Source organism: Micromonospora sp. CB01531, assembly GCF_001905095.1.
In the GTDB taxonomy this organism is placed as follows: domain Bacteria; phylum Actinomycetota; class Actinomycetes; order Mycobacteriales; family Micromonosporaceae; genus Micromonospora.
On sequence record NZ_LWLS01000078.1, the window covers coordinates 1 to 57,671 of the forward strand.

The following is a 57,671-nucleotide window of genomic DNA, read 5'->3' on the forward strand; positions in this document are numbered from 1 at the left end:
CTCTCAGCGACCGACTTGACAACCAGCTCTTACATTGGTGCTTGGAGGTGTTGCGGGCGGGGACGGTGCTTGGAGGTGTTGCGGGCGGGGACGGTGACCACGGCGATACCGTGCTCGGCGGCGAGGTGCCGCATCCGGTCGCTGATTTTTCCGCGGACCTGCTGGGACAGACGCGTGTTCAGGCTGTGCCCCATGCCCCGCGCTTCCATCGACCGCAGGTCTTCCAGATAGATGACGGACGTCCGGGCGGCGATCGCCTGGTCCACCGTCCAGCGGGCGGCAGCCCAGGCGAGCGCGTCGTTGAGGTTTTGGCGGCGGGCGGACACGTGGCGGATCTCGTCCCGGATCACCGCATGCTTGCCGACAAGGTGATGCCGCTCGTCGACGCCGATGAGCCGCTGGTACTGGTCGGCCTTGGCATGCAGCCGCTCACTCTGGCGGCGCAGGCGGTGCTGCTTGGCCAGGATGCCGGCGGCGCGGAACTGTCCACCGGCCCCCAACACCGTGATCCGCCCATCCTGTCCCAGTCGTAGGGCTCCAGCGCTGAGGAGGGTGTTGAGGCCCCAGTCCACGCCAAGCGCCACCGAGTGACCGGTAGTCCGCGCTTTCGGCACGGCATGTGTGTATGCCATGTCGGCGCGCACCATCCCGTCGGTGAGGCGGAGGGTGGGCAGGTGCAGCACCGCCGAGGCGGGAACCGTGGACGGCAACGTGATCCGGCACTCGACCCACGTCCAGTCCCGATACGTCTGCGGATCCGGACGGGTGGGCAACTGCAGCCGCAGCAGCGCCGTCGCCGGGTCAGTGTCGCTGCGCTCGATGGTGGCCTGCTGCCGATCACACGCGGCCAGCAGCAACATCCGCGGAATCCTCGGGACGCCTTCGAGCTCGAACACGTCCACCGGCAGCCGACCATTGGCCTTGACGAACGTGACGGCCTGCCGGGTCCGGCCCTTGATGACATTGGACGGCAGATGCTCCCCGCCCGGGATCGCCTTGCGGACCTGCTCCCACTCCCCGGGGGTGCGCTTGCGCGGATCGGCCGGCCACGCCGCCAGGACCCCGGCGGTCACCTCGGCACGCCACACCGCCGAACGATGAACACGCCCCGCCTGCTCCTGCGCCATCCGCACGACCCGGTCATTAACCCGCACACCCTCCGGCGCGGTCACCGCCCAGCCCAGCCGCCGCAACGCCATCCACGCCTGCGACGGCAACCGCCGTCCACCCGCATCCACCCCGGCCGCCAGCACCTCCACATCCGCCGTGTTCCAGTGCTCGCCGATCAGCGCGGCCACCATGCCCGCCACCAGATCAGCACACCAACCAACCCGCTGCACAAGCACCGCCGCAGACAGGACCTCACCGGTTGCCTCATCCACACCGGTGCGCAGCACAGCACGGGCACACGCAGTCCGGACCGTCTCGCCTTCGCCCAGCCGCAGCTTCCCGCTCACCGGCTCAACGACCCACCATCGATCGAGCAGAACCAACACTCACAGCCGGCCCACGTCACCGGAATCCTCCCCGAACCAGCCCACACACCAAGCATCACGGGGTGAACACCGACAGACGCGCCGTGGTCTGTGAGAATCGAAGAAGACCCACGCGACCAACCTATGATCACTGACGATCCATAATCAAGTTGGTCAGCCTGCGAAGCATCACGCCGTGCGACGTCATCCCTGGGTCTGGACGACATCCTGCACGGGCACCGGCGGGGCCCGCTTCCGTTGCGGTGGGTGTATCTCCACGTGCTGCGCGAACTCGCCCAGCACTGTGGGCACGCCGACATCCTTCGAGAGCAGCTCATCAACGAGTAGTGCGCGGACGTCCGCTCATAGCCGCAAGCCGCAAGCCGCGCGTCACGCACTCGACGCCGGTTGAAACTGCCGATGAGCGCGCGTGCCGACCGGGTGCTCGTAGTCGTACCCAGACCGTGCGGCAGGTGGCACCCGGGCTGCCAGCGTTCCGCACCATGTGGAACGAGGCGATCGTGGCCGGACGGCCGGCCTGGCGGCACGTCCCATCCGGCGTGGTCTTTCGGGAGGTGCCGGGCGGGACCTTCCGTATGGGTCCGTCCGAGGCGGAATTGGCGGCGGTACGCGCAATCGAGCCCAGTGGCGAAGCCGAGGGCTCTCTTGAGCCGTTCTTCGCCGGTGCCGGGGACGCCCAGCCGGTACGCGAGGTGCGGATCGCACCATTCCTGATCGCCCGGAACCCGTTGACGGTCGCACAGGTCCAGCACTGGCTGCCCGAGTACGAGGACGACTACGCCGACGCGGACTCCGGCACGGCCCGGATCGAGGATGACCTGGACGACCTGCTTGAGGTGCTGCCGTTCCGGCTGCCCAGCGAGGCGGAGTGGGAGTACGCAGCCCGGGCCGGCACCACCACCTTGACCTTCCGCGGCGACGGGAAACCCGGCGAGGACCAACTGCTCGACGATTTCGGTGATGAGCAGCGGACAGCCGCCGCTGAGAATGCGTTCGGGCTGGCTGCGATGGGCTCGGCGAACGAAATCTGCGCCGACGTGTGGATTCCCGGTTTCGTGGGCGCGCCGGCGGATGCCCGCCCGCGCACCGGTGACGGCCCCAGGGCGGTGCGCGGCGGCGCCGCCGACCTCTACCCCTGGCAGGGTTGCGACGAATGGCTGCTGCTGCTCGCCGCCACCCGGTATGAGCACGCTCAGTTCACTGCGGTCCGCCCGGTCGCACCACTGCCACCTTGCAGTTCCGGAACATGAGCGAGTGTGGTGTCAAGCCCTTTGCCGGGATCGGCAGTCGGCATTGCCCTTCGCCGCAGGGATCGCGAGGCTATTGCCGTCCGTCGATAAGGAGAGGTGCTCATGAGGTCCTTCAACTGGGCGTCGACCGCGGTGGTTGCGGTTTTTGCGGCCGTGCTGAGCGCCGGACCGGTGGCAGCTGCGGACGTGGCACAGCCGGCCGCGGCGGCCGTCGGCACATCCTCCGCCGTCGCCGCAATCGTGGAACCGGCCATCGCCTGGCACGTGCCTCCGACGTTTTGCAGCGGCGGCTGGACCTTCCGGGACCGCTGGGGCCACACCGGCACGTTCAAGTGCGGCAGCTACGTGATGGAGGTCAACTGGGACAACAGGAATCGCATCGAGTACTTCGGCATCGCGCCGAACCGCACGATCTGGCATTCCTGGGCGACCAGTGGCTGGGCCGTGATGCCGCACAACGGCCTCGCCGACGACACGAACGGTGCCTGGAACACGTATGGCGGCGCCCGGACCGTCAGGGTCTACGTCAACAACAGCGGCTACTGGTGCGCCGAGGATCGTGGAACCGGCTGGGGTGGCTGGTGGCGTTGCTAACCGGGTGGTGGCCTCCTACCCAACCAACTGCGGCGTCCTTCACGAGGAGCGCGGCGCCCTGAGCGGGATGCCGCGACCACTGAGCCCAGTCACGTAACGCACTCACGGGAAGCCGGTGCCGGACCCGTCCGGCACCGGCGCTTTGTCGGCGAGGTCAGGCCCGGCACGACCAGGAGCAGCCTCCCACTTTGGACGAGGTCGGTGACCTATCGTGAGTGGCGAGTGCCGGTGCGGCGTCCCGGCGCCTGGTGGCTGCGGGCCTGGATCAAGGCGCACCGGCCAGCCTGCCGAGCTCTGCTGCCGGGCGTCGCAAGGACGCTGACCGCGGGACGGGGTGGTGACCGATGCACTGGGCGAGGCGGTCGATGGGTACGAGACTGGGTGCCGTCGCTGCGATGAGTCTGCCGGCACCACAGGTCTAGCTCCGACCAGACAACCAACTCATCGGGAGTAAGGCATGGGCCTCATCCACATCGAGCTGTTCGCAACCCTCGACCTCGTCGGGCAGTCGCCCGGCGGCCCCGACGAGGACCCGGTGGGGTTCCCGTTCGGCGGCTGGCAGGCGCCCCTGCTGGACGAGGTCGCCGGGGCGCAGGTCGGTGCCGCGTACGAGGGCACGGACGCCCTCCTGCTCGGCCGGCGGACGTATGACATCTTCGCCGCCTACTGGCCGAAGCAGGAGGGCGGCGAGGACAGCAAGATCGCCACGCTCTTCAACAGCGTCCCGAAGTACGTGGCCTCCCGCGGCAGGCCCGACCTCTCGTGGGCGGGGTCCAGCCAGCTCGGCCCGGATCTGGCCGGCGCGGTGCGCGAGATCCGTGACCGGCACGAGCACGTGAAGGTCGTCGGGAGCTTGAACCTTGTGCAGACCCTCCTGCGGGAGAAGCTCTTCGACCGTCTCGACCTCTGGGTGCACCCGATCGTGCTCGGCGTCGGGAAGAAGGTGTTCGACGGTGGCGCGGTGCCCACGAACGTCACACTCCTCGAACCGCCGGTAGCCAGTCCGAAGGGCACCGTGTACCTGCGCTACCGGCTCGCCGAAGGCACGCCCGGGACGGGGGACATGAGCGCACCCGATCGCGGTGTCGGGCGCGACGACTGAAGCGGCCCCGCGCCAGGTCGGTCCGTGCGGGTGGTGCGGGCTGAGTCCGGCCTCGTCGTTGGTGGGCTCGGCGGCGTTCGTGGCCGCGCTCGGCGACCGGCGGCTTGCGCCGCTGTGGCAGGCTGCGTGTCGAAGCGATCCGGAGGGATACGACGGTGAGTGAGCCGCGTCCGATGGCGGACCGAGAGCGGTTCAAACAGGACGAACCAGCGACCCGGGCGCGGGCGTTCCAGGCGGCGGTGTATGCCCGGATCACCAGCGTGGACCCGGTGCCGACCGGCGGACCGGTGTGTCTCTTCGCTGTGGGGCTGCCGGCGATCCTCGAACGGCTCAAGGTGCTGGAACGGGCCACCTCGTCAGTGGTGTACAACCTTGCCCCGAGATGCCCGTTCGACCCGCAGCGGCGGGAACGGGAACCGAACCTGCGTACTCGGGCGCGCGGCCTCCAAGGCCACATGATCACGGCCCCCATGCAGCACCTGTCGCTGGTGGGGGCCGTCCATCCCGACACCTGGGTGGCCCCGAAGGTACCGGCGACCGGCATCGTCGTTGACGAACGCATCGGACTGTTCCCCGGTCCACCCACCCCGGACGGGCAACCTACCGCCTGGCTCTGCCGCGACTCGGATCTGGTAATGGCGTTCTGCCAGCTCTGGTGGGAGACGCAGCAGCAGGCCGTGCCGATCCGCGAGGTCCCTGGGGTCCTCCCGCTCACCGAGCGGCAGTTGGAGGTAGCTGCCCTGCTCAGCCGGGGCGCCAAGGATGCCACCATCGCCCGTCGACTCCGTGTGTCAGCCCGGACGGTGACCAGCGACGTCGGGCGGCTGTTGGACGCCTTCGGGGTTGCGACCCGGTGGGAAGGCGGCTTGGTGATCGGGAGAGCCTGCCCACCCACGCTGGACGGCTGACCCAGCCAGCGGCTCCTTCGCCGTGCTCGCTGCGGGCCCGGGCTGCCCACGGTGACAGGCCGGTGGGCGAGTCGGGGTTGCCCGGCGTCGAAGGCGGGTGCACCGCGATCTTCGCCCGCGGTGCACCCAGTCCGGCCGGATATGTCAGCAGCCGCGGTAGCCGACGTTGCGAACCGTCACCTCGTTGCCGCAGAAGACAGGACGCACGGCATAGCGGGTGCCACTGACGATCTTGTGGACCGCGACGTGGAGGTGGCACGAAGCCGTCCCGGTGTTGCTGCTGTACCCGACGATGTTTGTCGGGCCGACGACGGCTCCCACGCCGTACTTCAGGTTCTTCATGTGCAGCAACTTGAGCTCGTAGACCTGCGTGCCGATCGTCTTGCGCAGGTACATCCCCCCGGTGCCCGAGGAGATGGCGTAGACCTTCATGTTGTCCCAGATCGGGTAGATGGGCTGCCCGCAGGAGCTCAACCCCCCGGTCGGGGTCATGTCCAGGGCGTAGTTGTCCGAGAGGTGGTCGCCGTTGTAGTAGTCGACGTGGGTCGGCGGGGTGTTGTATCCGTAGCCGGTGAGGGCCCACGACTGGGAGTAGAGCCACGGCGATGCCCCGGACGGCGCGAGCTCGTTGAGCGTGTGTGCCTGGGCCGGGCTCGCGCCGAAGACCCAGAGGAGACTCGCGACCAGCATCATGACGAAAGCCGCGCTCCTGCCTTTGTGCCATTTCTTCCCGGCGGTCGGGCTACTGCTGGGACCGTTCATGGTTCCTCCTATGTCCTGCCCCGAAAGGGTGACCTCAATCCGAGGCGTTTGCATCGAAAGCTAGCGATTCCCAGGGTGCGAGCCGATGCGTCTTGCGCATTCCGGCAGATCACTTGACAGCGTGGGCACCCGGCACATCTGACCAGGCCAAAAGCACTGAACGTGGGGTAGGCAGAAGCCCGGCACCACCCTCGGTGCCGGGCTCCTGTCTGCGCGGTCGCGCCTCACGGACTAGTTCGGTCTCCCGACCGGCCGTCCGACGGACACGATGTCAACTTTCCTCAGGTGTTCAGCGGAACCGGAATTCCGCCCAGTGCTGGGTGCCGTCGGCGAGGGTGACGACCAACCGGCGGCACTGTCCTGCCCACGCCTTGTCGGTCTGCCAGACGTAGGTGTAGTGGTCGCCGTTCGCGTCGTACGACAGGGGCGATCCACCAGCGGCGTCGACCTCCTCGAGGGAGTTCGGTTCGCCGCCACCGCAGCTGACTTGCCCGGAGGCGGGCGACCCCGGCGCCAGGATGTCCATGCCGCGGTATCCGCCGAGCCCGAACTTGATCGGGATGGCACGGCCGGCGTTGACCACGTTGATCGCCGGCGGGTTGTCCACCGGAGGCAGGAACCCACGGAAGGGCCAGGCAGCTGTCTGGACCGTGACGGTACGGGTAACCGATGCCGAACCACCGTCGTTGTCGCTGACGGTCACCGTCGCGGTGAACGTGCCCGGGCGGTACTGGTGCGGCAGGTAGCACGGCGACAGCGCCCCGGCGAGCACTCCGGGAGTCGTCTCATCGCCCCACTGCACCGTGCAGGTGTGCTGGTCGTCCACGCCGGCGTCGGTGAACTCGATCCGCGCGCCGGCGGCGTCGACAGACACCGCACCGAGCGCGGGGGAGGCGTTGGTGACGGTCACGGTGGTGCTGTCCGACGCCGCGGCCCCCTCCACATCCGTCGCGGTGAGGGTCGCCACGAACGTGCCCTCGTCGCGACATGTCACCGTCGCTCGAACTCCCTCGCCGGTGACGGTGCACGGCCCGTCAACCGCCCACGACGAGGTGACGCCTGCCGCGTCGTCGCTGACCGAGCCGGCCAGGGCCACCGCCGACCCCTCCACGGCGGTCACGCTGTCGCCAGCATCGACGACGGGCGGCTGGTTCGCCTTGTCGTTGTCGGTGATCCAGGCCGCAGCGCTCTTGCCGCGGTGCACCATTCGCCCATCGGAGGCGGTCAGGTCGCCCAACTTGAGCAGGAACGGCTCCGGCGGCTCAACCTCCGTGTCGTCGACCGTCGTTGCGGTGACCACTCCGACCGGCTGCTGCGCGGTGAGGCGCAACATCCCGTCGGCGGCGACGATGTCGCCCGGCTTGTCGCCGGAACCGGGCTTCGGCTCGGGCTCCACCAGGGTCCACGGCACCGACACGGTCGTGCCGGGGAGCGGGGCGGGGTCGACGGTGACGACGAAGTCCCCGGTCTCGCCTTCCGCGATGATGGGTGCGGCCACCGACACGGTGAGCACTTCGTCGTCGTTCACGGTGACCGTGCCGGACTCGCCGGCCGTGCCGTTGGTGACCTCGCCGACCGAGACCGTGAAGGTCTCGTCCGGCTCCTGGATCGCGTCGCCGTTCACCGCCAGGTGGACCACGTCCTCCGTCTCACCTGGTGCGAATCGGATCGTCGCCGCCGATGCGACGTAGTCGTCGCCCGCCTTGGCCGTGCCGTCGGCGGTGGCGTACGCGGCCACGACCTCCTTGCCGCTCGGCTTTGACAGCCGGAAGGTGACGGGTGTGTCGGTGAGGCTGGTGCCACCCTCCACGACGGACGCGGGCTCCACCGTGACCACCGGCGGGTCGTCGTTGTCGGCGATGGTGCCCGTGGCCTGGGCCCGAGTGATCGTGAGGCCCAGCCGGGCTCCGGTCAACGCCAGGGTGATCGTCTCGTCGTCCTCGTCGATGGCATCGTCGACGACCTCGACCGGTACCGACGCCTGCTTCTGCCCGGCCGGCACCACCACGGTGCCGGTGCCCAGCGTCACGTCGTCCTCGCCGGCGGTGCCGGCCTGCAGCGCCCAGTTCAGCGCGACGTCGTCGCTGAGTGCCTGGTCGAGCTTGACGGTGAAGGCTCCGCCGTTAGCCTCGGACAGCGTCGCGTCCTCCATCGTCGCGTTCACCCACGACGCGGGCAGTTCCAGGTCCGGATCTGCCTTCGGTCGGGTGAGCGCGAGGCCGTTCCAGCCGTTGGCGGAGACCTGCAGGACCGCCTGGCCGTCGATCGGGACCTCCGTCGGTGCCAAGACGAACCCGGAGGTTCCCGTGCCGGCGGCACCGAACGTGTTAGCTCCCCAGACCATCATCGAGCCGTCTGCGCGGATGGCCAGCGTGGTAGCAGAGTTGCCGTTGTCGATCCCGACGATCGGCGGACCGGCTGGCATCGGCGCCTGGCTCGGCACCAGCAGCGTGCCCTTCCGGTCGCCGAGGATCGGTGCGAGCCCGGCATTGGTGTTCTCGCCCCACATCCAGACCGCGCCGTTCTCCTTCAACACCACGGCCTGATCGCCCGAGATCGTGATGTCCACGACCTTGCTGCCCCGACCGAGGGTGTCAACCGGCCGCGGAAGCCACGGGCTCGTCGCCGGATCCGACTGGTTTGACTTGCGGCCCAGCTGTACGTCGGTCCCGCCGCAGGAGAGCACCGTGCCGTCCTTCTTCAGGAACAGCACGATCGCCGGTGACGCGGCGATCTGCCGGACGTCGGTGAGGTCCGGGATACGCGCCGGATAGAGGGTGTCCTCCATGGTGCCTGAGCCGTCACAGTTGACCCGGCCCCACGCCATGACGGTGCCGTCCTCCATGAGGGCGTAGTCGGACGAGACGCCGGTCTGCACGTCGCGTACGCCGGTGAGGTGGTTGCCCTGGGCGTCGGCGAGGACGTAGTCCGGGAAGGGGCGGTTCCCGCTGCTGGCCCCGTTGCCGAGGTTGCCCGCGGTGTTGCGGCCCCAGGTCAGCACCTTCCCGTCCGTGCGGACCGCGGCGACGTGGTCGGACGTCGCGGAGAGCTGGCGCACGCCGGACAGCAGGCCCTGCCCGCCAGGACCGAGCGGCTGGACCGGCTGGAGCCGGGCGTTGGTCGTCCCATCGCCGATTTCGCCGGCGTGCTGATAGCCCCAAGCCCGGACGGTGCTGTCGGCGAGCACGGCGTAACCGGTGGCCGAGCCCATCTCGACCTGGACGACGTTCGCCGGCAACACCGACTTGGTCGGCTTGGTGTAGTTGGTGCCGATCTTGCCGTTGCCGATCTGGCCGTCCGTGTTGCTGCCCCAGCCGTACATGTCGCCGGTCAGGCCGCCGGGCGGCGCGTCCGGGGAGCCGGCATCGCAGTCGTCGTCCACGCCGTTGCCGAGGAACTCGATCTGACCGGGATGCACGGCCGCGTCGGTGTCGTTGCAGTCGGTGGTCAACGTCCACCCGTCGCCGTCCCCGTCGGCCTTGTGTACGAGGACGTCCCAGGCTCGCGTCGCCTTGTGGCCGTCATCGTCCGTCGCCGTGGCGACCACCTCGTGTGCGCCAGGCGTGCCCGGAGCGGTCCAGGACAGGGATCCGCCGTCTCCGGTCGCCTTGCCGTCAACCGTCCACGTCACCGCGGGCGTCCCACCGTCGTCGGTCGCGGTGACCTTGAATTCGGCCGCTTTGCCGGTCTCGACCATCCGCTGGATGGTGTCCGGCATGGCGCCCGACAGTTGCGGGTCGGCGCCCTTGCGGTGCACGGTCGCGCTGGTCCAGGCGTACGCCTTGCGGCCGGCGCCGTCGGTCACCCGGAGGCCCACCAACGCCGTACCTGGCTCGTCGAAGACCACGGCGGGTTTGTCGCCGGTCGCGTCGTCGAAGTCGCGGTCGCCGTCCAGATCCCAGGCGTACGCCAGCGGCTGCGTCCCGGCTGAGGCGGAGGCGTCCAGCGTGACGGAGGCGCCTTCGTCCGAGGTGTACGGGCCACCGGCGTTGCCGACCGGGTGGGCGTCCGGCACGCTGGGGTCGCCCGCCAACGCGTCCACGATGGCGCTCCAGGCGGTGAGGCCCGCATTGACCGCGGCCACCGTCTTGCCGTGGGTGGCGACCTGCGCGTCCAGGACCTCCCGCACGTTGGCCGGCGTGTAGGCAGGCACGTACGCGTTGCGGATGTCCACCTCGAGCGCGGTGATCTGGGGTGCGGTCATCCCGTTGTGGCGCAGCGTGCGCCGCTCGTCGGGATTGAAGCCCTGCTGCCGGATCCGGCTCAGGAACTGGTGACCGACAGCGAGGCCATCCTTGGCGTTCTCGTCGGCGTAGAGCGCCTTGAGGTCGCCGAGCTGACGCGATGTCGCCGCGAGCTGCCCTGCCAGGGCGCGGTGCAGGTCGCGGACCTCGCGGGCGTGCACCAGAGCCCATTCCCCGCTGCCCGCCTGCTGGGCACCCTTGTACGCCTCGACCGCGCGCAGCAGCGCCTCGACGAGCGCGCCTTCACCGGCGATCGCGTCACTCGACGCGCCGACCTTGCCCGGCACCACCGGCTGGTCGAAGTCCGGGTTCGGCGGATCTTCGTAGATGCCCAGGTAGTGCTGCCCCTGGTTGAGCAGCAGCCCGTTGAACTGCTCCTGGATCGGGTTGAAGTAGTTGCCGTACTTGAGCGCGCAGGCGGTGGGGTTGCCGGCCTTGCAGCCGTTCTTGAGCGCCTTCTGGACCAGCTTCCACACCCCGTTCATGATCCGCTGGGTGTTCTTCCAGGACTCGTACTCCTCGTACGCCGCAGCCTTCAGCGACGTCAACGCCGCGTCGGGCGGTGGCAGGTCGGCGGGGATCTCCACCTTGATGGCCCGGGAGAACACCGCGTCGTCCTCGGGCTGGAACACGCCGTCCTGGCAGGTGTCGAACACCACGTCGAACTCGCCGGCGGGAAGGCGGCCGGCTGGCGTGGTGATCCCGATGATCTCGTCGTCGAATACCGAGCCGTACTGCACGACCGTGTTCGGCTTGCCGCCGGTCACGTCGACCAGGTGCCCCATGGCCGTCCCGGGCACCACGATGTAGACATCGCTGGTCGGGTAGACGAAATCCGGCACCCCGTCCTCCGGGCACCCGGAATTCTTGAATGCCAGGTCGCCCCAGACCCGGATCGCCGCGTTGGCACCGAACGTGCCGTGCGTCTCGCCGATCTTCCCGACCCATAACGCGTTGCTGTTGGCGTACGCCGGTGAACCGATAGCCACCAGGCCCGTCACCGCCGTCGCCGCTACCAGGGCGGCCGCTGCCGCCCGTCGCCACCTGTTCACATCAACCCTTTTCTCTCGTCGCCGGTCGGGCCAGGGCCGACCGAGCCAGGGAGAGAATCGCCGCCGGCACTTGCCGAGGACTTGGACGCGACTAGCACCCGAGCCACCCGCCATGACCACCGGCGCAAGCCGGCGGTAACTGCCGGTCAAGTCGCCTGGGCGAACCTGAGGGCGCGACCCCGGACGGACCGGGCGCACAGTGCGAGAGGTAGCAGCGTGAAGCAGTCGATTCGCCTCCTGATCGTGGCGCTGATGGCGGCCACCAGCCTGGTCCTGGCGGCCAACGCCGCCAGCGCCGGCGACCCGTCCCAGTGGGGCGCCAGCGCCGGCGACCCGTCCCAGTGGGGCGCCAGCGCCGGCGACCCGTCCCAGTGGGGCGCCAGCGCCGGCGACCCGTCCCAGTGGGTCGCTTGGGCCGGTGCCGGCAAGGTCGTCCTCCGCTAGTGCCGGCCGGCAGGTACGGCCACCGACCTGCCTCGGCGGCCGTACCTGACCCCGGCACGTCCGCCCACGACCTGGCCGGCAGGGGGCTGGGCGGGCGGTGACACTAATCCGGCACACCCGGTGTCTTGACCGGGATGTGCGCGGGCGTTGTGGTGTTGGTGTGCAGTTTCATGTCCTGGGCCAGCTCGAGGTAGTCCGGAACGGACAACGGGTGCCGGCCGGCGGACCCAAGCAGCAAGCGTTGCTGGTCCTGCTGCTGTTACGACTGAACCGGTTCGTCGCCTCCGACTGGCTGGTCGACGCGTTGTGGGACGGCCGGCCGCCGGTCAGCGGGCAGATGACGCTGCGCACGTACGTCGCCGGGTTGCGCCGGGCCCTGGAGCCGGAGCGCGCCCCTCGCGGGCAGGGGGTGGTCGTCGTCGGCCACACCAGGGGGTACGAGCTGCGAGCCGCGCCCGACGCCGTCGACGCGGTCCGGTTCGAGCGTCTGGTGGACCGCGCGGCGGCACTGCTCGCGGCGGGTGACGCCGCAGCGTCCGAGCAGTGCTACCGCGCCGGGTTGGCGCTGTGGCGAGGCGAGCCGTTGGCCGCCGCGGCAGATCTGGACGCGGTACGCCCGGAGGCGGCGCGGCTGGCCGAGCTGCGTCTCGACGCCGAGGAGGGATGCCTCACCGCAGGCCTTGCCGCCAACCGGCACGAGGCGGTCCTGCCGGCGCTGCGCAGATTCGTGGGCGCCCATCCGCTGCGGGAGGCCGCCCGGGCCCGGCTCATGCTGGCCCTCTACCGATCCGGGCGGCAGACCGACGCACTCGCCGTCTACGAGGAGGGCCGGCGGCTGCTGGCCCACGAGTACGGGCTCGACCCGGGCGAGCAGCTCCGCGAGGCACACCGACTCGTCCTAGGACATGCCGTGCCCGTACCGGCGGCGGTCGTGCCCGGCCCGCCAACGGTCGTGCGGGAACCCGCTGCTGCGACCGGGCCAGCACTCGCGGGTGGCGGGGCGGCACCGGTCGAGGCGCCGCAAGCTCTCGCGGGGCGTGACACGGAGCTGGCGCGGCTCGGCGAGGCGCTGGCCGCGGCGACCGGCGGGGACGGTCGAGTGGCGGCCGTCATGGGCGAGGCGGGGATCGGCAAGACCAGCCTCGCTGCGGTGCTCAGCGCACGGGTCGCGACGTCCGGAACTCCGGTGGTGTGGGGGCGGTGTCCGGATCTGGGGCAGACGCCTCCGTTCTGGCTGTGGACCCAGGTGATCCGGAGGCTACGGGCGATGCCGCAGGCCGGTGCTGCCGCGTCGGCGGTGCCGCTGGACGGTTTCGCCGCCGGGCCGCTGGCCGCGCCCGGCGACGCCGACGTCGACCCGATGGCGCGGTTCCGGGTGTATGAGGCGGTGGCCAACCTGATCCGCGCCGTGGCCGGGCAGCGAGGGCTGCTCGTCGTACTGGACGACCTGCACGCCGCGGACCCGGATTCGTTGCTGCTGCTGCGGTTTCTATCCCCGCTTCTGGCGGGCACCCGCGCCCTCGTCCTGGTCACGACGCGGCCGTATGACCGGAGTGTCGAGCTCCTGTCGACCGTTGCCGAACTGGCCCGTGGGCGGAACTTCATGCGGCTTCAGCTCACCGGCCTAGACGCGTCGTCGGTGGCGAGCCTGGTGGCATCCGGTACCGGGGTGCGTCCGCGGAACGAAGCGGTGGCGAGCCTGGTGACCCGGACCGGCGGGAACCCATTCTTCATCACCGAGCTGCTCCGGTCGGGAGCCGATCCGGTGACCGGAGAGCTGCCGCCAACCGTTCGGGACACCGTCCGGCTGCGGCTCGACGAACTGCCGCAGCCGTCGCGGGAGTGCCTGGACCTGCTCAGCGTCGCCGGGCACGATCTCGAGCTGCTCGTGATGGCGGCGGTTCTCGGCGCGCCAGCGGGAGAGGTGGGCGAGCGTCTCGTTCCCGCGTACGCGGCCTCGCTCGTCGCCGAGGCGGGGCCGGGCCAGACGCGGTTCCGGCATCCGCTCTTCGCCGAGGTCGCCTACGCCGAGCTGCCCCCTCCCCGCCGGGCCGCGCTGCACGCCCGGCTCGCCGCCGCCGGCGAGCGGACCGGCGGCCTCACTCCCGCCGAGCTGGCCTACCACTACGGCCAAGCGATCGGACTCGGTCACCGCGAAGACCATCTGCGCTGGTCGCTGGTCGCCGCCGACGACGCGACCCGGCGCGTGGCGTACGAGGACGCCCTCGGGCACCTCGGCCGCGTCGCGCGGAGCCTCGGCCTGAACTCGGCGATCTCGCCGAACGCGGCGCGTACCGAGCTGGCGGTCCAGCTGCACCGGGCGTCCCTGCTCCAGATGACAGTGGGAGTCGGCAGCGACGCGGCCGACGAGGTCTGTTCCCGGGCGAGGCAGCTGCTGGGGATGGTCGGACCGGAGGTGGACCTGCGACCGGCGCTGTGGGCGCTGGGCGAGCTTGCCGCCAACCGCGCCGACTTCGCGGTCTGCGGTGACCTCGCCCGGCGGCTTGTCACCGCCGAGGATGACGGCAGCGGCCTGATCGGTGCGGCGGGCGAGTATCTGTTGGGCGTGGTCGGCTACTTCACCGGGCAACTGCTGGACGCGGAGCGACATCTCACCGCCGCAGTCGACCGGCTGCGCGAGGTCGATCTGCGGCTGCTCGGCCGGCAGGTCGGCCGTCGGCCGGTCCTGGCCGTCCACAACTTTCGGGCGCTGGTCCGCTCGCTGCGCGGCGAGGGTGCACCGGCTCGGGAGGACATCCTCGCCGCCGAGGTTACGCCGACCAGATCGACGATCCGTACGGCCGCGCCAACGCCGCACTCTTTGACGGCTGGCGGGCGCTGCAGGAACGCGACGTCATCGCGGTACGAGTCGCGGCGGAGCGGTGCCGGGAACTCGGAGCGGCGAACGGGCTGCCGCACGTGGTGACGACGGGCGAATTCCTCGCGCAATGGGCCGCCGCCTACGGCGGGGATCGGGGCCGGCTGGCGGCGGCGCGGGCCGCCGGCGAGGCGATCTACCATCCCGGGCTGCGCTCCACCCGCACCATCACGCTCTGTGCCGTCGCTGAGGCGTATCTGGTGGCGGGAGAGCGAGCCACCGCCGCGGAGCTGGCCAAGCAGGCGTTGTCCGTGGCGGAGCAGTTGGGAGAGCGGGTCTGCGAGGCCGATCTGCGCCGGATCCGCGGCGTCGCCCTGCACGACGCCGGGGAGTTGCGTGCCGGGGCCCGGCTCGCCGTCGAGCAGGACGCGCGGCTGCTGCTGGCCCGCTTACCGGACGACCTGCTGCCGGCACACTCGCGTTGACCTGCACCTGACGGGGACGGACCACGCGGGTGGGTACCGAACCGCGCGAGCCCGACCTCCACACGGCCTCCACATGGCCTCCACACGACCTCCGCACCGGGCTGGTGTCGTCTACGGGCAGGAGCGACGACGGTCGTCGCGGAGCTCTCCCGGAAGGACCACCCCATGTCCCCGACTGATGCGGTCCACACCGTCGACGTTGCGGTGATCGGCTGCGGACCCGTCGGTGCGCTGACCGCCAACCTGCTCGGCATCCACGGGGTCCGTACCCTGGTCGTCGAGCGGAGCCGGCTGCCGCACGGCCAACCGCGCGCGTTCTCGTGCGACGACGAGGCATTGCGCATCTACCAGCAGGCCGGCCTCCTCGAGCAGGTGGGCCGCGACATGTACCCGGTACCGGACGCCGAGTATGTCAACCGCAAGGGAAAGACCTTCGCGAGCATCGCGCTGTCGGAGGTGGACTTCGGCCTCGGCCACCCGCCGTTGAGCTTCTTCGACCAGCCGTCGCTGGAACAGACGCTGCGCGCCGGCCTGGACCGCTTCGACCACGTCGAACTCCGCCTCGGCACCGAGCTGGTGGCGTTGAGGCAGGACACCGAGGACGTGACGCTGACCCTGCGGGACATGGCCACCCTCCACACCTGGACGGTGCGAGCCCGCTACGTGCTCGGCTGCGACGGCGCCCGCAGCACCACCCGGGCCGCCGCCGGCATCGCCTTGACGGGGTCCAGCTACGCCGAGCCCTGGCTCGCCATTTCGGGGAACGTGTCACCCGGCGGAATCCGCGTCGAGCGGACGACGTTCGTCTGCGACTGGTGGCGCCCAGCCTTCGTGTCACCGGGGGCGAAGGGAAGCTATCGCATGGAGTTCATGCTGCGCCCCGGCGAGACCGCCGACGAAGTACGCCAGCCGCAGAACATGAACGCACTGATGGAGCCGTACGTCGATCCGGCGCGCTTCACCACGACCCGCGCGGTGGTCTATACCTTCCACAACCTCGTCGCCCGGCAGTGGCGCGCCGGCCGGGTCTTCCTGCTCGGCGACGCCGCCCATCAGATGCCTCCGTTCCTGGGACAAGGACTCTGCAGCGGACTGCGAGACGCGGCAAACCTTGCCTGGAAGCTCGCCATGGTCCTCGCCGGTGACGCCGACCCGACGCTGCTGGAGACATACGAGGTCGAGCGGCGCCCACACGCCGCGGCGATGGCGCGGACGAGCGTAAGCCTGGGGCGGGTCTTCCTGGCGCGGAGCCGGTCGGCGGCGTGGTTGCGCGACAAGTTTCTGCAGGCTGTCCAGACCGTCCCCCGGGTACGCAGGTTCGTCCGACACTTCGAGTTCAAGCCGGTGCCGGCTCATCCAAGTGGGCTGATGGCGGGCGGTCGACGTACCGGCGGCGTGGGGACGATGTTTCCCCAGCCGCGGATTTCCACTGGCGCCTCACCCGCGCCGCACCTCCTTGACGAAGCGCTCGGCTCCGGGTTCGCCGTGCTGGGGCTCGCGAACGTAGGTGCGGTGTTCAGGCCAGGGGAGTGGCGGGGGTTGCCGGTGCGTTTCGTCGTCGTACATCCCGCAGGCACCGCTCCGGAAGATCTGCCACCAGTCCGCCAGTACGGCCGGGCATCACAAGTGGATCTCGTCGATGTAGACGGAATCATCAGCGCCTGGCTGCGCCGGAATCGCGCTGGGGTGGTCGTGTTGCGGCCGGACCGGTTCGTCTTCGCAGTCGCATCGGCCAATCAGACCGGGCGAGTAGGCCACCTGCTGGCGGCGGCCCTCGGCGTGCCGCAGCCCATCAGCGGGGCGGCCGCCTTCAACGCGGCCTAGCGAGGGATCCCGGTCCCTTCCGGGCCGGGAGGAATCGCGTCAGGAGCCTGGACGTTGGGGGCGGGGGCGTCGCCCACACCGCCTTGGCGGCAATGGCCCGCGGCGGTTGCCGAGCACCCGGCGGGCGTTGGCGGGCGCTCGGCTGACCGGAGCGTGTACGTCGGCTGACGTACCCGGGATTCAGCGTGCGGGCGGACGACTGGACGCCGCGACGCCCCGAAGCTGGACAGTCATGGACGGTTCCAACGAGATGTCGACCGCGGTGGGCGGCCACGAGTCGCCCCGCACGCTGGATTCGCTGAGCCCGCGAAGAGATCACCCCCGGCTGCTCAGGCTGGGTGCCCGGACCCGCAAAGGCGTCCTGGTGGTCCATATCGCGTCCGCCGGTGCGTGGCTCGGAGTCGATGTCGCCATGGCCGTGGTCATCTTCACGGCGGTGGTCGACCACGACACCGCTGTCCGTGCGCTGTGTCTCCAGGCACTCCAACTCTTCGCGGTCTGGCCACTGTTCACCGCGGGCATGATCTGCCTTGCCACTGGTGTCGTGCTCGGGCTGGGCAGCAAGTATGGCCTGGTGCGGTACTGGTGGGTCGCCACGAAGCTGGCGTTGAACGTAGCGCTCACCGGGCTCGTCCCGCTGGCGTTGCGCCCCGGCCTCTCGGGGCTGAGCGAGCTGGGCCGGGAGCTTGCGGCGGGGCACCTCGTGACGTTTTCGGTGGGCAACATGATCTATCCGCCCATCGTCTCCCCGGCCGCCCTGGTCGTCGCTCTGGTGTTGGCCGTGTTCAAGCCGTGGGGCCGGATCCGCCGCCAGCCTCCCGCCGACTGAGGGATGCCTCGGTTTGCGGACCGGTTCGTACCTCCACGTGCCGGGGTGTTCGGCTCACGGCGGTGATGTGCCCAGCCCTCACGTGCCGGCGAGCCGTTCCACTACCGGTGCAGTCCCGCCGACTGCCGCCATGACGCGAGGATCGCCGCCGACCTGACACGGGCTAGCCGCCCATCGCCGGGCAGGTCTTCAAGCCTGTCCGCGACTGCCGCGACGTGGACGGCCAACTCCAGGTCGTCGAAGCGGGCACCGGCAAGGTGGCGCAGCTCGTCAACTTTCACCGCCAGCTGTTCCTCCGAGCTCTGTGGCGGCATACCCAGCGCGACGATGTCCGCCTCCCGCGCGGCCAGCCGAAGCATCCGCGCCCCGGACCCGGCGACCAGGATCGGCGGATGCGGCTGCTGAACCGCTCGCACCAGGGTGCGGTCGTCTGGTTGGCGGGACAGGTCCTTCACCGCGCGGATGCGATCTGGCAGCCGCGTCGAGATCAGACGAGAAGCGAATGTTGAAGTGCGTCCGCCTGCACACGGAGGGTGACGCGCGTACGCCATGACGCGTACCGCGGCTCCAGGTCTGCTGCGTTCGCCGACGTAGGCCAGGTGTCGCCGTCGCGCGGATGAGGCGCCCGTGGATGGCTCATAGCGTCGAGGCCATGAGATCAGCAGTTCGTATCGGCGCCATGCTAGCCGCGGTGGTCACCGCAGTCACGGCCCAGACCGGCGCGGCCAGCGCCGAACCGTCGCCGGATCAGGCCGTCGTCGTCACCGACTCCGGCGCCCTACGGGGTACGGTCGCCACCGACCACCGGACGTTCTCCGGCATTCCCTACGCGGCACCTCCGGTCGGTGACCGGCGCTGGCGCGCCCCGCTGCCGCCACACCCGTGGCAGACGGTGCGTGACGCGACCCGGCCCGCTAGTCCGTGTCTACAGATGGGCGGGCCGGCCGGATCCGCCGTGGTCGGCAGCGAGGACTGCCTGTACCTGAACATCACCACGCCGGCCGGTAGGAATGCCCGGCACCTACCCGTCATGGTGTGGCTACCCGGCGGGGGCTTCGTGTCCGGGTCCGGCAGCGACTACGACCCGACCCGACTCGCGGTATCCGGGCGCGTGGTGGTGGTGACCGTCAACTATCGCCTCGGCGCGCTCGGCTTCCTCGACCACCCGGCGCTCGCCCCGACCGAACCGGCCGCCGGCAACTTCGGCATCGCCGACCAGCAGGCAGCACTGCGCTGGGTGGGACGCAACATCGCCCGGTTCGGCGGCGACGCCCACAACATCACCCTCGCCGGCCAGTCAGCCGGCGCGTACAGCACCTGCACACAGCTGGCATCACCGCCGGCAGCCGGCCTGTTCCAAAAGGCGATCGTGCAGAGCGGCCCGTGCGGCAATTCGATGGTGACTCGGCCAGTGGCCCAGACCCGAGGTACCCAGATGGCCCGCGATCTCGGGTGTTCAGCGGCGAACGACGTACCGGCCTGCCTGCGCGGCGTTGCGGCCAGCCGGCTGGTCGGTATCGGCGGCGACCGGGTCTTCACCGCCACCGCCCGCATCGCCGATCTGCCCTGGCTGCCTGTGGCCGGAACCCCCATGCTGCCCTATCAGCCGCTGGAGGCGATGCGACGAGGCCTGGCCGCCCGCGTACCACTGATTCAGGGCAGCACGCGGGACGAGATGCGCCCCTTCGTCGGGGTCAACTACGACTTCCAAGGCCACCCGCTGACCGCCGACCAGTACCCGGGCGTCCTCGCCCAGGTGTTCGGTGCCGACGCAGCGGGAGTGCTGGCCCGGTACCCGGCCAGCGCCTACCCCAGCCCCGGCGTCGCGCTTGCCACCGTGCTCACCGACAGGGGACACAAGTTCGGCGGTTGTACGGTGCTATCCGCCGACCAGGCGGCGTCGAGGCGGGCCCCGGTCTACGCCTACGAGTTCGCCGAGGACCCGGGCCAGGTTGTTGGCGGCTTCGCGATGGGTGTCGGCCACGGGGCCGAACTGCCGTACCTGTTCGACGGGGCGTACAACGATCCCGGCGGCTCCCCAGTCCTCAACCGGCAGCAACAGCGGCTGTCCCGCGAGATGATCGGATACTGGTCCAACTTCGCCGCCACCGGTAACCCCAACAGAACGGGGCTACCCCACTGGTCGGCATACCGGGGCGACGGGCGCCTACTGTCGCTGGTCGCGGGCACAGCAGGCATCACCTCGACGGACTTTCGCCGGGACCACCAATGCGGATTCTGGAACGCGATCCACTGAGTGACGCACCCGCGAACGCCCCGGAACCTTGCGCGCCGGCGGCCAGGCGGCGGCGACAGCAAGCGCGGAGATGCGCCCCGTCGACGCCGACGACGAGCATGAGTTCGGGTGTACCGCCCAGTGCCGACCCGAGATGGCGCGAAACCAGCAGGAGGCGGGATGACGACGGACGAGCTCAACCGTGCGGTGACCGGCCCGGATGACGCTATCCGCGATGAGTGGACCGCACTGGCGGCGGAGGTAATCGGGTGCCCGGTCGAGACGGTGCAGGACCGGGCGGACACCGCGTCCTTCATCGACCTGGGTGGCACCTCGTTGCGCGCGGCCGACTTCGCGGCCAGGGTTGAACGTCGCCTGGGAATCTCGCCGCCGCTGCGTGCCCTGCGCGGGTCGGTGCCCCTCGCGCAGGCCTTGGCTCAGGCAGGCGAATACCGGCCGGTGCCGGCCAGTGCCCCGGCGACCTCGGTGTACCGGCCGTTGCTGCCCAGCCAGGACGGCATGCTGATGGCCGAGGGCCAGCACGGCGGTCGTGGTGTCCGGGTGCTGTTCACCGCCGAGAGCGCCACGCCGTTCGAGCCTGACCGGCTGCGGGCGACGCTGGCCGAGCTGACCAGGAGCCACGAGGCGCTGCGTACCGCCTTCACCCGCACCGATACCGGCTATGCCAGGCGGGTGCTGGCCACCTGGCAGCCACGGCTGATCGAACAGCGGCTGGCCCCGCCGCCTGGCGTGGATCCGGTGGCGATCGTGCACGCCCAGCTCGCGGCCAGCCCCGACCTGCTCGCGCCGTTCACCGAGCCGCCTGTGCTGTTCGTGCACAGCCAGGTCGACGGCGGGTCGGACCTGCTGTCGATCCTGGTGCATCACGCGCTCCTGGACGGGTGGGCGCTGGCCCAGTTCTGGCGCGCGTTCGCCCGCGCGTACACCGCCGGCACCGCCGCGCCGGGCCCGTCGCCGGAGCTGATCGTGTCCCGGTACCAGGAGCTCACCGCGAGCGGCCGGCTCGCCGAGCTGACCCAGCTCGCGGTCGCCGACCTCGCCGACCTGCCCGGAACCGTCCCGCTGCCCGTCGACCGGGCCCGGCCGGAGACCCTGGACGTCAGCGGGGCACACCTGCCGTTCGGGCTCAGCGCCGAGCTGCGGGACCGGGTCATGAAGACGGCGCGGCAGCTCGGGGTGACCCACACCGTCGTACTCTTCACCGCTTGGGCGACGGCGGTGGGGCGGCGTATCGGGCTCCGGGACCTCGCTGTCGGGGTCGGCATGTCCGGTCGGCAGGTCGCGGAGCTGCACGACGTCCTCGGGCTGTGCGTGCGCATCGTGCCGGTGCGGTGCCGGCTCGACGACACGCGTACCGTCGCCGAGCATCTGCGCGCCTGCGCCGCCGGCTGGGCGGCCGCCGCCGAGCGGGCCGAGCTGCCGCTGGAGCACATCATCCCGGCGCTCGGCCAGGACGAAGTCACCGATCGGATGCCGGTCATCCAGGCCGTGTTCGAGGCGCACGACGAGCTGCTGGGCGGGCGGGTGCGGGAGGGCGGACTGGAGCTGACCCTGCACGAGGGGTACTGCGGCGCCTCACACATGGAGACCACACTGTTCTTGACCAGTTGGGGCGAGCGGCCGGTGCTGCAGCTGGAGTACCAGTCGGCGGTGTTCGGCCCCGGCGAGGCGGTCGATCTGGTCGAAGGGTTCACGGCGGCGCTGGAAGAGCTGGTCGCGGACGTGGACGCTCCGCTGTCGTCGGTACGGGCGATCTCGGCAGGACAGCGGGAGCGGCTGGCCGCGTTGTCCGACGGGCCGGCCACCGACTGCGCGGCCGGGCTGTGGCAGTTGTTCGAGGAGACGGCCGCGCGGCACCCGGACGCGGTCGCGGTCGAGGCGCTGACGTACGACGAGCTGCTTGCCGCCGCACGTACTCACGCGTCCGCACTGGCCGATGTCCGCCCGGGTGACCGGGTCGTCCTCGCCGTGCCGCGCGGCGTCGCCGAGGTCGTGGCCGTGCTCGCCGTGTTGCACCGGGGCGCGGCGTACGTGGGGATCGACGCCGACGCACCGCGGGAATGGCTCGCCGAGATCCTGCGCCAGGTCTCGCCACGCGCGGTCATCGGCTCGCCCGAGCTGGCCGAGTTGGCCTCCTGCCCGGCGGTCCCACCATGGGCGCCGACCGACCCGCTGGTACCGGGACCCGAACCGGCACCGGCCGACCCGGCCCGGACCGCGTACCTCGCCTTCACGTCCGGCTCGACCGGTCGGCCCAAGGGGGTACCGGTGCCGCACCGCGCGGTCGTGCGCCTGGTCCGCGACGCCGGGTACGTCCGGCTCGGCCCGGACGAGCGGTACCTGCGCCTCGCGCCGCTGGCGTTCGACGCCTCCACGCTGGAGCTGTTCGCGCCCCTGCTGTCCGGCGCCAGCCTTCAGGTCTTCCCCGACGGGCCGGTCGCGCCGACCGAGCTGGCCCGGTTCCTCGTCGAACGTCGGGTGAGTGTGCTGTGGCTGACCGCCGGATTGTTCCGGCTCGTGGTCGACCACCGGCCCGAGGCGTTCGCGCCCGTACGGCAGGTGCTCACCGGCGGCGACGTGGTCCCGCCGGAGCAGGTCCGGCGGCTGCTCGAGCGGTACCCGGGGCTACGGGTCACCAACGGGTACGGACCGACCGAGTGCACCACGTTCACCACGGTCCACCACCTCGACTCGCCGGCCGAGGTGAGCGACCCGCTGCCGATCGGCCGGCCGGTCCCGGGTACGCGGGTGTTCGTGCTCGACGAGGACGGCCATCCGGTGCCGCCGGGCGCGGTCGGTGAGCTGTGCGTCGGCGGCGCCGGCCTCGCCGACGGTTACCTGGGCGCACCCGAGGAGACCGCCCGAGCATTCGGGGGGCGGGCGCCGGACACCGGCGAGCGCTTGTACCGCACCGGGGACCTGGTGCGCTGGGACGGGCGCGGGCGCCTGGTCTTCATCGGCCGGCGCGACCACCAGATGAAGGTACGCGGGTTCCGGGTCGAGCCGGACGCGGTGGCTCGGCGGCTGCGCGAGCACCCGCAGGTACGGGACGCGGTCGTGGCGGGCGACGGTGATCCCGGCGCTGACCGGCGACTGCTTGCCGGCGTCATCGTCGCCGACCCGGCCCCGTCCGTGGCGGAGCTGCGGGCCTGGATCGCAGACGCGCTGCCGTCCTGGGCGGTACCGGAGCTGTGGTCGTTCACCGATGCGTTCCCGTTGACCAGCAACGCGAAGGTGGACCTGCAGGCCCTGGCCAAGCACGCGGTCGCCTAGGTAGGACCAGCTGTCGATTCGCCGAGGGAGCAACTGCTGATGGAGCCGTACGGATTGGTGGAGAGATGACAGGTAAATCTGTTCCGCAGTTGTTCGCCGGTCAGGTCGACGAGATCGAAGCCGTCGTCAACGCGCATCCACAGGTACACCGCGGCGTGGTGATCGCCCGCGAGGACGGCCCCGGAGATCGTCGCCTGGTGACCTATGTCATCCCCGAAGACACTGTGCCGCACAGCGATTCCGGGCCCTCCGCGAATGCCAGCGCGGGTGACTTCGTGGCGCAGTGGCGCCGGGTGTACGACGACCTGTACTCCGAGGTGATTTCCGTCGATGACCCCCAGCTGGGTCGGCTCGGTTCGGATTTCAGCGGCTGGAACAGCAGCTACACCGGTGGGGCGATTCCCGTCGAGGAAATGACGCTGTGGCGAGCGGCCACGGTGGACCGGATCCGAGGCCTGAAACCCGCCAGGTTGCTCGAGATCGGGGTCGGTTCGGGACTGCTGATGTCGCACCTGGCCGCGGACTGCGTGGAGTACCGTGCCACGGACTTCTCCCCGGTGACCATCGCTAAGCTGCGGGCCCGCCTGAAGGCCGCAGGCGTGCCCTGGGCCGACCGGGTGCACCTGCGGGTCGCCGAGGCCATCGAGACCGACAGGCTGCCCGAAGGGTACTTCGACACGGTGGTCATCAACTCGGTGGCGATGCACTTCCCCGGGCACGGGTATCTGCGTCGGGTGATCGAGCAGGCGCTGAGAGTGCTCGCGCCGGGTGGCTCATTGTTCCTGGGCGACATCCGGAACCTGAGTCTGCTCGAGGAGTTCTTCACCGCGGTGCAACTCGCGCGGGACCCGTCCGCGGAGCCGGCGACGATCCACGAACGGGCCCAGCGGGCAGTGGCGGCGGAGGACGAGTTGCTGCTCGCCCCGGAGTACTTCGTGGCGACGGCACGGGAGTTGGCCGATGTCGCGGGGGTCGACATCCAGCTCAAGCGTGGCGCCGCGGTCAACGAGTTGACCCGGTACCGATACGACGTGGTGCTGCACAAGGCCCCGGCTCGAACGCACTCGCTCGCCGACGTACCTCGGGTCGCGTTCGCTGACCTGGCGTGTCGCGACATCGGAGACTTCGGCAACCACCTTGAACGGATCATGGGCGAGCAGCCCGGCGAGAGCCTGCGCGTCACGGGAATCCCGCACGGCGGGCTGATCGGTGAAGTCGCTGCGGCACAACGCATCCGGCGCGGACAACCAGTCTCGACCGTGGCCGCGCCGGGCGGTGGCGCGCAGGCGGATGCCGGGTGGCTTCCGGAAGATCTGCACCTTCTTGCGCAGCGCCTGGGCCGGAAAGTCGCGGTGACCTGGTCGGCGCAGCCGGATCGCATGGATGCGGTCTTCCTCGGTCCCGGAGCCATCGCCCAGGCGTCGCGCCCGGGCGCGGGCGATCGCGCGGTGTTGACGGACGTGTACGAGGCGCGGGAGCCGCTGGAACGGGCGGCCCGGTATGCGAACTATCCGCACGCGTCGGTGTTGGCCGACGACGTGCGCCGGTTCGTCGCCGAGCGAGTACCCGGGTCCATGGTTCCCGCCGCCGTCGTCATCGTCGATCAGTTTCCGTTGACGGTGGACGGCGAACTCGACCGTGCGGCGCTGCCTGCGCCGGACTTCACTTCCGAGCACGGGTGGCCGTAAGAGGATCCATGCGGTCCAGGTCGGGAGCGCGACGACCGCGAGGTGCCCGCCACGGCGGCGGCCGCGCCGATCGATCTCCGAGGAGGACCGATGAGCCCGCGCAGCCTGACCCAGGCGGAGGCCGAGCACCGCGCCGCCCTGCTGTCGGTGCGGCACTACGACATAACCGCCGACTTCACCGACCTGCCCACCGGGCCGGCGGTGCGGTGCGTGTCCACCGTGACGTTCACCTGCGCCGAGCCGGGTGCGGAGACGTTCGTCGACTGCGCCGCCCGGGTGCTGGCCGGCACGCTGAACGGCGAACCACTGCCGCCAGCGGCCGACGGCCGGCTCCCGCTGCCCGCCCTCGCCGCGGAGAACACCCTGCGCGTGGAGACCGTGCAGGCCGACACGACCGACGGCGCCGGGGTGCACAAGGCCGTCGATCCGGCCGACGGCGAGGTGTACGTGTGGACGACCTTCGAGCCCGACGCGGCGCACCGGGTCTGGGCCTGCTTCGACCAGCCCGACCTGAAGGCCCCGCACACGTTCACCATCATCGCGCCCGCCGCCTGGGCCGTCGCCAGCAACAGCGGCGATCCCAAGGTGGAGACCCTGGACGGCGTGCGGCGCTGGACCTTTCCCGCCACGCCACCGCTGTCGCCGTACAACACGGTGGTCAACGCGGGCCCGCTGCACGAGATCCGCCGCGAAGCCGGCGGTTACGACCTCGGCATCTTCGCCCGCCGCTCGCTGGCTCCGGTCCTCGAGCGCGACGCCGACGAGATCTTCACCGTGACCGCGCAAGGCCTGGCCTTCTTCGGCGACGTCTTCGGCATGCCGTTCCCGCAGCACAAGTACGACCAGGTGTTCATGCCCGAGTTCGGCGGCGCCATGGAGAACTACGGGTGTGTCACCTGGTCCGACGCGGCGCTGCGGCGCGCCGCGCCCACCCCGGCCGAGCGTGAGGTGCTGGCCACCGTCCTGCTGCACGAGATGGCGCACATGTGGTTCGGCAACATCGTGACCATGCGCTGGTGGGACGACCTCTGGCTGAACGAGGCGTTCGCCGAGTTCGCGTGCCACTGGGCGGCGTCGCGCGCCACCCGCTACACCGACGCGTGGGCGGGCCTGCTCGCCGGGGACAAGCTGTCGGCGTACCTGGCGGACCAGGGGCCGACGTCGCACCCGATCCGCCTGCCGGTGCCGGACGTCGCCGAGGCCGCCTCGATCTTCGACGCCATCACCTACCCCAAGGGTGCCGCGGTGCTCCGACAGCTGGGGACATATGTCGGTGAGGAGAACTTCGTCACCGGGATGAAGGCGTACTTCGCCCGGCACGCCTGGGGCAACACCACGCTGCAGGACCTGATCGACGCGCTCGCCGCAGCCTCGGGCCGGGACCTGGACCGGTGGCGGGCCGGCTGGCTGGACACGGCCGGCACCGACCGGCTGATGCTGGAACCCGACGGCGTCGGCCTGGTGCTGGCCGGAGGCGGGCCGGACGGGCCGCCGCGACCGCAGGTCCTGGCGGTGGGCGCCTACACGCGCGGCGCGGCCGGGCTGGTGCGCACCGCGTTGGCCGAGGTCGACGTGCAGGGTCCCCGGACCCCGGTCGGCCTGCCCGCCGGAGCCGACTTCTACCTGGTCAACGACGAGGACCTGACCTTCGCCAGGACCCGGCCGGCGGGCGGGGCGGAGGCCCTGGTGGCGGCCGCCGGCGAGCTGCCCACCGCGGTGTCCCGCGGCGTCGTCGTCGCCACCGTGTGGGACATGCTGACCACCGGCGAGGCGACCCCGGAGCAAGCGGTGCGCTGCCTCACCGCCGTGCTCGCGGTCGAGACGTCCGACGCGGTGATCGAGCCGTACCTCCGGCTGGCCGGCAACGCCGCCGAGCTGTGGGCGGGCGATGACCGGCGCGACGCGCTGCTGGCCGCGGTCGCCGAGGCGTGCCTGGCCCTCGCCGAGCAGCCCGGCCGCCGGCAGGTGGCCCTGCGCGGCCTGGCCCGGGCCGCCCGCGACCTCGACGAGCTGGCCCGGCTGCGGGAGCTGGCGGGCAACGACGTCGACCTGCACTGGCGTGCCCTCATTCGCACCGCCGAGCTCGGCGACGCGACCGGGGACGCGGCACGCGAGCTGCTCGCCCGCGATCCCGACCCGGACGCCCGGTACCAGGCGCTGGCGGTGCGCGCGGCGGCGCCCGACGCCGACCGGAAGGCCGCCGTCTGGCAGGCCATGACGGTCGAGCGGGCGGTGCCGATCGGCTCGCTCACCACGGTCACCACGGCGTTCTGGCGCCCCGGGCAGGACGCGCTGCTCGCCGAGTACGCCGACCGGTACCTGAAGGTCCTGCCCGAACTGGACCGCGCCGGGATGATCCCGGCGATGACGTACTCCCAGCGGATGTTCCCGGTGTTCGGCATCGGCCCCGACTTCCCGGCCCGGGCCGAGGCGGCCGCCGAGGCCGCCGCGCCGGTCGTGCGCAAGACGGTGCGGGAGCGCGCCGACGAGCTGCGCCGGATGCTGCGCTCCCGCACCTGAACCGGTCAGCCGCCGGCGGACTCCATGGCCCGGGCGAGGCTGGCCGGCCGCATGTCGGTCCAGGTCCGTTCGACGAAGTCGAGACTGCTCTGCCGGCTGTCCGCCGGGTGCACGCAGCGCCAGCCGGCGGGCACCTCCGCGCCAGCCGGCCAGAGCGAGTACTGCGCCTCGTCGTTGACCAGCACCAGGTAATCGCTGTCGTCGTTCTCGAACGGGTTCGTCGTCATCATCGCTCCTCGGGGATCAGCGCGCGCGTTTCAGCTCGGCGGCGATGACCGGGCCGATCTCGGTGAGCGGACCCTGGCGCATCATCGTCGTGTGGTGGCAGTCGATCGGGTACTCGTCGACGGTGCCGTCGACGTGTTCGTGCCAGGCGGCGGCCGCCCGGTCGCCGTCGCGGACCGCGGTGAGGTAGACGACGTTCCCGCGGAACCGCCCGGGCGGGGTCCGCTCGAGGATCCGGTGGGTGTGCAGGCCGCTCTCCACGAGCGTGTCCAGGTCCTCGCCGGTGGCGCCCACGTCGTCGCCGATGGCCAGCGCGATCGCCGCGCGGTCCGCGCTGCCAGCCCGCGGGACGGAGTCCAGCAGGGCGAGGAACCGGACCTGATCGCCGTCGCGCTGCAACCGGCAGGCGAGCGCGTGCGCGATGGTTCCGCCCGCCGACCAGCCCAGCAGGTGGTACGGGCCGATGGGCTGGATCGCCCGGAGCTCGGCCAGGTAGTCGTCGACCAACGCGTCCAGATCCTCCGGCGGGCAGCTGCGCCGAGCCTGCAGGCCGTACACGGGCCGGTCCGGCAGATAGGGCAGCAGGCCCGCGTAGCACCAGCTGAGCCCGGAGACCGGGTGTACGCAGAACAGCGCCGGCGCGGCGCCGGTGGCCCGGATGGGCACCAGCACGTCGACCGCGGCATCCGGCGGGGCGGCCTGGTCGAGCCGCTGCGCCAGCGCCTCGGGCGTCGGCGCGGCGAAGAGCGTACGCATGCTCAGGTCCACGCCCAGCGCCGAGCGGATGCGGGCCATCAGCTTGACCGCCAGCAGCGAGTGACCGCCGAGTTCGAAGAAGCCGTCGCCGACCCCGACGCGCTCAAGTCCGAGCGCCTCGGCGAACAGGCCGCACAGGGCCACCTCGCGGGCGGTCCGCGGGGCGCGGTCGGTCGTCGAGGCCTCCGGGCCCGGTAGCGCCTTCCGGTCGATCTTGCGGCTCGGGGTGACCGGGAAGGCGTCCAGGGCTACGAAGGCCGACGGGACCAGGTGGGCCGGCACGCGGTCGCGCAACCAGTCCCGCAACTCGGCCGGCTCCGGCGGCTCGGACACCGGGATCAGGTACGCGACGAGGCGCGGGTCGCCCGGCCGGTCCTCGCGCACCACAGCCACGGACTGCGCCACCTGGGGATGTTCGGTCAGTACGGCCTCGACCTCGCCGAGTTCGATCCGGAAGCCGCGCAGCTTCACCTGGCCGTCCGCCCGGCCCAGGAACTCCAGGTTCCCGTTCCGCCAGCGCACCAGGTCGCCGGTGCGGTACATCCGATCGCCGGGACCGCCGAGCGGGTTCGCCACGAACCGCTCCGCGGTGACGCCCGGCCGGCGCAGGTAGCCCCGGGCGAGACCGGGACCCGCGAGGTACAGCTCGCCGGGCACGCCGGGTGGCACCGGCCGCAGCGCGGCGTCCAGCACGTACAGGCGCATGTCCCGGACCGCCCGCCCGATGGGCGGGATGCCCGTCCCGGTGAGCGGGTCGCTGACCGTGGCGACGACGGTCGCCTCCGTGGGGCCGTAGCCGTTGACCAACGTGCGCCCGGACGACCACCGGGCCGCCAGGTCCGCCGAGCAGGCCTCGCCGCCGACCAGCACAGTGACCGTTGGCGGGAGGTCGCCCGGATCCAGCGCGGCCAGCGATGACGGCGGCAGGGTCAGCTGGGTGATGCCGCGCCGGACCACCAGCTCGGCCAGCGCGGGACCGGGCAGCAGCTGCTCCGGCGGCGCCAACACCAGCCGGGCCCCGGTCAGCAGCGCCAGGCACAGGTCCCACACCGACGCGTCGAAGCTCGGCGAGGCGAACTGCAGGACCGCGTCGCCGGGCCCGGCCCCGATCCGCTCCGCCTGGTACGCGGCGAGCGCGGCCAGGCCGGAGTGCGAGACCACCACGCCCTTCGGCCGGCCGGTCGAGCCGGATGTGTAGATCAGGTAGGCCGGGTTGCGCGGGTCCGGCCGGCGCACGGCGGTGTCCGGCGGAACCACCGGTGACGCGGCGTCGAGCAGGATGACCGGGCAGTCGTGCGCGGGCAGCGCCGGTGCGATCGGCCCGGTGCTGACCAGCAGGACCGGCCGGGCGTCCCGGAGCAGGTAGGCGATCCGCTCGCCGGGGTACTCCGGGTCCACCGGCAGGTAGGCCGCGCCGGCCTTCTGCACGGCGAGGATCGCGGCGATCAGGCCGGCCGAGCGTGGCAGCGCCAGTGCGACCACGTCCTCCGGGCCGACGCCGCGCGCGGCGAACGTCCGGGCCAGCTCGTCGGCCCGCGCGTTCAGCTCGGCGTACGTCCAGGTGACCTCGTCGTCGGACACCGCGACGGCGTCCCAGTGCGCGGCGGCCGCCGCCTCGAACATCGCGGGGAACGTGCGCGGCTCCACCGGCGTACCGGTCCCGGCCGGCAGCACCGCCCACCGCTCGGCGGCCGAGAGCAGCTCGTACGTGCTGATCGGCGTGTCCGGGTCGGCGGCGGCCGCGGTCAGCACCCGGATGAACCGGTCGGCCAGGGCCGCCGCGGTGGACGCGTCGAACAGGTCCGCCCGGTACACCAGGGCGCCCTCGATGCCGTCGCCGTCCTCGCTCAGGTTGACGGTGAGGTCGAACTTCGCGCCCACGTCGCCGACCGGCTCCGGCGCGGCGTGCAGGCCCGGCAGGTCGAGCTCGGGTTCGACGGTGTTCTGCAGAACCAGCGCCACCTGGAAGAGCGGATGGCCGGCCAGCGACCGGGCCGGGTTGAGGATCTCGACGAGGCGTTCGAACGGCAGGTCCTGATGGGCCAGCGCGGCCAGGTCGCGGTCCTTCACCCGGGCCAGCAGGCGCCGGAACGTGGGATCGCCGGAGGTGTCGGTGCGCAGCACGATCGTGTTGACGAAGAACCCGACCAGGTCGTCGAGGGACTCGTCGTGGCGGCCGGCCACGACCGAGCCGATCGGCAGGTCCGTGCCGGCACCACAGCGGGTCAGCAGCGTGGCCAGCCCGGCCTGGAGCGCCATGAACAGGGTGCAGCCGTGCTCCTGGGCGAGTCCCGCCAGCCTCCGCTGCACCTCGGCGGGGATCCGGAAGTCGACCGCCCCGCCCCGTCCTTCGGCGGTGGCACCGCGCGGCCGGTCCGTCGGGAGGTCGAGCAGCTCCGGGATGCCGTCGAGCGCCTCCCTCCAGTACGCGACCTGCCGGGCCAGGGTGCTCTCCGGGTCGGCCTCGTCGCCGAGCGCCTCCCGCTGCCAGAGGGTGTAGTCCGCGTACTGGACGGCCAGCGGCTCCCAGTCCGGGGCCGCGCCGGTGAGCCGGGCGCGGTAGGCGGTGCCGAGGTCCCGGGCCAGCGGCGCGAGGGACCAGCCGTCGCTCGCGATGTGGTGCAGCACCAGCAGCAGCACGTGTTCGTCGGCGGCGAGCCGGAACAGGTGCGCCCGCAGCGGGAGGGCCCCGCTCAGGTCGAAGCCGGTACCGCAGGCGGTGCTGATGGCCTGTTCCAGCTCCCCGGCCGGGACCTCGGTGACGATCAGCTCGGGCCGCGCCGTGGCGGCGTCGAGGACGACCTGGCGCGGTTCGTCGTCCACCTCGGGCAGCGCGGTGCGCAGCGCCTCGTGTCGGCCGGTGACGTCCGCGAGGGCCTGCCGGAGCGCAGCGGTGTCCAGCGTGCCGGTCAGCCGCAGCGCGAACGGCAGGTTGTAGGTCGAGTCCGAGCCGGTCAGCCGGTCCAGGAACCACAGCCGCTGCTGGGCGAAGGACAACGGCAGGACCTCCGGCCGTACGCGGGCGCGCAGTTCCGGCCGCTCCCCGCCGCGGCCCGCCGCGGCGAGCTGGTCGGCGAGCCCGGCCACGGTCGGCGTCTCGAACAGCGCCCGTACCGGCAGGTCCGCGCCGAAGGTCGAGCGGATCCGGGTGATCAGGCGGGTGGCCAGCAGCGAGTGTCCGCCGAGGGCGAAGAAGTCGTCGTCGATGCCGACCGCCGGCACCCCGAGCAGGTCGGCGAACAGGCCCGCCAGGGCCCGCTCCGCCGGGGTGCGCGGCTTCCGGGAGACCGCCGCGACGAAGGCCGGCGCAGGCAGCTTCTTCTTGTCGGCCTTGCCGCTGGTGTTCAGCGGGATCCGGTCGAGCGGCACCACGACGGCGGGCACCATGTAGTCCGGCAGCGACCGGGCGGCGAAGGCGCGCAGCTCGGCCGGGTCGGGCGTGCCGTCCTCGGCCGGCACCACGTACGCGACCAGGCGCGGGTCGCCCGGCCGGTCCGCCCGGGCCACGACGACCGCCTGGGTCACCGCCGGGTGACCGGCGAGCACCGCCTCGATCTCGCCCGGCTCGATCCGGAATCCGCGGATCTTGACCTGGTCGTCGGTCCGGCCGAGGTACTCCAGGGTGCCGCCGGCCTGCCAGCGGACCAGGTCGCCGGTGCGGTACATCCGGGAACCGGGCGCGCCGAACGGGTCGGCGACGAACCGGGTCGCGGTGAGGCCGGGGCGGCCGAGGTAGCCGCGGGCCAGCCCGGCGCCGGCCAGGTACAGCTCACCGGCCACCCCGGGCGGCACCGGCTGCAGGTCCGGGCTCAGCACGTACGCCCGGGTGTTGGCCAGCGGGCGGCCGAGCGACACCGGCCGGCCGGCGGCGATGGGGCTGCCGAGGGTGTCCACCGTGCACTCGGTGGGTCCGTAGTAGTTGTAGGCGGCGGTCCGCGGCGCGGCGCCGATCTCCTCCCACAGCGTGGCGTCGATGGCCTCGCCGCCGATCGACACCATCGCCGGGGTGTGCCGGCCGTCGTCCTCGAGCAGCCCGGCGGCCAGCAGCGGCGCCGCGTACGAGGGGGTCACGTCGAGGAAGTCGATGCCGTGCTTCCCCACGTACCCGACGAGCGCGTCGGCGTCGGCGCGCAGCTCCTCGCCGATGACGTGCAGCGTGTGCCCGTCGGCCAGCCAGAGCAGCTCCTCCCAGGAGGTGTCGAAGGAGAACGAGGCGGTGATCGCCACCTGGACCGGGTGCCGGGCGGCCATCGGCGCGAACAGCGTGGACCGGTGCTCGTGGTACAGGTTCACCAGGCTCCGATGCTCCACGACGACCGCCTTGGGTCGGCCGGTGGAGCCGGAGGTGTAGATCAGGTAGGCCGGGTGCCGCGGGTGCAGCGGCCGGACCCGCTCGTCGGGGTCGACGTCGTCGGCGGCGAAGCCGGCCAGCAGCTCCTCGTCGAGCTCGGTGAGCACCAGGGCGGGCGTCGCGTCCTCGAGCATCGAGGCGGCCCGGTCGCGGGGCATGGCCGGGTCGATCGGTAGGTAGGCCGCACCGGCCTTGAGCACGCCGAGGATCGCCACCACCACGTCGGTGGTGCGCGGCAGGATCAGCGCGACCCGGTCCTCCGGGCCGATCCCGGCCGCGATCAGGTAGCGGGCCAGCCGGTTCGCGCGGGCGTGGAGTTCGGCGTGGGTGAGCCGACCGTCCCGGCCCACCACGGCGAGCTGGTCCGGCGTGCGGCGGGCGGTCCGCTCGAACAGCTCCGGCACGGTCACCGGCTCGATCGCGCGGCCGGTGTCGTTCCACTCGTCGAGAACCTGCCGCCGCTCCGCGTCGTCGAGCAGCTCGCAGCTGCCCAGCTCGGCGTCCGGGTCGGCGGCCAGCCCGGTCAGCAACGTCTCGAAGTGGCGCAGCAGCCGGTCGGCGGTGGCGGCGTCGAACAGGTCGCTGTTGTACTCCAGCCGGCACAGCAGGCCGTCGCCGCGCTGGTAGATGTCCAACGACAGGTCGACCTGAGCGCTGCCGAGGCCGGGGTTCGGCCGGTCGCGGACCTCGATCCCGGTCAGGTCGAGCGGGTTGTCGTTGAGGTTCAGCAGGTTGAACATCACCTGGAAGAGCGGGTTGCGGCTGGGGTCGCGGGGCGGATTCAGCTCCTCGACCAGCCGCTCGAACGGCACCTCCTGGTGCGCGAACGCGCCCATCGCGGTCTGGCGGACCCGCGCCAGCAGGCCGGCGAAGGACAGCCGGCGGTCGACCTCTGTGCGCAGCACCAGCGTGTTGACGAAGAAGCCGATCATCCGCTCGAGCTCGACCTCGGTGCGTCCGGCGACCGGTGTGCCGACGCAGATGTCGGTGGCGCCGGTGTAGCGGTGCAGCAGCGCCTGGAAGCCGCCGAGCAGGGTCATGTAGAGCGTGGCGTCGTGCTTGCGGCCGAGCCGTTCCAGGTCGGTCCGCAGGCCGGCGGAGAGCCAGCGGTCCGCGATCGCGCCGTGGTTGGTCTGCACCCGGGGCCGCGGCCGGTCGGTGGGCAGCTCGAGACCCGCGGGCACGTCCGCGAGGCGGTCGGTCCAGTACGCCAGGTCGGCGTCGAGGATGGTGGCGAGTCGGTCGCGCTGCCAGAGGGTGTAGTCGCCGTACTGGACGGGCAGTTCCGCCAGCGGTGACTCCCGGCCGGCCAGGAAGGCGTTGTACAGCTGGGCGATCTCGTCGCAGAGGAGGTCCAGCGACCAGCCGTCGATGACGATGTGGTGCACGCAGATCGCGAGGATGTGCCGGTTCTCGCCGGTACGGAAGACGGTCGCGCGCAGCAGCGGGCCGGTCGCGAGGTCGAAGGGCCGGCGCAGGTCGTCGGCCAGCCGCCGGTCCTGCTCCGCCTCGTCGGCGCCGGCGATGTCGACCAGCGGCAGGTCCACCGGCGCGGGCGGGAGCACCACCTGGACCGGCTCGCCGTCGCGCTCGGGCAGCACGGTCCGGAGCACCTGGTGCCGCCGGACCACCTCGGAGATCGCGTCGCGCAGCGTCTCGACCGCGAGCGCGCCGGCGAGGTCCAGGACGAGCGGGATGGCGTACGCGAGGTCGGCCCCGGACTGCTCGAGGAACCACAGACGCCGCTGCATGAACGCGGCCGGCAGCGGCCCGTCCGACTCCGCCCGGGGGACGATCGCCTGTCGCCGGGCGGTGCCGGATCCGCCGACCACCCGGGCGAGCCCGGCCACCGTCGGGTTGTCCAGCACCGCCTCGAGCGGGATCTCCGTCTCGAACCGTACCCGCAGCCGGGATGCCAGCTGGGTGGCGAGCAGCGAGTGCCCGCCCAGCTCGAAGAAGTTGTCGTGGATCCCGATGCTGGTCAGTCCGAGCAACTCCCGCCACACTGCGGCGACCGCCTCCTCGGTCGCGTCGCGCGGCCCGTCCGCGAGGTCGTCGTCCTCCTCGGGCGCGTCGGCTGTGGCCGGCGGCTCCGGGTCGGTGCTGCGCGGCTCCTCGTCGAGGTGCCACCAGCGGCCGCCGCGCCACGCGTGCACCCCGCCGAGGGCGGCCGGCGCGCGCACCGGTGCATCGCCCTGGTCGAGGTCGAACACCGTGATCGGCGCCGCCCGGCGCAGGCGCTCCACCAGGTCCGGCACCGGGCCCTCGCCGACCAGGCCGCTGCCGAGCAGCAGCAGTCGTACCCCGGCGGGGGCGGCCTGCTCGGCGAGCCGCGGCAGTCCGTCCAGGACCTCGGGGTCGTCCTCGACCGCCACCGCCACGGCGGGCGCGACCGCGCCCTCGGCTGTGGCCAGCGCGTCGGTCAGCGCAGCCGGCCGGATCGCGGCCGGGTCCGCGGCCATGGCGGCGACGAGCTCCGGCGCCCGCACCTGGCCGACGGTCACGATCATGTCGTGCTGCTGCGCGGCACCCGGCGCGCCCGCCGCCCGGGGCCTTGCGCTCTCGCAGTCGATCCGCTCGAACGGGTGTGGCGGCAGCGCGCACCGGCCCGGCTCGTCCAGCAGATCGTCGATCGGGATCTCGAAGCCGCGCTCCCACAGCTTGCCGAGCGCGGCGAGCAGGCTCTCCTCCTCGCCGTCCTCGGCCCGCCCGCTCACCGGCACGGCCAGGTGCCCGGCGGTCCAGGCCGGGTGCCCGAGCAGCATCCGGGTCATGGTCTGGCCGGGTCCCAGCTCGACGAAGACCCGGCACGAGCTGCCCAGCAGGGTGTCCACGCAGCCGGACAGCCGTACCGTGCTCGACGCGTGGTCGGCCCAGTAGTCACCGCGGACGGTCGCCGCCGGGTCGGCCCAGTCGCCGGTGAGGTTGGACAGGTACGGCAGGGCGGGCGTCGTGTTCGGGATCTCCTCGAAGATCCGGCCGAGCCGCTCGGCGGCCGGCCGGATCGCCTCCGTGTGGTAGGCGCCGCCGAGGTCCAGCACCCGGTCGCCGACCCCGTCGGCCTGCAGCCGGTCGATCAGCTCGGTCGGGCCGGCCAGCACCGAGTACCGCGGCGCCTCGATCGCCACGGTCAGGCCCGGCCGGGTGGCCAGCAACTCGCGCACCTCGTCTGGGGGCGCGGACACGGCCAGCATCCGGCCCGGCTCGACGGCGCTGAGGATGCTGCCGCGCTCGTGTACGAGCCGCAGCGCGTCCGAGGGGGTCCACAGCCCGGCGACGGCCGCGGCGACGACCTCGCCGGCGCTGTGGCCGAGCAAGGCTTTCGGCTCGATGCCGTACGCCTGCAGTTGCCGGGCGAAGGAGAACCCGATGGCGAACAGGGCGAGCTGCTCGTTCCGCAGGCTGCGCAGCCAGTCCAGGTCGGCGTCCGGGCGCAGCACCGGGCAGAGGTCGATGTCGTACCGCTGGCGGCACTCGGTCGCGAGCGCGTCGAACGTCTCGCGGAAGACCGGCAGCCGGCGGTGTGCGGCGGCGCCGAAGCCGGACCGCAGCACGCTGGTGCCGGGGAACAGGAACGCGATGTCCCGCTCGCCGGTCGCCCTGGCGGGCGGCGGTGCGGAGCGCAGCGCCTCGGCCGCCTGGGCCCGGTCGGTGACCACCACGGCGCTGCGGTGCGGGAAGCGCCGCCGCCCCGCGGCCAGGGTGAACGCGACGTCGTCCAGCGTGTCGTCGGTGGACTCCAGGTGCCCGGCGAGGTCGGCCCGCATCGTGCGGACGGCCGCCGGCGTCGAGCCGGACAGGCAGAACACCCGGGGCTTCGACCCGGCCGGCGCGGCCTGGCGCGAAGGCGGCGACTCCAGCACGACGTGCGCGTTGGTGCCGCCCACCCCGAAGGCGCTCACCCCGGCCAGGACCGGGCCTTCGGCGGGCAGCGGGGCGAGCTCGGCGGCGATCTGGAACGGGGAGGTGTCCAGCTCCAGGCCCGGGTTCGGCTCCCGGAAGTGCAGCGTGGGCACGACCTCCCGGTGCCTCAGCATGAGCGCGGTCTTGATCAGTCCGGCCGCGCCGGCCGCGGCGCCGGTGTGGCCGATGTTGCTCTTCACCGCGCCGAGCCGGCAGAACCCGACCCGGTCGGTGGACTCGCGGAACGCCGCGGTGAGCGCCGCCACCTCGATCGGGTCGCCCACCCGCGTCGCCGTGCCGTGCGCCTCCACGTACGCGATGTCGCCGGCCTCGACCCCGGCCTGCGCCTGGGCGAACTGGATCACGTCGCGCTGCCCGGCGAACGACGGCGCGCTGTAGCCGATCTTCGCGCCGCCGTCGTTGTTCAGCGCCGAACCACGGATCACCGCGACGATCCGGTCGCGGTCGGCGAGCGCGTCCTCGAGCCGCCGCAGCACCACCACGGCAACCCCGCTGCTGCCCACCGTGCCGCTGGCCGCGGCGTCGAACGGCCGGCAGTGGCCGTCCGCCGACTCGATGTAACCCTCCTCGTACAGATAGCCGGTGACCTGCGGCAGCCAGAGCGAGGCGCCACCGGCGAGGGCGGCGTCGCACTCGAAGTTCAGCAGGCTCTGCGCCGCCTGGTGCACCGCCACCAACGAGGTGGAGCAGGCGGTCTGCACGGTCATCGCCGGGCCGCGCAGGCCAAGCTTGTACGCGACCCGAGTGGCGAGGTAGTCCTTGTCGTAGCCGATCATCCGGGACAGGCCGTCCCCGCCGGAGCCCTGCAGCGCCGGGTTCATCATGTCGCAGCCCGCGTAGACGCCGATCCAACCGCCGAACCGTTCGGGATCGATGCCCGCGTCATCCAGGGCCACCGACGCCGACTCCAAGAACACCCGCTGCTGCGGGTCCATGGCCGCCGCCTCGGCCGGGCTGTATCCGAAGAACCGGCGGTCGAAGCACTCGCCGCCCGCCAGCACGCCGCGCGCCGGCACGTACCGGGGGTGCCGGGCCAGCGCCGGGTCCACCCCCGCGGCGAGGAGCTCGGCGAGCTCGAACCGGCTGATGCCCTCGACCCCGTCGCGCAGGTTCCGCCAGTACTGCCCGACGTTCTCGGCCCCGGGGAGACGGCAGGCCAGCCCGACGATCGCGATCGCGTTGCCCTCGCTCATGCGTCCTCTCCAGTCCTCGTGGCGCGGGCGGGCCGGGCCCGGCGGGCGCGCTGGGCACGTTCGGCGCGGCCGCGGACGTCCGCCGAGGTCGACGGCTGGTCCGCGCCGGCGGCCAGCGACCGGGCCAGCGCGTGCACGGTCGGGTGCTCGAACAGGCGCCGGATGGGCAGGGACAGGGCCAGCTCGCGTTCGAGCCGCGCGTGCAGCGTGCCGAGCAGCAGGGAGTTGCCGCCGAGGTCGAAGAAGTTGTCGTGCGCGCCGACCTGCTCCAGGCCCAGCACCGCCGACCACACCGCGGCGATCCGCCGTTCAGTCTCCGACTCCGGCGCGGTCCACGCGGTCTCGCCGACCCGGTCCTCGCGGCGCGGCTTGGGCAGCGCGTCCGCGTCGAGCTTGCCGCGGTGGTTCAGCGGCAGCGCCGGCAGCCACACCACGGCGTTGGGGATCATGAACTCAGGCAGCCGGGATTTCAGCCGGGCCAGCACGATGGCCGTGTCCGGGGTCGCACCGGCCGGCGCCACCAGGTAGGCGACCAGCGGCGCGGCCTCGCCCGGGAAACCGCGCACGACGGCCCGGTGGACCAGCGGATCCTGTAGCAGCTGCATCTCGATCTCGGCCGGTTCGATCCGGTAGCCGCGGATCTTGAGCTGCCGGTCCAGCCGGCCCAGGTATTCGAGCGTGCCGTCCGGGAGCCAGCGGGCCCGGTCGCCGGTGCGGTAGATCCAGCCCGGCTCGCCGTCCGGGGTCCGGGCGGTGAACCGGCCGCGGGTCAGGTCGTCGCGGCCCCAGTAACCCTGCGCCACCGTCGCGCCGCCGACGAACAGCTCGCCCGGCATGCCGACCGGGCAGCGCTGGCCCGCCGCGTCCAGCACGTAGACGTGTACGCCGTCGACCGGCCGGCCCACGCAGTTCAGCACCGTCGCGGTGGCCGCGTCGAACACGTGGGTGGTGGTGATGTAGGTCTCGGTCGGCCCGTAGGCGTCGCAGATCCCGTACGGCGCGTCCGGCGGCACCGAGGTCAGCGGCGAGCCCGCGAAGAACAGCCAGCGCAGCGACGCCGGCGCGGTGCCCGCCGTCCACAGCGCCTCGGCCAGCGGGGTCGGCGTGAAGAACATCGTCACACCCTGCTCGCCCAGCCAGGACGCCAGCTCCGGCACCACGACCGGGCGCTCGTACGGCAGCACCTCAGCGCCGCCGCAGAGCGCGGGCCATACCTCGTACTCCGTCATGTCGAACGCCACGCTGTGGATCTGGCTGACCCGGTCGCCCGGCCCGACGCCGAAGGTGTCGACGTGCCACCGGGTCACGTGCGCGAGGCTGCCGTGGCGGTACGCGACCCCCTTCGGCTCGCCCGTGGTGCCCGAGGTGTAGAGCACGTACGCGGTGGCGCCGGGATCGGGCAGCACCGCGGGCCCGCCGCCGGGGTCCTCGGCCGCCTCGGCCACGTCGACGACCCGGACGCCCGGCGGCACGGCACCGGCGATCGCGGCCGGGTCGTCGGTGACCACCGCGCACGCGCCGAGGTCCGCGACGATGAACCGGATCCGCGCCTCCGGGTAGACCGGGTCGATCGGGCAGTAGCTGAAGCCGGCCTTCCAGGCGGCCAGCATGGCCACCACGAGGTCCGCGCCGCGGGGCAGGACCAGCGCGACCACCGGGCGCGCGCCGGTGGCCAGCGGCCGCAGCGCCGCCGCCAGCCCGTCCGCCCGCCGGTCCAGCTCGGCGTAGCTCAGCACGCCGCGGCCGGACCGGATCGCCGGCGCGTCCGGCTGGGCGGCACACCGCTCGGCGAAAAGCGCCGGCACGGTGGTCGCCTCGCCGGCCGGCGCGGTCCGCTCGAACCCGGCGATCTCCGCCAGCTCGGGGGCGCCGAGCAGGTGGAGCGTGCCTACCGGCTGGTCCGCCACCTCGGCGAAGGACTCGACGAACCGGCCCAGCCAGGCGGCCATCCGCTCGGCCTCGCCGCCGGTCACCCGGTCGCCGCGGTACAGCATGGTGCCGCGCAGCCGGCCGTCGATCTCCTCGAAACCGACGGTGAGGCCGAACTTGGCGGCGTACCCGGCGCCCGCGTGGTCCAGCTCGATCGGGGTGAGCAGCGCACCGCCGAGCGACGCGCCGGCCGGTCCGGCGGCGGTCGCGGCGAGCGTCACGTCGACGTACGGGGTCCAGCCGGGCCGCCGTGGTGGCCGCAGCCGGCTCACCACGTCCTCGAACGGCACCCGCTCCAGGTCGAACGCGCCCAGCACGGTCTCCCGCATCGCGAGCGCCAGGTCCAGCACGGTGGTCTCGGGGTCGCACTCGGACCGCAGCACGACGGTGTTGAGGCACGGTCCGAGCAGGTCGGGGAACTCGTCGCGGTTCGCCACCGGGCAGCCGAAGGTGACGTCCTCCTGCCCGGTCCACCGGTGCAGCAGCGCGGCGACCCCGGTGGCGGCCACCATGAACCAGGAGAGGCCGTGCGCGGAGCGGATCCGACGCAGCCGCTCCAGCGTCTCGGCGGCCAGCGGGATCGGCACCGAGCCGGGTGCCGCGGTGCGCAGCGGCGGGGTCAGGGCGGGGAAGGCCGGCGCGCCGGACAGCCGCCGTGTCCACTGTTCGACGCCGTCCCGGCCGCCGGCGCTCTCCCGCTCCTCGGCCTGCGCCACCGCGAAGTCGCGGAACTGCGGCCTCCCGGCCGGCAGCAGCTCGGCGAGGGGCGACCCGACCAGGCCGGTGAGCTGATCGAGGACCCGGCCGAGCCGGTCGGCCAGCCGTCGGGCGCGGGCCGCGGTGTGCCGGTCGCCACGGTACGACAGCACCGCGCTCAGCTTGCCGCCGTCCGCCACGAAGGTGACCGTGAGACCGAACTTCGTCTCGTGCTGCCAGCGGTCGAACGGTAGCGCGGTCATCGTCGCCGGGCCCAGCGGCTGCCCGGTGCCCGGCACCGAGACCAGGTTGAGCATGACGTCCAGGTACGGCGTACGGCCCGGCCGGCGCTGCGGGGCGAGCCGGGACAGCACCGCCGGTAGCGGCACCGCCTGGTACTCGAAGGCGTCCAGCATGCTGTCCCGAACCTCGCCGAGCAGGTCGGCGAAGGTGGTGCCGGCCTTGGCCCGCGAGCGCAGCACCACGGTGTTCAGGCAGGGCCCGAGCACGTCGGCGAGCCCGTCGCCCTCGCGGTTGGCCATCGGCAGCCCGAAGGTGACGTCGTCGCCGCCGTGGGTGCGGTGCAGCCAGGCGGAGACCGCCGCCACGGCCACCATGTACCAGGAGACCCGGTACTCGTCGCACAGGGCGGCGGTGCGCCGGGCGAAGTCCGGGTCGAACGGGACCGGCACGGCGCCGTGCGGTTCCGGGCGCCGGGGTGGTGCGCCGAGGTCGAGCGACTCGGGCGCGCCGGTGAGCTGGTCCACCCAGTACCCGATGCCGTCCGGGTCCTCGTCCCACTCGGCCTCGGCGAACTGGACCGGCGGCGGCAGCTCGCCGGTGGGCAGGCCGAGGGCGCGCGCGTAGAAGTGGCCGAGGTCCCGCTCGAGCACCGGTACCGACTGCGCGTCGAAGGCGATGTGGTGGAAGCAGAGCAGCAGCACGTGTTCGCCGGGCGCGGTGGCGACCAGGTGGGCGCGCAGCAGCCGGCCGGACCCGAGGTCGAAGGCGGTCGTCGCCTCCCGGTCGGTCCGGTCGGCGAGATCCTCCGCGCTGGTGGTCAGCTCGGGCGTCCACGGTTCGGTGACCACCTGGTAGAGCCGCCCGGCGCGGTGGTGGAACGCGGTGCGCAGGATCTCGTGCCGCTCGACCAGCGTGCCGAGCGCGGCCCGCAGCGCGGCCGGGTCCAGGTCGCCGGTGATCCGCCAGGCGAGCGGGACGTTGTAGGCCGGGCCGGTGGTGTCCATCTGCTCGGCCAGCCACATCTGCTCCTGCATGCTGGTCGCGGGCGTCCCCACCGGAGCCGTCGTCGGGTGCTCGTCGGGTTGTTCACCGGCCAGCCAGTCCAGGTGGGCGGCGAGGTCGTCCAGCTTGGGCAGCCGGTACAGGTCGCGGACGGAGATCCGGATCCCGGTACGGGTGGCGATCGCCCCGGTGAGCCGGGGCACCAGCAGGGAGTGCCCACCCAGTTCGAAGAACGAGTCGTCGGCGCCGGGCGGCGGGCAGTCCAGCACCTCGGCGAAGACCTCGGCGAGCAGCCGCCCGGTCGGTGTCGACGGCTCCGCGCGCGGCGCGGACGGCAACTCGCCGCCCTGGGCCCGCAGCGCGTTCCGGTCCACCTTGCCGTTGCCGGTCAGCGGGAAGCGGTCCACGATCCGGAAGACCGACGGCACCATGTACCCGGGCAGCCGCGTGCCGAGGAAGGCGCGCAGCTCCGCGGCCGCCGGCGGCCCCCCGTCGCAGACCAGGTAGCCGGCCAGCGTGTCGACGCCGTCGAGCAGGACCACCGCGTCCGCGACGTCCGGGCGTTCCCGCAGCATCGACTCGATCTCGCCCGGCTCCAGCCGGAACCCGTGCAGCTTGATCTGGTTGTCCACCCGGTTGAGGTATTCCAGCTGCCCGTCCGGCAGGGCGCGGACGAGATCACCGGTGCGGTAGATCGTGCCGCCGGCCGGGTCGGCGGGGTCGGTGCGGAACCGCTCGGCGGTCAGGTCCGGGCGGCGCAGGTAGCCGGCCGCGACGCCGTCGCCGCCGATCCACAGTTCGCCGGGCTCGCCGGCCGGCACCGGCCGCATGCTGTCGTCGAGCACGTGCAGGCTGGTGTTGGTGACCGCCTGGCCGAGCGTGACCGGGCCGGTGGCCGGCACCAGGCTCGCGGTCGACCAGATGGTCGTCTCGGTGGGGCCGTAGAGGTTCCACACCGCCCGCGAGCGGCGGTACAGCTCGTCGGCGAGCGGGCGGGGCAGGGCCTCGCCGCCGCAGAGCACGGTCAGGGCCTCGTCGCCCGCCCATCCGGCGGCCAGCAGCATCCGCCAGGTGGCCGGGGTCGCCTGCAGGTGGGTGGGCCGGGACCGGGCCAGGTGCCGGACGAGCAGGTCGCCGTCGCGGGCGACCTCGGTGGAGGCGACCTCGACCGTGCCGCCGGTGATCAGCGGGAGGAACAGCTCGAGGGCGGCGATGTCGAAGCAGACCGTGGTGAGGGCCAGCATCGTGTCCTGGTCGCCGAAGCCCGGCCGGATCGCCATGGACCGCAGCAGGTTCGCCAGGCCGCGGTGGGTGACCCGGACGCCCTTGGGCTTTCCGGTCGAGCCCGAGGTGTAGATGACGTATGCGATGTCGTCCCCGGTCACCGCGGCCGGGGTGGTGATCGGTGCGGCGGCGAGGACCTCGTCCAGCAGGACCGTCTCGGCGCCGGTCGCCGCGATCTCCGCGCCGGGCGGCTGGTCGGCGATGAGCAGGCCGGCCCGGGAGTCGTCCAGCATCCCGGCGATCCGCTCCGCCGGGTAGATCGGGTCGAGTGGCACGTACGCCGCACCGGCGAGCAGCACGCCGAGCAGCGCCGGCACCAGATCGGCCGACCGGTCGACGTACACCCCGACGAGGTCGCCCCGGCCGAGGCCCCGGCCGGCGAGGTAGCCGGCCACGGCGTGCGCGCGGCGGCTGACTTCGGCGTAGCTGAGGGCGGTGCCGTCGAAGATCAGCGCGGTGTCGTCCGGGGTGCGGGCCGCCTGGCCGAGGAAGAGCGTGGGCAGCGGGCGGGCCTCCTCGAGCCAGGCGTCCACCGCGTCCGCTGCGGTGCCCGCGTCCAGCTCGGCGGCGGCCGCGTCATAGCAGTCCCGCAGCTCGCGCAGGAACAGCTGGGTCGAGGTGGCGTCCCACACCAGGTGGTGGGCGCAGAGGAAGAAGACCTGCCGCCGCTCGTCCAGCTCGGCGAGCCCGATGCGGAGCAGCCGGCCGCCGTCCAGATCGAACGGGCGGCGCGCCGAGTCGCGCAGCCACGCCGCGAGGGCGTCCTCCGCCGCGCCCCGCAGGTCGATCCGGTCGAGGACCGGCGTCCACGGGTCACCGATCTCCTGGTGGAGCCGGCCGTCCCGCTCGGCGAACGTGGTGCGCAGGATCTCGTGGCGTTCGATCAGTACCGCCACGGCCCGTTCCAGCGCCTCGGCCGACAGGCTGCCCTGCACCCGCCACGCGTACGGCACGTTGTAGAGCCCGTCGCCCGGCTCCAGCCGCTCGGCGAACCACATGCGCTCCTGGACGCTCGTCGCCGGCACGCCGGCAGTCGTCGTGCTCATACCCGGGACCCCCGGAGGTCGTCCACGGCCGCGGCGAAGGCTTCGGCCGTGGGGTGGTCGAACAGCGTCCGCACGCTCAGCCGGATGCCGAGCTCGCGGCGCAGCCTGCCGACCACGCGCGTGGCGAGCAGCGAGTCGCCGCCCAGATGGAAGAAGTTGCCGGTGACGCCGATCTCGTCGGCGCCGAGCTGCTCGGCCCAGACGCGGCAGACGGTCGCCTCGAGGTCGGTGCGCGGCGCCACCTCGGTGCCGTGATCGGCCCGTTCGGGCTCGGGCAGCCGGGCCCGGTCCACCTTGCCGCTGGCGTTGAGCGGGAACTGGTCGAGCAGCACGAAGTCGCTCGGCACCAGGTATCCGGGCAGCGTTCCGGCCAGCCGGTTCTGCACCTCCGGCACGGACAGCTCGACGCCGGTGTCCGGAACCACGTAGGCGACCAGGCGCGGGCCGTCGTCGGCGCGGCGCACCATCACGAGGGCGGCACGTACGCCGGGGCAGCCGGTCAGCCGCGCCTCGATCTCGCCCGGCTCGATCCGATAGCCGCGGATCTTGACCTGGTCGTCGCTGCGGCCGAGGAACTCCAGCGTGCCGTCGGGCAGCCAGCGGACCAGGTCGCCGGTGCGGTACAGCAGGTCACCGGCCGCGCCGTACGGGTCGGGCACGAACCGTTCCGCGGTCAGCTCCGGTGCGCCCAGGTAGCCGTGCGCCAGGCCGAGGCCCGCGACGCAGAGTTCGCCCGGTACGCCGGCCGGCACCAGCCGCAGCTGGGGGTCGGTGACGTAGCAGCGGGTGCCGCGGATCGGCGTACCGATCGGCACCGAGACGGCGTCGTCCGGCACCACGGTGATCAGGTGGGTGGTGCTGAAGGTGGTGTTCTCGGTCGGGCCGTAGCCGTTGAGCAGCCGCCGGGGCGCGTTCCCCGGGCGCAGCACGGTGCGGATCACCGCGGGGTCGAGCGCCTCGCCGCCGACGATGACGGTACCGATGCCGGCCACCGCGTCCGGCACCTCGCCGACGGTGTGGTTGAACAGCGACGAGGTCATCCAGAGCACGGTGATGCCGTGCTCGCGCAGCGCGGCCGTCAGCGCCGCCGGCTCCACCACCGTCTCCTTGCGCAGGATGGTCAACTCGGCGCCGGTGAGCAGCGCGCCCCAGATCTCGAAGGTGGCGGCGTCGAACGAGATGCTGCTGCTGTGCGCGACCCGGTCGCCCGGTCCGATGTCGACGTAGTCGGTCTCGTGCACCAGCCGTACCACGCCGCGGTGCGGCACCCGGACGCCCTTGGGCCGGCCGGTCGAGCCGGAGGTGTACATGACGTACGCGAGATCCTCCGGCCCGGGTGCCGCCCCCGGCGTCCGGCCGGCGGCCGCGGGCAGGTCGTCCACCAGCACCGTCGGCCCGGTCCAGCCGGCGGTCCGGTCCGCGTACGCGGTGCCGGTCACCACCGCGGCGGCACCGGCGTCGCCGAGCAGGTTGCCGAGCCACTCGGCCGGGTAGCCGGGGTCCAGGGGCAGGTAGTAGCCGCCGGTCTTCAGGATGCCCAGCAGCGCCGCCACCTGGTCGACCGACCGGTCCAGGCAGACACCGACGCAGGCCGGGGCGTCGAGCCCGACCAGAGCGGCCGCGATCCGCTCGGCCCGCGCGTCCAGTTCGGCGTAGGTCAGCACCTCCGCACCGCACCGTACGGCCGGTGCGTCCGGCCGGAGCGCGACCTGCTCGGCGAACAGTTCGGGCACCGTCTTCGCCGGGGTGGGCGGCGGTGTGGTGGCGTTGCCCCAGGCCAGCAGCTGGGCCTCCTCGGCGGAGGTGAGCACCGGCAGCGCGGACACCGGCCGGCCCGGGTCCGCGGCCGCGCCGGCCAGGATCCGCTCGAGGTGCGCCAGCAGCCGTTCCACCGTGGACCGGTCGAACAGGTCGCGGCGGTAGTCGACGTCCACCACCAGCTCGCCGTCCGCCTCGAACGCCATGACGTCGAGCTCGAACTTGACGACGCCGGGGTCGAAGACGAACTCGGTGACCGCCGAGCCGGGGATGCGCAGCAGGTCGGCGGGCGTGTTCAGGAACGACAGCACGACGTTGACCAGCGGCGGCCGGCTCAGGTCGCGGTCCGGCCCGGACAGGTCGGCGAGCCGCTCGAACGGCAGGTCCTGGTTCTCCTGGGCCTGTAGGGCGGTCTCCCGCACCTGGGCGAGCAGCTCGCCGAAGGCCGGGTCGCCGGTGAGGTCGGTACGCAGCACGACCGTGTTGACGAAGAACCCGAGCAGGTCCTCGAACTCGGGGCGGTCGCGGTGCGCGAAGGCCGCGCCGACCATGATGTCGGTCTGCCCGGTGTGCCGCGCCAGCAACGCTGCCAGCCCGGCGGCCACGGCCGCGAACAGCGTGACGTCGTGTCGGGCGGCCAACTCGCGGACGGCGGTGAGCACCGGGGCGGGGATCCGGCGCCGTACGCGGGCGCCGTCCCAGCGCTGCACCGGGGGCCGGGGGCGGTCGGTGAGCAGGCCGAGCGGCTCGCACCCGGACAGCCGGTCCCGCCAGTACCGTAGCTGCCCGTCCAGCACATCCTCGTCGATCGTCTCGCGCTGCCACCGCGCGAAGTCGGTGTACTGCAGGGGTGGCTCGGGCAGCGGCGACCCGTGGTCCAGCAGGAACGCCTCATACAGTTCGGACACCTCGCGCAGCAGCAGCGAGAGCGTCCACTGGTCGGCCACCAGGTGGTGCAGGCAGACCAGCAGCACGTGGTCGTCGTCGCCGATCCGGAACAGCTCGGCCCGCAGCAGCGGGCCGCGGCGCAGGTCGAACGGCCGCAGCACGTGGTCCCGGGCGAGCTCGGCCGCGCGGGTCAGTCGCTCCTGCGTCGACCCGCCGTCGACGGGCGTGACCGGCAGCTCGACCGGTTCGGGCGGCTGGATCCGGTGCACCGGCTGCCCGGCGGGCCCGTCGCCGACCGCGGCCCGAACCACCTCGTGCCGGCGGGTCACCTCGGTCAGGGCCCGGGCGAGCAGCTCGGGCGCGAGCGGACCGCGGATACGGTGCGCGGACGGGATGTTGTAGCCGGTGGCGCCCGGGTGCAGCTGGTCGAGGAACCACAGCCGCTGCTGGGCGAACGACAGCGGGGCATCCATCAGCTGACCTCCTGCCGGTCGAGGGCGGTCGGGAAGGAGTTCTCCAACCGGTCGGCGATCGCCGCGACGGTGGGCTCCTCGAGCAGCCGGCGTACCGGGACGCGGACCCCGAACCGCCGCATGATCCGGGTGGAGAGCTGGGCGAAGGTGAGCGAGTGGGCGCCGAGGGAGCGCAGGTCGTCGTCGCGGCCGACGCCCGCCCGGCCGAGGACTTCCTCCGCGAGGCCGGTCACCGCCGCCTCGGCGGGGGTCCGTGGCCCGGCGGCGGCCTGCCGCTCACCGCCCAGCCAGTGCGGTGGCGGCAGCGCGTTGCGGTCCACCTTGCCGACCGGGGTCAGCGGCAGCCGGTCCAGCAGCACGAACAGGTCCGGCATCTCGTGCGGGACGAACCGGGCGGCCAGCGCCTCCCGCAGCGTCCGGCGCAGCTCCTCGTCGCCCTGCTCGTCCGGTGCGTGGTTCGCCCGCACCGCCGGCACGGCGTCTGGGCCCGGCCACGGCAGGCGGACGGGTTCGGGCACGGAGTCGTGCAGCCACACCGCGTCCAGCGCGCCGTCCGGCCGGCCGGCGGCCCAGCTGAGCCGCACCCGGTAGGGCAGGCCGATGGTGAGCGCGCGGAGGTCGATCAGCGTCGGCGCGCCGGCGGGTCGGGCCCTGTCGCGCAGCTCGCCGGCGGTCACCGGGCCCGCCATGTCCTGCCAGGCGGCGAACCGCGCCGACAGCTGCGCGTACGGGATCGACCGGACGCCGACCGTGCGCCGCTCGCCGGTCCGCAGCAGGTCCCGGATGCCGGCCAGGTCGACGTCGCCGCCCCAGTCCAGCCAGTCGAACTCCGGCGCCGGCGCCACCTCGCCGACCCGGATCAGCACGTCGAACCGGCCAGGATCGTCCCGGTCGTACCGCGGCACGATGTCGACGGACCCTCCTTCCAGGTCCGCGAAGACCGCGGGGTGGAGCGCCGGTGCCGCGTCGGCCCGCAGCCGGCCGTACGCCCGCCAGCGCAGCTCGTTCCCGGTCGTAGCGTCCGGCGCCGCCGCCAGTTCGGCCGCGCCGGCGGCGGCCGGCAGCAGCGGGAGCGACCGCACGCCGCTGACCAGCACGGTGCCGCCGGCGACGGTCTGCCGCGCCGCCGCGGTGATCGTGGCGAGCAGGTCCTCGACCGAATGCAGCCGCGCCCCGTGGGCGTCGACGAGCACGACGTCGAAGTCCGCACGGCCGCCCGCGATCAGGGAGTCCAGCCGGATGTGCGTGCCACACACCCGGTCGAGCCCGGTCACGCCCGGTCCGATCTCAAGCAGTGCGCGGGGTGCCAGCGCCCGCACGGTGGCCACCGTGGTGGCGGCGCTTCCGGCGGGCTCCGGCGGCGCCGACCAGCCCGTCCCGGCGGGCCGGCCGGCCCGCTCGACGTAGGCGACCAGCTGCGTGGCCTGCCCGGACGGCCGGACGGCAGCCACCGCCACCTGCCGCACGTCCGGATGCCGCAGCAGAACCCGCTCGACCTCGTCGGGCTCGATGCGGTGCCCGCGGACCTTCACCTGCCGGTCGATGCGGCCGAGGAACTCGAGCTGGCCGTCGGCGTTGCGGCGCGCGAGATCGCCGGTGCGGTAGGTGCGCACCGCCCCGTCCTCGCCGAACCGCCGGGCGGTCAGCTCCGGCCGCCGTAGGTAGCCCCGGGCGACCCCGGTGCCGGCGACCACGATCTCGCCGGCCTCACCCTGCGGCACCGGCTTGCCGTACGGGTCCAGCAGGCGTACGTCCACGGCGCCGAGCGGGCGGCCGATCGGGATCGGCCCGTCCTCGGTGGCCGAGTCGGCCACGACAGCCGAGGTCACATACACCGTGGTCTCGGTGGGGCCGTAGATGTTGATCAGGCGGAAGGGCAGTCCCGGCCGGGGGCGGCGCCGCAGCGCCTCGCCGCCGGTCACCAGGTAGCGCAGCGACAGCGCCTCCAGCTCGGGCTGGGCGAGCAGGATCTCGGCGAGGGCGGTGGTCAGGAAGCACACCGTGATCTCGTTCTCCCGCAGCGCCCGGACCAGCCGCTCGGGGTCGCCCCGGTCCTCGTCTGACACCGCGACGGCGTGCCCGCCCACGCTGAGTACTGGCCACAGGTCGAGGATCGACGCGTCGAAGCTCAGCGGAGCGGCGAGCGAGCCGCGGTCGGCCCCGGTCAGCCCGAGGGCCGCGACGTGCCAGCGGCACAGGTCGGTGATCCCGCCGTGCTCCAGCTGCACGCCCTTGGGCGCCCCGGTCGACGCCGAGGTGTACATCAGGTAGGCGAGATCGGCGGCCCGGGTGCGGCAGGTCGGTGCCGTGGCCGGGTTCGCGGCGATCAGCCTCGCGTCGGTGTGCGGATTGACCACGGTGCACTCGCCGTCGGCGGGCGGGTCCTGCCCGGCGATCAGCACGCGGGCACCGCTGTCGTCCAGCATGTACCGCAGGCGGGCGGCGGGATAGCTGGTGTCCAGCGGCAGCGCGGCGCCGCCGGCCTTGAAGACGCCGAGCAGCGCCACATAGTGGTCCAGACCGCGGTCCAGATGGATCGCGACGACCACGTCCCGGTCCACGCCGAGCCGGCGCAGGTGATGGGCGAGCCGGTTGGCCCGCTCGTCCAACTCACGGTAGGACAACGTGCCGTCGGCACAGGTGACGGCGGGCGCCTCCGGTGTACGCCGAGCCCAGTGCGTGACGGCGTGGTGTATCGGGCGTCCCCCGCCGTCCGGCCAGCCCACGTTTGAGGATCCCCGCTCGTACACACCGTTTCCTTCCCCCGGTTTTCGGCTACCCGGCTGAGCCTCGCGTCCGCCGTTCGGGTCTGTCTTCTTCCATCGTGCCCACTGCCCTCGCCCCGCAGCCCAGCGGAACAAACAGCGCAATATCGGAGATGACCGGGCCGTCCGGCGACGCGATGCTGGGCGGGCAACGGCGGAGGGGGTTGCGTGGCGGCGGTCGAGGAGCAGGGCGTCCGGTGGCGGCCCGGATGGACCAGGCGCGTGTTCTGGCAGGCGCCGGTCGGTCCGATCTACGTCGCGACCCTGGTGCTCTCGGTCGGCCGGGGCGCCTGGTACGCCTGCTGGGCGTTGTTCTTCCTGCGCTCGGTCGGGCTGTCGCCGGCCGAGTTCGGCTTCGGCATCACCGCGGCGGGTGTGGTCGGCATGGTCGCCGGAATGCCGTTCGGCTACCTCGCCGACCGCCTTGGTCCACGCGAGGTGTTGATCGTCGTGGCATCGGTGCAGGGTCTCGCCACCATGTCGCTGGCCCTGGTCGGCGAATTCTGGTCGGCCATGCTGGTGACGACCGTGGTGGTGACGGTCGAGCGGGCCGCGCCGGGCATCCGGATCGCGGTGCTGTCCGGCTTGACCAGCGGCGCCGACCGGCTGAAGGCGATCTCCAACTGCCACGTCATAAAGGAGGTCGGCGCGGTCGCGGGCTCGCTGGTGGGCATCGTCGTGCTGGTCATCGACAGCCGGGCCGGATACGTCGCCCTGGTGCTGTTCTGCGGCTCGGCCAACCTGGCGTTCGCCCTGCTGATGTCCCGGGTGCCGCACGTGGCGTCGTTGCGCGAGCGCAAGGTCAAGCGCAAGGTGCTGGTGCTGCGCGACCGTCCGTTCCTCGTGCTCACCGTGCTCAACGGGGTGCTCGCGCTGAACTGGGGCCTGCTCGACTCCGGCCTGCCGGTCTGGCTCACCACGCACACGCAGGCCCCGCCGTGGACGATGGGCGTGCTGCTGGCCTTCAACGGCGTGGTCATCGTGCTGCTGCTCAACCGTTTCACCCGGGCGGCCGCGACCGTGCGCAGCGCTGGTCGACTGTCCATCCTGGCCGGTGGGACGCTCGCCGTGTCCTGTCTGCTCTTCGCGACGACCGACGGCCGCGCCGGGACCGTGGTGATCGCGTTGCTCTTCGCCGCCGCCGCGGTGCACACCTTGGGCGAACTCTTCTTCGTCGGCAGCGGGTACGGTCTGTCGGTGGGGATGACCAGGGAGGAGGCGCACGGTGAATACCAGGGCATGTTCGGCGTGGGCGAGGGGGCGGCGATGATGCTCGCCCCTGGCCTGCTCACCGCGCTGCTCGCCGGGTGGGGCGCGCCCGGCTGGTTGCTGCTCGGCGGGCTGTTCCTCGCAGCCGGCGCCGGGCTGCTGCTCACCAGCCGCTGGTCGATTCGGCTGGAGCGGCAGCGCGCGACGGCCGAACCGCGCGAGCTGCAGGTGGTCGCGTGAACGGCGAGCAGCTTTCCGCCGTGGCGAGGGCGGTCATCGACGCGAACTTCTACCTGACGCTCGGCACCGTGGACGAGACCGGCGCGCCGTGGGTGTCACCCGTCTACTTCGTGACGGCGGACTACCGGGCGTTCTACTGGGCCTCGAAGGCCGACACGCGGCACTCCCGCAACCTGGCGACGCGACCCGACCTGAGCATCGTGATCTTCGATTCGCGGGTGGCGGTGTACCAGGGCCGGGCGGTCTACCTGACGGCGATCGGCGAGGAGCTCACCGGCCCGGACCTGGACGCGGGCATCGACGTCTACAACGGGCCGGCCGCGGCCCGCGGGGTGTCCGCGCTGGAGCGGGCGGACGTCGTGGCCCCGGCGGCGTACCGGCTGTACCGGGCCAGGGCGGTGCAGCACTACACCCTCGACCCGGACGGCCACGACCTGCGCGTCCCGTTCCAGCCGTGACGGGCGGCTAGGCGGGCATCGGGCGGGCGGCCGCCATGGCCGCCCGCCCGATGGTGCCGGTCAGCAGCCGGGTAGTCGGAAGCTGGCGATGCGGGTCTGCCAGCCGTTGCCGTTGGGTGCCTGGGCGGCCCCGGCCTGGGTGTAGTACTCGTTCACGTACCAGAAGGTGCAGTCGTCGACCGGGTCGACGTTCATCGAGCTGTAGTCGCCCCAGCGTGAGTTGAGGCTGGTCTGCGCGGCCGTGCCGTTGACGACGGTGGCCTCGCCCAGGGTGAGCTCGCCGCGTCGGTCACCGGCGAGGCGGCCGGTGTAGCGGATGCCGGGGTAGACGTCGGTGCCGTTGACCACGCTGAAGCCGAGGGCGATGTTGCCCTTGCGGTCCTGCGCGATGCTGCCCATCCAGCGGTTGACGGTGTCGTTGGGGGCGAAGGTGCCTTCCTGATGGATGGTGTAGTTGCCGCGCTTGTCACGGCGCAGCTCCCACCAGCGGACGCCGGCCTGCCCGGGCAGCGCCTCGACTGACTGGTTGGTGACCATGGACTCGTACGAGCCGAACGTCCGGTAGGCCAGCCGCCAGGTGGGCCGTTGCCGGTACGAGAGCACGTCGAGGTACTGGTCGCGGTTGGTGATGCCGGGTTGGGGCAGGCAGTCGCGGGCGGTCGGCTGGCAGGGGAAGACCGAGTCGAACCCGGCGGTCGGCAGCTGGGTCTTGAGCCCGATCGAGGCGGTGGGGGCCGCGTTCCAGGTGACGCTGAACTCCCAGACGTTGACGGCGTCGAAGGTGGCGCCGTAGCCGGCGCCGTCGTCCTGGGTGCCGACGATCGGTGCGGGCGAGCCGGCCGGGGGCGGCTTGGGTCCGTCCGCGTCGGCGGGGAGCAGGCCGTCGCCGATGAGGTTCAACGGAACCCGGCCCTCCTGGAGCAGGTAGCTCACCGCCCGGGCGTCCGGGTCGCCGGCGATCATCCGGTCCCGTTCGAGGCCGTAGACGCCGATGCCGTAGACGGACGGGTCGACGGTGCCGAACTCGCGGGTGGTGATCAGATAGGAGTCACCCCAGATCCCGTACTTCGGGTAGTCCGGGAAGTTGTAGCCGGTGTTGAAGGCGTACCGGTAGTAGGAGCCGGTCGGGTCGCCGGTGGTGGAGATGGCGATGCAGTTGTAGAAGAGGTTGGCCGGCTCGTTCGGGTAGTCCGAGCCGCGGGTGGTGAACTGGGTGAGGATCCAGCGGTCGGCCCGCTGGTCGTAGAGCACGACCGGGTCGCCGGAGTGCTCGGTGCACTCGTCGACGGCGAAGCCGGCCCACAGGTCCCCGAGCGCGAGGGGTCCGAGCAGCAGCCGGCCCGTCTTGGAGTAGACCCCGAAGACCAGGTTGACCATCTCGACGTAGTGGTTCGGGCCGACGTCGCCCACCGGGTCGGGCGGGTTGACCCGGCCGCCCAGCACGTTGAAGTTGTCCTGGTTGCTGAGGCCCTCGAAGTTCGCGGTGGTGCCGCCGATCGTGCGGGGCGGCTTCTTGGCCTGGACCGCCTTGTCGGTGGTGTGGCCGCGGTCGCTCAGTCGCGGGCCGCGTTCCTCGGGCAACTGTGGCGGCGTGGGCGCCACCGAGCGCCGGGCGGTGCGGGCGACGTCGCGCAGCGGCGCGGTGACGTCGAAGGCGGCGGGCTTGCTGAAGGACGCCTTGCCGACCGCGGGCGCCGGGTCCGGTTGCGCCTGGGCGGTGTGGGTGGGCGTGAGCAGGCTGGCCAGGAGTACGCCGACTCCCAGGGCCGCGAGGCGCCGGATTCGTCGTCGTTGACTTCCGTCGATCACGTGGTCCTCCCATCGATCCACTCTGGTAGATCTTTCGGGAAACCCTATGGGGTGATCGTCGCCAGTCGGTAGCGTCAACCGCGTCTGGAGCTTGGTGCGGGAAGTGACATTCCGCCGACGACCCAGGGTGATCGGCGCGCCCGGCGTCCCGACAGTGCGTGATGGGCAGGGCAGCCGGCGGGAACGCCGGGCGGCGACGCCGGCGACGGTGAGCACGATGGTCGTGACAGCCGCGCGGTGAGCACGGTCCGCACGCAGGTCTAGGCCTCCCCGCAGGCCTATTCCGGATGGTTGGCGGTGCCGTGCCCCGTCCGGAAGGGCGTGGTGATGCCCGAGTAGCCCAGGTGCAGGATCATGCCGTTGGCGGCGTGTTCGAGGTTGTGGCAGTGGTCCATCCAGATCCCGGGGTTGTCCGCCCGGAACGCCACCCGGTAGGTCTCGCCTGGCCCGACGTCGAGGGTGTCCACCCACCACGGGCTCCCGCTCGTGGGCCTGCCGTCCCGGCTCAGCACCAGCATGTGGTGCCCGTGCAGGTGCATCGGATGGTGCTGGCCGCTGCGGTTGACGTAGGTGACCTCGACCAGGTCACCGGGGGAGACCATGAGCATCGGCACGTCCGGGAACGACCGGTTGTTGAAGGTGTACCGCACCGCCGGGCGGCCGTCGTAGAAGCCGAGCCGCTCGTCGACGCGTAGCGTGAAGCGCCGGTCGACGTGGCTGGCTGCTCCGAACGGGGTGGCAGCGGGCGTGCCGTAGCGCGCGGGGTCCAGCAGCGCCGGTGCCGGATCCGCATGGCCGGGGCCCGCGTTCCCGTCGGGGCTGTAGACGATCGCCGGGCCGTCTGCGCGGAGGACAACTGGCTGGTCGGGCATCGTGAACGTCAGGTCGTAGCGGGCCCCACCGCCGACCAGGATCCGCACGCCCTTGAGCAGACTCGGTTCGTGCACGTCGGTGCCGTCGATCGCGACGACCCGCGCCGGGGCGCCGGTCAGGGTGAAGGTGGCGGGGTTGCCGTCGGTGTTGACCAGCCGGAGCCGCACCTGCCGGCCGGCCGGCGCCTGTCGCCGCTGCACGCCGGTGGTCACGCCGAGGGTCGCGACGCCGTCCTCGTCGACCCAGGTGTGCCGCAGCACCGTCTCATCGACGTCACCGCTCTGCTCGGGCGCGTTCGCGGGCAGGACCACGAGCGCCCCGAACAGGCCCCGACGGACCTGGACGGAGGACATCTCGTGGGAGTGGTACCAGTAGGTGCCGACCTGCTTGGCCCGGAACCGGTACACGAACCGGCCGCCTGGCGGGACCGCGTCCTGGGTCACCCCCGCCACGCCGTCCATCGCGTTGGGCACGTCCACGCCGTGCCAGTGCAGGGTCACTCCCACGCCGGGCAGCCGGTTGACCAGCGTCACCTCCACCAGGTCCCCCTGCCGGACCCGCAGCTGCGGGCCGGGCGTGATGCCGTTGAACGTCCATGCCTCCACCTGCTGGCCCGAATCCAGCCGGATCCTGGCGGGCTGCGCGGTCAAGGTGAACCGGCGTGCCGGTACGCCGTCGGTGTCGGTGCCGGTCAACGTGGTCACACTGACACCACCGTGGTGGCCATGACCGACCATGCTGCCGCCGCCGATGTCGGCGGGGCCGCCGGTCATGCTGCTGCTCGCCGGCAGCCGGCTGGCCGTGGACATCGCCGCGAGCACCGCGGCGGCCACCGCGGCGCCGAGAGCGCCCTTCGCCGCCGTACGCCACCACCGGCCGGGCGACCGCCGACTCCATCGGGTCCGCCGCCACACCGATCCCACCGCGGCAGCGCCGAGGACACCGACACCGGTCACCGCAGCGGCGCCCGTGCCGGCCAACTGCGCCGCGCTGGCCACCAGCACCGCACCTACCGCGATCGCCGCCGCCCAGTAGTCGCCGGGCCACCTGGCTGCCCGCCGCTCGCCACCGGGCGACCCGGGCATCGGGCGTACCCACACCGCGTGAACCGCCGCGACCACTGCCAGCGCCGGGGCGACGAAGATCAACCTCGGCCCCGCGAAGTCCCACCCGTTCGGCAGCAGGAGCAGAGCCGCCACCACCCGCAGCGCAGCCCCGCCGAGCAGCAGCCCAAACAGCAGCCGCCACATCCGCGAACCCGTGGTGCCTGCCGAGGCCCGGGGACGCAGCACGACCCAGCCCGCGGCCACGGCGATGGGCACAGCCAGCAGCGCGATCACCATGTCGGTGTAATGCACCCAGAGGAACACCGGTCACCTGCTCAACGTCGATGATCTACCCGCCGCCACCGGACCATACCGGCGACGTCAACGCGAGCGCCTCGCTTGCGGCACCTGTCGCGGCCGGGTCATCGCTATGTGGCGATCAGTACCGGAGGTTGCTGGCCAGCAGCGGCGGGTACACGGCAGAGGTTTCACCGTCGACAGTCGTGCCTCCGAACTGCAGCATCGCCCGTGCCGCGCCGTGCAGATTCGCCGGGTAGTTTAGGGCGGGTGCGGACACCTCGTCCAACGCGGACAGCTGCTGCGCAGTGAGGGTTACCTCGAGGCCGGCCAGGTTGTCGGTGAGGTGGCTGAGTCGGCGGGCGCCGAGAATGGGTACGACGGTGCCGGGACGTGCTCGCAGCCAGGCCAGCGAGACCGCAGCCGGGGTGGTGGCGAGTTCGTCGGCGATCGTGACGACCGCCTCAATCACGGTGTAGTCGCTGTCTCGGGGACCGGGCATGTGGCCTGACCGGGCCGAGTCGGTGACCTGGGTATGCCGCCGGTACTTGCCGGACAGGAAGCCGTTCTTAAGCGGGCTCCAGGGGACCAGGGCCAGGCCCTGATCATGGGCGAGCGGGGCGAGTTCGCTCTCGACTTCCCGCGCAAGCAGCGAATACTCGACTTGGAGGGCGATCAGTGGGGCCCATCCCCGAAGGAGCGCCATGGTGTGGGCCTGTGCGGTGAGCCACGCCGGTGTGTTCGAGAACCCGAGGTAGCGAACCTTCCCGGCGTGGACCAGGTCATCGAGGGTCCGCATGGTTTCCTCGATTGGGGTGTTGCGGTCCCAGTTGTGCAGCCAGTACAGGTCGAGGTAATCGGTGTTCAGCTGGCGCAGCGTGGCGTCGAGTTGCGCGATGATGGCGCTGCGGCCGGCCCCACCGCCGTTGGGATCGCCGGGGAAGAGGTTGGTGAAGAACTTCGACGCCAGGATCACCCGTTCGCGCTGGCCGGGCCGGGCGGCGAGGAAGTCTCCGATGATCTTTTCAGAGTGGCCGTTGGTGTAGAAGTTGGCGGTGTCGATGAAGTTGCCCCCGAGGTCCAGATAGGTCGCGAGGATCTCCTCCGACTCCTCCACGCTGCATCCGGCACCCGGCGGGTCCTCGCCGAAGGTCATCGCTCCCAAGGCGAAAGGACTGACCCGCAATCCCGAGCGGCCGAGGGTGACATAGTGGTTCAGCGGCATGACCGCGCTCCCTTGGATGTGTCGGACTGGTCGGCTCAATCCAAGCTCGCGCCGCGTGTCCCAAGGTAGAAAGATCCGCGCACGTTCTTGCCCGATCCTACCGATGTCATTGCGATCCGGTCAGCCGGCACATTGGCCGCCCGAGCTCCCTATGCGAGGTAGGATCGGGCAAGTAGAAAAGATTACTTCTATATCGTTCCTACCTTCCAAGATGCTTTTCCAGGTCCGTCCGCGGTGCGGGGCACCCCGGCTCCGGCGATGGGACGGGTAGGCAGAATCGCGCAGACCGCACTGGTCGCTGGAGCCACTCAGGCGCTGTCCTGGCACCGCCTCCTGAGGTCCGGCCCCTGCCGGTTCGCGGAGGCCAGGCGATCGCCGGCGGTCAGACGACCGCCGGCACGGCGGCTCGGGTTGTGCCGCGCAGGCGGGCGGCGT

General features: G+C 72.4%; 29 protein-coding genes (1 of these 29 running past the window's edge). 16 read left to right on the plus strand and 13 right to left on the minus strand.

Annotated features, from left to right (window positions below; genetic code table 11):
* Positions 1 to 29: 29 nt before the first annotated feature.
* Positions 30 to 1,457, minus strand: a complete 1,428-nt coding sequence (locus A6A27_RS22585) for a hypothetical protein (protein WP_198940408.1) — start codon at positions 1,455 to 1,457, stop codon at positions 30 to 32.
* Between the two features lie 246 nt (positions 1,458 to 1,703).
* On the opposite strand from A6A27_RS22585, the gene A6A27_RS22590 reads away from it, so the two are divergent.
* The 5 genes from A6A27_RS22590 (at position 1,704) to A6A27_RS22610 (ending at position 5,350) form a co-directional block, all read left to right on the plus strand.
* Positions 1,704 to 1,823, plus strand: coding sequence for a mycothiol transferase (locus tag A6A27_RS22590; RefSeq protein WP_241825402.1), 120 nt, complete (start codon positions 1,704 to 1,706; stop codon positions 1,821 to 1,823).
* 155 nt (positions 1,824 to 1,978) lie between these two features.
* Positions 1,979 to 2,746, plus strand: coding sequence for a formylglycine-generating enzyme family protein (locus A6A27_RS22595; protein WP_073836680.1), 768 nt, complete (start codon positions 1,979 to 1,981; stop codon positions 2,744 to 2,746).
* A gap of 102 nt (positions 2,747 to 2,848) precedes the next feature.
* Entirely contained in the window at positions 2,849 to 3,340 is a 492-nt protein-coding gene (locus A6A27_RS22600) for a hypothetical protein (protein ID WP_073836651.1), read from the plus strand.
* 457 nt (positions 3,341 to 3,797) lie between these two features.
* The gene (locus A6A27_RS22605; protein ID WP_073836652.1) at positions 3,798 to 4,442 is read left to right on the plus strand and encodes a dihydrofolate reductase family protein; all 645 of its coding nucleotides are present in this window, start codon (positions 3,798 to 3,800) and stop codon (positions 4,440 to 4,442) included.
* A 155-nt stretch (positions 4,443 to 4,597) separates the two neighbouring features.
* Positions 4,598 to 5,350, plus strand: coding sequence for a helix-turn-helix transcriptional regulator (locus A6A27_RS22610; protein ID WP_143194115.1), 753 nt, complete (start codon positions 4,598 to 4,600; stop codon positions 5,348 to 5,350).
* Between the two features lie 144 nt (positions 5,351 to 5,494).
* Here A6A27_RS22610 and A6A27_RS22615 read toward each other — a convergent pair whose 3' ends face one another.
* Positions 5,495 to 6,112, minus strand: a complete 618-nt coding sequence (locus tag A6A27_RS22615) for a M23 family peptidase (RefSeq protein ID WP_143194116.1) — start codon at positions 6,110 to 6,112, stop codon at positions 5,495 to 5,497.
* A gap of 289 nt (positions 6,113 to 6,401) precedes the next feature.
* Positions 6,402 to 11,345, minus strand: a complete 4,944-nt coding sequence (locus A6A27_RS22620) for a PxKF domain-containing protein (RefSeq protein ID WP_158074028.1) — start codon at positions 11,343 to 11,345, stop codon at positions 6,402 to 6,404.
* Between the two features lie 279 nt (positions 11,346 to 11,624).
* Between A6A27_RS22620 and A6A27_RS22625 the strand changes: the two genes are divergently transcribed.
* From A6A27_RS22625 to A6A27_RS22640, 5 genes are all read left to right on the plus strand, one after another.
* Entirely contained in the window at positions 11,625 to 11,852 is a 228-nt protein-coding gene (locus A6A27_RS22625) for a hypothetical protein (protein WP_073836656.1), read from the plus strand.
* Between the two features lie 160 nt (positions 11,853 to 12,012).
* On the plus strand, positions 12,013 to 14,778 hold the full coding sequence (locus tag A6A27_RS22630; protein WP_241825397.1) for a BTAD domain-containing putative transcriptional regulator: 2,766 nt from the start codon (positions 12,013 to 12,015) through the stop codon (positions 14,776 to 14,778).
* The gene (locus A6A27_RS46130) at positions 14,775 to 15,155 is read left to right on the plus strand and encodes a hypothetical protein (RefSeq protein ID WP_241825398.1); all 381 of its coding nucleotides are present in this window, start codon (positions 14,775 to 14,777) and stop codon (positions 15,153 to 15,155) included. Before A6A27_RS22630 ends, A6A27_RS46130 begins: the two co-directional genes overlap by 4 nt.
* 165 nt (positions 15,156 to 15,320) lie before the next feature.
* Positions 15,321 to 16,979, plus strand: a complete 1,659-nt coding sequence (mhpA, locus tag A6A27_RS22635; RefSeq protein ID WP_073836657.1) for a bifunctional 3-(3-hydroxy-phenyl)propionate/3-hydroxycinnamic acid hydroxylase MhpA — start codon at positions 15,321 to 15,323, stop codon at positions 16,977 to 16,979.
* Positions 16,980 to 17,211: 232 nt separating this feature from the next.
* Entirely contained in the window at positions 17,212 to 17,808 is a 597-nt protein-coding gene (locus tag A6A27_RS22640; RefSeq protein WP_241825399.1) for a hypothetical protein, read from the plus strand.
* A 101-nt stretch (positions 17,809 to 17,909) separates the two neighbouring features.
* Here A6A27_RS22640 and A6A27_RS22645 read toward each other — a convergent pair whose 3' ends face one another.
* Complete coding sequence (locus A6A27_RS22645) at positions 17,910 to 18,263, minus strand: LLM class flavin-dependent oxidoreductase (RefSeq protein WP_073836658.1); 354 nt, start codon at positions 18,261 to 18,263, stop codon at positions 17,910 to 17,912.
* A 197-nt stretch (positions 18,264 to 18,460) separates the two neighbouring features.
* Here A6A27_RS22645 and A6A27_RS22650 point away from each other — a divergent pair, with 197 nt between their 5' ends.
* From A6A27_RS22650 to pepN, 4 genes are all read left to right on the plus strand, one after another.
* Positions 18,461 to 20,065 (plus strand): carboxylesterase/lipase family protein, encoded by a 1,605-nt coding sequence (locus tag A6A27_RS22650; RefSeq protein ID WP_083672772.1) that lies wholly within the window; start codon positions 18,461 to 18,463, stop codon positions 20,063 to 20,065.
* Positions 20,066 to 20,224: 159 nt separating this feature from the next.
* A complete protein-coding gene (locus A6A27_RS22655) occupies positions 20,225 to 23,338 on the plus strand; it encodes a non-ribosomal peptide synthetase (RefSeq protein ID WP_073836660.1) in 3,114 nt (1,037 codons plus the stop codon).
* An 89-nt stretch (positions 23,339 to 23,427) separates the two neighbouring features.
* Positions 23,428 to 25,026, plus strand: coding sequence for a class I SAM-dependent methyltransferase (locus tag A6A27_RS22660; protein WP_073836661.1), 1,599 nt, complete (start codon positions 23,428 to 23,430; stop codon positions 25,024 to 25,026).
* Positions 25,027 to 25,116: 90 nt separating this feature from the next.
* Entirely contained in the window at positions 25,117 to 27,546 is a 2,430-nt protein-coding gene (gene pepN, locus A6A27_RS22665) for an aminopeptidase N (protein WP_073836662.1), read from the plus strand.
* 5 nt (positions 27,547 to 27,551) lie between these two features.
* Here the strand turns inward: pepN and A6A27_RS22670 are convergent, their stop codons facing one another.
* From A6A27_RS22670 to A6A27_RS22690, 5 genes are read right to left on the minus strand one after another with little or no spacing between them, the layout of a single operon-like run.
* On the minus strand, positions 27,552 to 27,773 hold the full coding sequence (locus A6A27_RS22670; protein WP_073836663.1) for an MbtH family protein: 222 nt from the start codon (positions 27,771 to 27,773) through the stop codon (positions 27,552 to 27,554).
* A 16-nt stretch (positions 27,774 to 27,789) separates the two neighbouring features.
* The gene (locus tag A6A27_RS22675) at positions 27,790 to 37,995 is read right to left on the minus strand and encodes a hybrid non-ribosomal peptide synthetase/type I polyketide synthase (protein ID WP_073836664.1); all 10,206 of its coding nucleotides are present in this window, start codon (positions 37,993 to 37,995) and stop codon (positions 27,790 to 27,792) included.
* Positions 37,992 to 44,195 carry a non-ribosomal peptide synthetase gene (locus A6A27_RS22680; RefSeq protein ID WP_083672774.1) on the minus strand — a complete coding sequence of 2,068 codons (6,204 nt, stop codon included), beginning with the start codon at positions 44,193 to 44,195 and terminating at the stop codon, positions 37,992 to 37,994. Before A6A27_RS22680 ends, A6A27_RS22675 begins: the two co-directional genes overlap by 4 nt.
* On the minus strand, positions 44,192 to 47,314 hold the full coding sequence (locus A6A27_RS22685) for a non-ribosomal peptide synthetase (protein WP_073836666.1): 3,123 nt from the start codon (positions 47,312 to 47,314) through the stop codon (positions 44,192 to 44,194). Before A6A27_RS22685 ends, A6A27_RS22680 begins: the two co-directional genes overlap by 4 nt.
* Entirely contained in the window at positions 47,314 to 50,064 is a 2,751-nt protein-coding gene (locus A6A27_RS22690; protein WP_158074029.1) for an amino acid adenylation domain-containing protein, read from the minus strand. Before A6A27_RS22690 ends, A6A27_RS22685 begins: the two co-directional genes overlap by 1 nt.
* 183 nt (positions 50,065 to 50,247) lie before the next feature.
* Between A6A27_RS22690 and A6A27_RS22695 the strand changes: the two genes are divergently transcribed.
* Positions 50,248 to 51,528 carry an MFS transporter gene (locus tag A6A27_RS22695; RefSeq protein WP_083672776.1) on the plus strand — a complete coding sequence of 427 codons (1,281 nt, stop codon included), beginning with the start codon at positions 50,248 to 50,250 and terminating at the stop codon, positions 51,526 to 51,528.
* Positions 51,525 to 51,986 (plus strand): pyridoxamine 5'-phosphate oxidase family protein, encoded by a 462-nt coding sequence (locus A6A27_RS22700; protein ID WP_073836669.1) that lies wholly within the window; start codon positions 51,525 to 51,527, stop codon positions 51,984 to 51,986. Before A6A27_RS22695 ends, A6A27_RS22700 begins: the two co-directional genes overlap by 4 nt.
* A 60-nt stretch (positions 51,987 to 52,046) precedes the next feature.
* Here the strand turns inward: A6A27_RS22700 and A6A27_RS22705 are convergent, their stop codons facing one another.
* The 4 genes from A6A27_RS22705 to A6A27_RS22720 form a co-directional block, all read right to left on the minus strand.
* A complete protein-coding gene (locus A6A27_RS22705) occupies positions 52,047 to 53,795 on the minus strand; it encodes a hypothetical protein (protein ID WP_143194119.1) in 1,749 nt (582 codons plus the stop codon).
* A 278-nt stretch (positions 53,796 to 54,073) separates the two neighbouring features.
* Positions 54,074 to 56,038 (minus strand): multicopper oxidase family protein, encoded by a 1,965-nt coding sequence (locus A6A27_RS22710; RefSeq protein WP_241825400.1) that lies wholly within the window; start codon positions 56,036 to 56,038, stop codon positions 54,074 to 54,076.
* 115 nt (positions 56,039 to 56,153) lie between these two features.
* The gene (locus A6A27_RS22715) at positions 56,154 to 57,236 is read right to left on the minus strand and encodes an aldo/keto reductase (protein ID WP_073836671.1); all 1,083 of its coding nucleotides are present in this window, start codon (positions 57,234 to 57,236) and stop codon (positions 56,154 to 56,156) included.
* A 382-nt stretch (positions 57,237 to 57,618) separates the two neighbouring features.
* Positions 57,619 to 57,671 carry the 3' portion of an AraC family transcriptional regulator gene (locus tag A6A27_RS22720; RefSeq protein WP_073836672.1) on the minus strand. Its footprint extends 853 nt past the window's final position, so 53 of the gene's 906 nt are visible here — the last part of the coding sequence; the start codon falls outside the window, past its right edge — the gene reads right to left on this strand; it ends in the stop codon at positions 57,619 to 57,621.

What these genes read in the sequence shown, in the direction of transcription:
- A6A27_RS22670 (WP_073836663.1), bottom strand. Translation starts at nt 27,773, where the DNA reads ATGACGACGAACCCGTTCGAGAACGACGACAGCGATTACCTGGTGCTG.
- A6A27_RS22605 (WP_073836652.1), top strand. Translation starts at nt 3,798, where the DNA reads ATGGGCCTCATCCACATCGAGCTGTTCGCAACCCTCGACCTCGTCGGG.
- A6A27_RS22640 (WP_241825399.1), top strand. Translation starts at nt 17,212, where the DNA reads ATGGACGGTTCCAACGAGATGTCGACCGCGGTGGGCGGCCACGAGTCG.
- A6A27_RS22680 (WP_083672774.1), bottom strand. Translation starts at nt 44,195, where the DNA reads ATGAGCACGACGACTGCCGGCGTGCCGGCGACGAGCGTCCAGGAGCGC.
- A6A27_RS22655 (WP_073836660.1), top strand. Translation starts at nt 20,225, where the DNA reads ATGACGACGGACGAGCTCAACCGTGCGGTGACCGGCCCGGATGACGCT.
- mhpA (WP_073836657.1), top strand. Translation starts at nt 15,321, where the DNA reads ATGTCCCCGACTGATGCGGTCCACACCGTCGACGTTGCGGTGATCGGC.
- A6A27_RS22650 (WP_083672772.1), top strand. Translation starts at nt 18,461, where the DNA reads ATGAGATCAGCAGTTCGTATCGGCGCCATGCTAGCCGCGGTGGTCACC.
- A6A27_RS22595 (WP_073836680.1), top strand. Translation starts at nt 1,979, where the DNA reads ATGTGGAACGAGGCGATCGTGGCCGGACGGCCGGCCTGGCGGCACGTC.
- A6A27_RS22675 (WP_073836664.1), bottom strand. Translation starts at nt 37,995, where the DNA reads ATGAGCGAGGGCAACGCGATCGCGATCGTCGGGCTGGCCTGCCGTCTC.
- A6A27_RS22715 (WP_073836671.1), bottom strand. Translation starts at nt 57,236, where the DNA reads ATGCCGCTGAACCACTATGTCACCCTCGGCCGCTCGGGATTGCGGGTC.
- pepN (WP_073836662.1), top strand. Translation starts at nt 25,117, where the DNA reads ATGAGCCCGCGCAGCCTGACCCAGGCGGAGGCCGAGCACCGCGCCGCC.
- A6A27_RS22600 (WP_073836651.1), top strand. Translation starts at nt 2,849, where the DNA reads ATGAGGTCCTTCAACTGGGCGTCGACCGCGGTGGTTGCGGTTTTTGCG.
- A6A27_RS22615 (WP_143194116.1), bottom strand. Translation starts at nt 6,112, where the DNA reads ATGAACGGTCCCAGCAGTAGCCCGACCGCCGGGAAGAAATGGCACAAA.
- A6A27_RS22685 (WP_073836666.1), bottom strand. Translation starts at nt 47,314, where the DNA reads ATGGATGCCCCGCTGTCGTTCGCCCAGCAGCGGCTGTGGTTCCTCGAC.